Origin of the sequence: Rhodococcus sp. D-46, assembly GCF_011290655.1 — a bacterium.
GTDB lineage: Bacteria > Actinomycetota > Actinomycetes > Mycobacteriales > Mycobacteriaceae > Rhodococcus_F > Rhodococcus_F qingshengii.
In genome coordinates, this window is sequence record NZ_JAANTF010000002.1 from 287,235 (window position 1) to 344,905 (window position 57,671).

At 62.5% G+C, this 57,671-nt stretch carries 53 protein-coding genes (2 of these 53 cut by a window edge); 30 read left to right on the forward strand and 23 right to left on the reverse strand.

Annotated elements, in window-relative coordinates; genetic code table 11:
- From G9U53_RS05990 to G9U53_RS06000, 3 genes are all read left to right on the forward strand, one after another.
- On the forward strand, positions 1-56 hold the final stretch of the coding sequence (locus tag G9U53_RS05990; RefSeq protein WP_165638452.1) for a helix-turn-helix domain-containing protein. 1,528 nt of this gene lie to the left of the window's left edge; only the last 56 of its 1,584 coding nucleotides appear in the window; the start codon falls outside the window, past its left edge; its stop codon occupies positions 54-56.
- 157 nt (positions 57-213) lie between these two features.
- Positions 214-1,329, forward strand: a complete 1,116-nt coding sequence (locus tag G9U53_RS05995) for an agmatine deiminase family protein (protein WP_007730295.1) — start codon at positions 214-216, stop codon at positions 1,327-1,329.
- A 36-nt stretch (positions 1,330-1,365) separates the two neighbouring features.
- Complete coding sequence (locus G9U53_RS06000) at positions 1,366-1,938, forward strand: TetR/AcrR family transcriptional regulator (protein WP_007730294.1); 573 nt, start codon at positions 1,366-1,368, stop codon at positions 1,936-1,938.
- Between the two features lie 3 nt (positions 1,939-1,941).
- On the opposite strand, the gene G9U53_RS06005 is transcribed toward G9U53_RS06000, so the two are convergent.
- A complete protein-coding gene (locus G9U53_RS06005; protein ID WP_058038401.1) occupies positions 1,942-2,598 on the reverse strand; it encodes a TetR/AcrR family transcriptional regulator in 657 nt (218 codons plus the stop codon).
- Between the two features lie 167 nt (positions 2,599-2,765).
- Between G9U53_RS06005 and G9U53_RS06010 the strand changes: the two genes are divergently transcribed.
- Genes G9U53_RS06010 through G9U53_RS06035 form a run of 6 tightly spaced genes read left to right on the forward strand, consistent with a single transcriptional unit; the run spans position 2,766 to position 10,543 of the window.
- Positions 2,766-4,154 (forward strand): NAD(P)-binding domain-containing protein, encoded by a 1,389-nt coding sequence (locus G9U53_RS06010; RefSeq protein WP_007730290.1) that lies wholly within the window; start codon positions 2,766-2,768, stop codon positions 4,152-4,154.
- Positions 4,151-5,305 (forward strand): serine hydrolase domain-containing protein, encoded by a 1,155-nt coding sequence (locus G9U53_RS06015; RefSeq protein WP_165638453.1) that lies wholly within the window; start codon positions 4,151-4,153, stop codon positions 5,303-5,305. The genes G9U53_RS06010 and G9U53_RS06015 overlap by 4 nt, the downstream gene beginning before the upstream one ends.
- Entirely contained in the window at positions 5,302-6,342 is a 1,041-nt protein-coding gene (locus G9U53_RS06020; RefSeq protein ID WP_165638454.1) for an NAD(P)-dependent alcohol dehydrogenase, read from the forward strand. The genes G9U53_RS06015 and G9U53_RS06020 overlap by 4 nt, the downstream gene beginning before the upstream one ends.
- Before the next feature lie 19 nt (positions 6,343-6,361).
- Entirely contained in the window at positions 6,362-8,023 is a 1,662-nt protein-coding gene (locus G9U53_RS06025) for a class I adenylate-forming enzyme family protein (RefSeq protein WP_165638455.1), read from the forward strand.
- On the forward strand, positions 8,020-9,765 hold the full coding sequence (locus tag G9U53_RS06030; RefSeq protein WP_165638456.1) for a hypothetical protein: 1,746 nt from the start codon (positions 8,020-8,022) through the stop codon (positions 9,763-9,765). The genes G9U53_RS06025 and G9U53_RS06030 overlap by 4 nt, the downstream gene beginning before the upstream one ends.
- On the forward strand, positions 9,755-10,543 hold the full coding sequence (locus G9U53_RS06035) for an SDR family NAD(P)-dependent oxidoreductase (RefSeq protein WP_054781717.1): 789 nt from the start codon (positions 9,755-9,757) through the stop codon (positions 10,541-10,543). The genes G9U53_RS06030 and G9U53_RS06035 overlap by 11 nt, the downstream gene beginning before the upstream one ends.
- 1 nt (position 10,544) lies before the next feature.
- Here the strand turns inward: G9U53_RS06035 and G9U53_RS06040 are convergent, their stop codons facing one another.
- From G9U53_RS06040 to G9U53_RS06050, 3 genes are all read right to left on the reverse strand, one after another.
- The gene (locus G9U53_RS06040) at positions 10,545-11,024 is read right to left on the reverse strand and encodes a carboxymuconolactone decarboxylase family protein (protein WP_003943220.1); all 480 of its coding nucleotides are present in this window, start codon (positions 11,022-11,024) and stop codon (positions 10,545-10,547) included.
- Complete coding sequence (locus G9U53_RS06045; protein ID WP_165638457.1) at positions 11,021-12,145, reverse strand: dihydrodipicolinate reductase; 1,125 nt, start codon at positions 12,143-12,145, stop codon at positions 11,021-11,023. The genes G9U53_RS06040 and G9U53_RS06045 overlap by 4 nt, the downstream gene beginning before the upstream one ends.
- 61 nt (positions 12,146-12,206) lie before the next feature.
- Positions 12,207-12,887, reverse strand: a complete 681-nt coding sequence (locus G9U53_RS06050; protein ID WP_003943269.1) for an NUDIX hydrolase — start codon at positions 12,885-12,887, stop codon at positions 12,207-12,209.
- A 78-nt stretch (positions 12,888-12,965) separates the two neighbouring features.
- Between G9U53_RS06050 and G9U53_RS06055 the strand changes: the two genes are divergently transcribed.
- From G9U53_RS06055 to G9U53_RS06080, 6 genes are all read left to right on the forward strand, one after another.
- Complete coding sequence (locus tag G9U53_RS06055; protein ID WP_165638458.1) at positions 12,966-14,903, forward strand: O-acetyl-ADP-ribose deacetylase; 1,938 nt, start codon at positions 12,966-12,968, stop codon at positions 14,901-14,903.
- A gap of 269 nt (positions 14,904-15,172) precedes the next feature.
- The gene (locus G9U53_RS06060) at positions 15,173-16,315 is read left to right on the forward strand and encodes an Ig-like domain-containing protein (RefSeq protein WP_165638459.1); all 1,143 of its coding nucleotides are present in this window, start codon (positions 15,173-15,175) and stop codon (positions 16,313-16,315) included.
- Positions 16,316-16,344: 29 nt separating this feature from the next.
- The gene (locus tag G9U53_RS06065) at positions 16,345-18,090 is read left to right on the forward strand and encodes an Ig-like domain-containing protein (RefSeq protein ID WP_207624044.1); all 1,746 of its coding nucleotides are present in this window, start codon (positions 16,345-16,347) and stop codon (positions 18,088-18,090) included.
- Between the two features lie 104 nt (positions 18,091-18,194).
- Positions 18,195-20,318 carry a phospholipase C, phosphocholine-specific gene (locus tag G9U53_RS06070; RefSeq protein ID WP_165638460.1) on the forward strand — a complete coding sequence of 708 codons (2,124 nt, stop codon included), beginning with the start codon at positions 18,195-18,197 and terminating at the stop codon, positions 20,316-20,318.
- An 80-nt stretch (positions 20,319-20,398) separates the two neighbouring features.
- Positions 20,399-21,868 carry a cellulase family glycosylhydrolase gene (locus G9U53_RS06075; protein ID WP_047272457.1) on the forward strand — a complete coding sequence of 490 codons (1,470 nt, stop codon included), beginning with the start codon at positions 20,399-20,401 and terminating at the stop codon, positions 21,866-21,868.
- 83 nt (positions 21,869-21,951) lie between these two features.
- On the forward strand, positions 21,952-23,013 hold the full coding sequence (locus G9U53_RS06080; protein WP_082661428.1) for an alpha/beta hydrolase: 1,062 nt from the start codon (positions 21,952-21,954) through the stop codon (positions 23,011-23,013).
- A gap of 8 nt (positions 23,014-23,021) precedes the next feature.
- On the opposite strand, the gene G9U53_RS06085 is transcribed toward G9U53_RS06080, so the two are convergent.
- Entirely contained in the window at positions 23,022-23,348 is a 327-nt protein-coding gene (locus G9U53_RS06085) for a helix-turn-helix domain-containing protein (RefSeq protein WP_019745900.1), read from the reverse strand.
- A 56-nt stretch (positions 23,349-23,404) separates the two neighbouring features.
- On the opposite strand from G9U53_RS06085, the gene G9U53_RS06090 reads away from it, so the two are divergent.
- Complete coding sequence (locus G9U53_RS06090) at positions 23,405-24,289, forward strand: NAD(P)H-binding protein (RefSeq protein ID WP_165638461.1); 885 nt, start codon at positions 23,405-23,407, stop codon at positions 24,287-24,289.
- 61 nt (positions 24,290-24,350) lie between these two features.
- On the opposite strand, the gene G9U53_RS33885 is transcribed toward G9U53_RS06090, so the two are convergent.
- Together G9U53_RS33885 and G9U53_RS06095 are read right to left on the reverse strand one after the other, a co-directional pair.
- Positions 24,351-24,479 (reverse strand): hypothetical protein, encoded by a 129-nt coding sequence (locus tag G9U53_RS33885; RefSeq protein ID WP_003943237.1) that lies wholly within the window; start codon positions 24,477-24,479, stop codon positions 24,351-24,353.
- Positions 24,480-24,658: 179 nt separating this feature from the next.
- Positions 24,659-25,231, reverse strand: coding sequence for a TetR/AcrR family transcriptional regulator (locus G9U53_RS06095; protein WP_039973149.1), 573 nt, complete (start codon positions 25,229-25,231; stop codon positions 24,659-24,661).
- Between the two features lie 53 nt (positions 25,232-25,284).
- On the opposite strand from G9U53_RS06095, the gene G9U53_RS06100 reads away from it, so the two are divergent.
- Positions 25,285-25,722: a DUF2867 domain-containing protein gene (locus G9U53_RS06100; protein WP_165638462.1), complete on the forward strand. Its 438-nt coding sequence runs from the start codon at positions 25,285-25,287 to the stop codon at positions 25,720-25,722.
- Here the strand turns inward: G9U53_RS06100 and G9U53_RS06105 are convergent, their stop codons facing one another.
- Genes G9U53_RS06105 through G9U53_RS06115 form a run of 3 tightly spaced genes read right to left on the reverse strand, consistent with a single transcriptional unit; the run spans position 25,723 to position 29,621 of the window.
- Positions 25,723-27,348: a sodium:proton antiporter gene (locus tag G9U53_RS06105; RefSeq protein WP_050654985.1), complete on the reverse strand. Its 1,626-nt coding sequence runs from the start codon at positions 27,346-27,348 to the stop codon at positions 25,723-25,725.
- Between the two features lie 39 nt (positions 27,349-27,387).
- The gene (locus G9U53_RS06110; protein ID WP_003943143.1) at positions 27,388-28,053 is read right to left on the reverse strand and encodes a YoaK family protein; all 666 of its coding nucleotides are present in this window, start codon (positions 28,051-28,053) and stop codon (positions 27,388-27,390) included.
- Positions 28,054-28,067: 14 nt separating this feature from the next.
- Positions 28,068-29,621: an MBL fold metallo-hydrolase gene (locus G9U53_RS06115; RefSeq protein ID WP_165638463.1), complete on the reverse strand. Its 1,554-nt coding sequence runs from the start codon at positions 29,619-29,621 to the stop codon at positions 28,068-28,070.
- Positions 29,622-29,865: 244 nt separating this feature from the next.
- On the opposite strand from G9U53_RS06115, the gene G9U53_RS06120 reads away from it, so the two are divergent.
- The gene (locus G9U53_RS06120; protein ID WP_003942949.1) at positions 29,866-30,843 is read left to right on the forward strand and encodes an ABC transporter substrate-binding protein; all 978 of its coding nucleotides are present in this window, start codon (positions 29,866-29,868) and stop codon (positions 30,841-30,843) included.
- A 33-nt stretch (positions 30,844-30,876) separates the two neighbouring features.
- Here G9U53_RS06120 and G9U53_RS06125 read toward each other — a convergent pair whose 3' ends face one another.
- Together G9U53_RS06125 and G9U53_RS06130 are read right to left on the reverse strand one after the other, a co-directional pair.
- Complete coding sequence (locus tag G9U53_RS06125; protein ID WP_042922885.1) at positions 30,877-31,362, reverse strand: hypothetical protein; 486 nt, start codon at positions 31,360-31,362, stop codon at positions 30,877-30,879.
- Positions 31,363-31,433: 71 nt separating this feature from the next.
- The gene (locus G9U53_RS06130; RefSeq protein WP_165638464.1) at positions 31,434-32,312 is read right to left on the reverse strand and encodes an alpha/beta hydrolase; all 879 of its coding nucleotides are present in this window, start codon (positions 32,310-32,312) and stop codon (positions 31,434-31,436) included.
- 98 nt (positions 32,313-32,410) lie between these two features.
- On the opposite strand from G9U53_RS06130, the gene G9U53_RS06135 reads away from it, so the two are divergent.
- Positions 32,411-34,369, forward strand: coding sequence for a BTAD domain-containing putative transcriptional regulator (locus G9U53_RS06135; protein ID WP_165638465.1), 1,959 nt, complete (start codon positions 32,411-32,413; stop codon positions 34,367-34,369).
- A 4-nt stretch (positions 34,370-34,373) separates the two neighbouring features.
- Here the strand turns inward: G9U53_RS06135 and G9U53_RS06140 are convergent, their stop codons facing one another.
- The 4 genes from G9U53_RS06140 to G9U53_RS06155 all read right to left on the reverse strand — a co-directional run bounded on the left by G9U53_RS06140 (position 34,374) and on the right by G9U53_RS06155 (position 39,076).
- Positions 34,374-35,948: a carboxylesterase/lipase family protein gene (locus G9U53_RS06140; protein ID WP_030536200.1), complete on the reverse strand. Its 1,575-nt coding sequence runs from the start codon at positions 35,946-35,948 to the stop codon at positions 34,374-34,376.
- Positions 35,949-35,973: 25 nt separating this feature from the next.
- Complete coding sequence (locus tag G9U53_RS06145) at positions 35,974-36,651, reverse strand: GAP family protein (protein ID WP_030536201.1); 678 nt, start codon at positions 36,649-36,651, stop codon at positions 35,974-35,976.
- 74 nt (positions 36,652-36,725) lie between these two features.
- A complete protein-coding gene (locus tag G9U53_RS06150; protein WP_058226810.1) occupies positions 36,726-38,420 on the reverse strand; it encodes a hypothetical protein in 1,695 nt (564 codons plus the stop codon).
- The gene (locus tag G9U53_RS06155) at positions 38,417-39,076 is read right to left on the reverse strand and encodes a response regulator (protein WP_058226809.1); all 660 of its coding nucleotides are present in this window, start codon (positions 39,074-39,076) and stop codon (positions 38,417-38,419) included. The genes G9U53_RS06150 and G9U53_RS06155 overlap by 4 nt, the downstream gene beginning before the upstream one ends.
- Positions 39,077-39,249: 173 nt before the next feature.
- On the opposite strand from G9U53_RS06155, the gene G9U53_RS06160 reads away from it, so the two are divergent.
- The 3 genes from G9U53_RS06160 to G9U53_RS06170 all read left to right on the forward strand — a co-directional run bounded on the left by G9U53_RS06160 (position 39,250) and on the right by G9U53_RS06170 (position 45,671).
- Entirely contained in the window at positions 39,250-40,695 is a 1,446-nt protein-coding gene (locus G9U53_RS06160; RefSeq protein ID WP_058226808.1) for an MFS transporter, read from the forward strand.
- 76 nt (positions 40,696-40,771) lie between these two features.
- On the forward strand, positions 40,772-44,161 hold the full coding sequence (locus tag G9U53_RS06165; protein WP_165638466.1) for a BTAD domain-containing putative transcriptional regulator: 3,390 nt from the start codon (positions 40,772-40,774) through the stop codon (positions 44,159-44,161).
- 124 nt (positions 44,162-44,285) lie between these two features.
- Entirely contained in the window at positions 44,286-45,671 is a 1,386-nt protein-coding gene (locus tag G9U53_RS06170; protein WP_058226807.1) for an FAD-binding oxidoreductase, read from the forward strand.
- Here G9U53_RS06170 and G9U53_RS06175 read toward each other — a convergent pair.
- Positions 45,652-46,980 (reverse strand): diacylglycerol kinase family protein, encoded by a 1,329-nt coding sequence (locus G9U53_RS06175; RefSeq protein WP_058226806.1) that lies wholly within the window; start codon positions 46,978-46,980, stop codon positions 45,652-45,654. The two genes, G9U53_RS06170 and G9U53_RS06175, sit on opposite strands and share 20 nt — an antisense overlap.
- 140 nt (positions 46,981-47,120) lie before the next feature.
- Between G9U53_RS06175 and G9U53_RS06180 the strand changes: the two genes are divergently transcribed.
- From G9U53_RS06180 to G9U53_RS06195, 4 genes are read left to right on the forward strand one after another with little or no spacing between them, the layout of a single operon-like run.
- The gene (locus tag G9U53_RS06180) at positions 47,121-47,555 is read left to right on the forward strand and encodes a hypothetical protein (protein WP_030536208.1); all 435 of its coding nucleotides are present in this window, start codon (positions 47,121-47,123) and stop codon (positions 47,553-47,555) included.
- Positions 47,552-47,815, forward strand: coding sequence for a hypothetical protein (locus G9U53_RS06185; protein WP_007730221.1), 264 nt, complete (start codon positions 47,552-47,554; stop codon positions 47,813-47,815). Before G9U53_RS06180 ends, G9U53_RS06185 begins: the two co-directional genes overlap by 4 nt.
- A complete protein-coding gene (locus tag G9U53_RS06190; RefSeq protein ID WP_054826732.1) occupies positions 47,803-48,447 on the forward strand; it encodes a TetR/AcrR family transcriptional regulator in 645 nt (214 codons plus the stop codon). The genes G9U53_RS06185 and G9U53_RS06190 overlap by 13 nt, the downstream gene beginning before the upstream one ends.
- A gap of 10 nt (positions 48,448-48,457) precedes the next feature.
- Positions 48,458-49,093, forward strand: coding sequence for a DUF5701 family protein (locus G9U53_RS06195; RefSeq protein WP_003942937.1), 636 nt, complete (start codon positions 48,458-48,460; stop codon positions 49,091-49,093).
- Here the strand turns inward: G9U53_RS06195 and G9U53_RS06200 are convergent.
- A complete protein-coding gene (locus tag G9U53_RS06200) occupies positions 49,090-50,523 on the reverse strand; it encodes an amidase (RefSeq protein WP_058038418.1) in 1,434 nt (477 codons plus the stop codon). The genes G9U53_RS06195 and G9U53_RS06200 overlap by 4 nt on opposite strands.
- A 68-nt stretch (positions 50,524-50,591) precedes the next feature.
- Between G9U53_RS06200 and G9U53_RS06205 the strand changes: the two genes are divergently transcribed.
- From G9U53_RS06205 to G9U53_RS06215, 3 genes are read left to right on the forward strand one after another with little or no spacing between them, the layout of a single operon-like run.
- A complete protein-coding gene (locus G9U53_RS06205; protein ID WP_231917414.1) occupies positions 50,592-51,224 on the forward strand; it encodes a TetR/AcrR family transcriptional regulator C-terminal domain-containing protein in 633 nt (210 codons plus the stop codon).
- Entirely contained in the window at positions 51,221-52,075 is an 855-nt protein-coding gene (locus G9U53_RS06210) for an alpha/beta hydrolase (protein ID WP_058038420.1), read from the forward strand. Before G9U53_RS06205 ends, G9U53_RS06210 begins: the two co-directional genes overlap by 4 nt.
- A 59-nt stretch (positions 52,076-52,134) precedes the next feature.
- Entirely contained in the window at positions 52,135-53,436 is a 1,302-nt protein-coding gene (locus G9U53_RS06215; protein ID WP_165638467.1) for an HNH endonuclease signature motif containing protein, read from the forward strand.
- 81 nt (positions 53,437-53,517) lie between these two features.
- Here G9U53_RS06215 and G9U53_RS06220 read toward each other — a convergent pair whose 3' ends face one another.
- The 4 genes from G9U53_RS06220 to G9U53_RS06235 all read right to left on the reverse strand — a co-directional run bounded on the left by G9U53_RS06220 (position 53,518) and on the right by G9U53_RS06235 (position 56,856).
- On the reverse strand, positions 53,518-54,216 hold the full coding sequence (locus G9U53_RS06220; protein ID WP_165638468.1) for a type 1 glutamine amidotransferase domain-containing protein: 699 nt from the start codon (positions 54,214-54,216) through the stop codon (positions 53,518-53,520).
- A 139-nt stretch (positions 54,217-54,355) separates the two neighbouring features.
- Complete coding sequence (locus tag G9U53_RS06225) at positions 54,356-55,789, reverse strand: lipase family protein (protein ID WP_207624045.1); 1,434 nt, start codon at positions 55,787-55,789, stop codon at positions 54,356-54,358.
- A gap of 145 nt (positions 55,790-55,934) precedes the next feature.
- A complete protein-coding gene (locus G9U53_RS06230) occupies positions 55,935-56,606 on the reverse strand; it encodes a TetR/AcrR family transcriptional regulator (protein WP_172827073.1) in 672 nt (223 codons plus the stop codon).
- A gap of 79 nt (positions 56,607-56,685) precedes the next feature.
- A complete protein-coding gene (locus G9U53_RS06235) occupies positions 56,686-56,856 on the reverse strand; it encodes a hypothetical protein (RefSeq protein WP_007735738.1) in 171 nt (56 codons plus the stop codon).
- A 154-nt stretch (positions 56,857-57,010) separates the two neighbouring features.
- Here G9U53_RS06235 and G9U53_RS06240 point away from each other — a divergent pair, with 154 nt between their 5' ends.
- Positions 57,011-57,424: a hypothetical protein gene (locus G9U53_RS06240; protein WP_003942828.1), complete on the forward strand. Its 414-nt coding sequence runs from the start codon at positions 57,011-57,013 to the stop codon at positions 57,422-57,424.
- 15 nt (positions 57,425-57,439) lie between these two features.
- Here the strand turns inward: G9U53_RS06240 and G9U53_RS06245 are convergent, their stop codons facing one another.
- Positions 57,440-57,671: the 3' portion of an RNA polymerase sigma factor gene (locus G9U53_RS06245; RefSeq protein WP_165638469.1), read on the reverse strand. The gene runs 1,043 nt beyond the window's last position; the window shows 232 of its 1,275 coding nt (coding positions 1,044-1,275); its start codon lies beyond the right edge, outside the window; the stop codon is at positions 57,440-57,442.

The window sequence follows — 57,671 nt, forward strand, 5'->3', positions numbered from 1 at the left end:
GGGACTACCAGCGCCGTGGATGGCGGGGAACGGTCGAAGGACTCATCGACTCGTGACCTTCCGACGGATGAGTCCTTCGATCCGTCGTGTCGCCCGCCGAAACGGTCTCGAACTGGCACTACTTCCTTGACTAAATTTTCAGTCAAGGTTTACGCTCCATGCAAGCAGGACGCGGACCGGGCGCGCACGCACACAGCACAAGGAGTCACCGAAATGCAAAGACGTCGGTTCATTCAGGCAGGCGCCGCTGCGCTCAGTGGCCTCTTTTTGGCAGGTTGCGGCGATTCCGACTCAGCCTCGCGCGGGAGCGATGGCAGCAACGATCTTCGCGAGTGGGTGATGCCTGAAGAGGGGGATCCGCACAAGCGCACCTGGATGGCGTTCGGTGCCAGCGAAGCGATCTGGGGAGCAGCCCTCCTGCCCGAGGTCCAGCGCAACCTCGCGACGATCGCGCAGACCATCGCGCAGTTCGAGCCCGTCTCGATGCTTGTTCGTTCCGAGCAACTGGACTTGGCTCGCTCCCTCGTCGGCCCATCGGTCGAACTGATCGCCGCGCCTCTCGACGATCTCTGGATGCGCGACACCGGCCCTGTATTCGTGAAAGGCAACGGGACCAAAGCGGGTATCGATTTCAACTTCAACGGCTGGGGCGAGAAGCAGGATTTTGATCAGGACGGCCAGGTCGCAGCCTTCGTTGCCGCCCGTGCGGGAGTCGAATCATTGCCTACCGACCTGATCCTCGAAGGCGGCGGCATCGAGGTCGACGGCGAAGGCACAGCCATCATCACCGAAAGCTGTGTACTCAACAACAACCGCAACCCGGGATGGTCGAAGTCGGACGTCGAGGCCGAACTCGGCCCCCTGCTCGGTCTCGACAAGATCATCTGGCTACCGGGAATCGCCGGCAAGGACATCACGGACGGCCACACGGACTTCTACGCCCGTTTCGCACGCCCAGGTGTCGTGGTCGCAGGCCTCGACACAGACCCGGAGTCGTTCGACCACGACGTGACCGCACGTCACCTCGAGATTCTCCAGAACGCGACCGACGCACAGGGACGGAAGCTGGAAGTGGTGGTCCTCGAGGCGCCGGTCGCGATCAGGCCCGACTTCGAATCGGACGATTTCGCAGCCGGATATATCAACTTCTACGTATGCAATGGGGCGGTCATCGCACCCGAGTTCGGTGACCCCGAGGCCGACCAGGCCGCCAGAAGTGAATTGGAGCGCCTCTTCCCCGACCGCCGTGTCGTGCAGATCAACATCGACGCCATCGCCGCGGGTGGTGGCGGCATTCACTGCACCACCCAGCAGGAACCCGCGGACTAGAAACCTGTCCCGACCACCCTCGTAGAATTCGGACTCGTGTCGAACCGCCAAACGCAAATCTTGGAAGCAGCAGTCCGCGTCATTGCCCAACACGGCGTACGCGGGCTGAGGGTGGAGACGCTCGCTGCCGAGGCCGGAGTGTCGACGGCACTCATCTACTACCACTTCCAGAACCGTGCAGGTGTGCTGCGCCGGGCCCTCGATCACATCAACGATCGCGCCGCGCTGTACACCGAAAGTGCCTTCACGGAGACAGACCCTCGTGCGCAGCTCGAGCAGATGCTCCTGCTGGAGTTTCAGAATGCCCCGAAGATTCGAGAGAACAGCATCGCCTGGGGTGAACTCCGAGCAAGCGCAGTCTTCGCCGACGAACTGCGCGAACCGCTACGCACCACGACGCAAGAGTGGGCAGACGACGTCGAATCTTTGATCCGCCAAGCGCAGGACGCCGGACTCGCTGACCCGAAGGCAAGCCCGGCCGACGCCGCCGAGCGACTCACCGCCCTGGTCGAGGGTTTGAGTGAGCGCTGGCTGAGCGGCTCGATCCCCATCGAACGAGCCAGAGAACTGCTGACCGGCGCGATCAGTGTGGAGATCGATCCGAGCTAGCCTCTACCGCTCGCCGACGCCCTTCGATTCCGGAGACAGAGCCGGGAACCAGATGTCGGTCAGAACTTCGGCGGCCTGAATCCGCGTCACATCGATTGTCCCCTGCACGGCCCAGCGTGTGAAGAATCGCTCCAACTGACTCACGAGCAGTTCGACGCGCAACCGTGCCTCGTCGTGCTGTTCCTCCGGCCAACGGCCCAGGTACTTGGGCATGGCATTCGGTAGTTGGGTCATACCGTCTCGCGCTGTCTCGCGGAACTCCGGTTCGAGTGCCACGGCCTCGTCCCAGGCCGGCAGCAGGCGTTTGTTCTCGTCGAACCAGTCGAAGGCACGCTCCAGCCAAGCCGTGAATTCCACGCGAGAGTTCGTGTCGAGAACCCGATCGAGATCGATGTAGAAAGCGAACGCACTCGCCGCCATCCCGGCCGCGCCGATCGTCTTGAGCATCTCCACCTTGCTGGCGAAATGCACGTAGAACGTGGCTCGACTGCATCCGACGACCGAGGCGATGTCGTCGACCGTGACAGCCGCGTATCCCCGTTCCTCGAACAGAGTGCGTGCGGCGTCCACGAGTTTGGCCCGCGTCGCGCGTTTCTGCTCGTCGCGAAGTGTTCCCCGCCTGTTCTTCGGGCCGTCCGTAGTCGTGCTCACGTCGCCCACCTTGCTCGCATTTCAACCTCCTGGCAAATCACCGACTCGCCGTCACCAAAAAACATTGCGTCATTCATTGACACAACGTCAGCGAATGGCGCACTATGACTCAAGTCACTTCTCGGGCTTCGATTCTTCTTCTCGCACGCCCGAGACAGAACAGAAAGCGATGGCGAATGAGCCCCTCCCCCTTGCCGAGCGTGTGCATCATCGGCGCCGGGCCTACCGGAATCACGACGGCCAAGCGAATGAAGGAATTCGGAATACCCTTCGACTGCTACGAAGCGTCCGACGAGGTCGGCGGAAACTGGTACTACAAGAATCCCAACGGGATGTCGGCCTGCTACCAGAGCCTGCATATCGACACGTCGAAGTGGCGCTTGGCATTCGAGGACTTCCCGGTCTCCGCTGACCTTCCCGACTTCCCGCACCACTCCGAACTCTTCCAGTACTTCAAGGACTACGTCGAGCACTTCGGACTGCGTGAGTCGATCATCTTCAACACCAGTGTTGTTGCAGCAGAACGTGATACAGACGGGCTGTGGACCATCACGCGCTCGGACGGCGAAGTTCGCACCTACGACGTCCTGATGGTCTGCAACGGACATCATTGGGATCCCAACATCCCGGACTACCCAGGTGAGTTCGACGGGGTCCTCATGCACAGCCACAGCTACAACGACCCGTTCGACCCGGTCGACATGCGCGGCAAAAAGGTAGTCGTGGTCGGAATGGGCAACTCCGGCTTGGATATTGCCTCCGAACTGGGCCAGAGATACCTCGCCGACAAGCTCATCGTGTCGGCTCGCCGTGGAGTCTGGGTACTGCCGAAATATCTCGGCGGTGTACCCGGCGACAAACTGATCACCCCGCCCTGGATGCCGCGTGGTCTACGACTGTTCCTGAGTCGTCGATTCCTCGGCAAGAATCTGGGAACGATGGAAGGCTACGGTCTGCCGAAGCCGGACCACCGCCCCTTCGAGGCCCACCCGTCGGCCAGCGGCGAGTTCCTCGGACGCGCCGGGTCAGGCGACATAACCTTCAAGCCTGCCATCACCAAACTCGACGGAAAGCAGGTTCACTTCGCGGACGGCACCGCCGAGGACGTCGACGTGGTCATCTGCGCCACCGGCTACAACATCAGCTTCCCTTTCTTCAGCGATCCGAATCTGCTGCCGGACAAAGACAACCGATTCCCACTGTTCAAACGAATGATGAAGCCCGGCATCGACAACCTCTTCTTCATGGGACTGGCGCAGCCCATGCCGACACTCGTCAACTTCGCCGAGCAGCAGAGCAAGCTCGTCGCGGCCTACCTCACCGGTAAATACCAACTGCCGTCTGCGAACGAGATGCAGGAGATCACCAAGGCCGACGAGGCGTACTTCCTCGCCCCCTATTACAAGTCGCCGCGGCACACCATCCAGCTCGAGTTCGATCCCTACGTCCGCAACATGAACAAGGAAATCGCCAAGGGCACCAAGCGTGCTGCGGCCTCCGGAAACAAGCTACCTGTTGCCGCGCGTGCAGCAGCACACGAACTCGAGAAGGCGGATCGCGCATGAGTCTGGTGAACGGTCACTGCGACAACGAGTTCGACGCCGTCCGAGCGGCTTTCGAGGCTCAACTCGAATCCGGTGAAGAACTCGGCGGCTCCGTTGCCATCACCGTCGACGGAGAATCCGTGGTCGATCTCTGGGGCGGGTACGCCGACGAATCCCGTACCACTCCATGGGGCAGCGACACCATCGTCAACACGTTCTCCATCACCAAGACCATGACGGCCCTGTGTGCGCTCCTGCTGGTCGAACGCGGCCAATTGGACGTGTACCAGAAAGTTGCTCACTACTGGCCCGAATTTGCGGCAAACGGTAAGGAAGACATCGAAGTTCGCCACCTCCTGTCGCATACGTCTGGCGTCTCCGGTTGGGAGCGCCCGATCGAACTGACGGACATCTACGACCTCGAGGCGTCCACCGCTCGCCTCGCTACCCAGAAGCCTTGGTGGACCCCGGGTACGGCGTCGGGCTATCACGCGATCAACTACGGCCATCTCGTCGGTGAGGTCATTCGTCGCATCGACGGGCGAACTCTCGGCAGGTTCTTTGCCGAAGAGCTTTCCGGTCCACTGGGAGCCGACTTCCATATCGGCACGTCCGCAGAGCATTTCGGTCGAATCGCCACCATGGTTCCCCCGCCCGCGTTGGAGTTCGACCTGTCCACGCTCGACCAGGACAGCATCTTCATCAAGACCCTGACCTGCCCACTGCTCAACTACCCCGAGGTCAACACCGCACCCTGGCGGGAAGCCGAGATCGGCGCAGTCAACGGCCACGGCAACGCACGTTCTATCGCTCGGGTCCAATCCCTGATCTCGAACGGTGGTGTGCTCGACGGCCGGAAGCTGCTCTCGCAGAGCACCATCGACCTGATCTTCGAGATCCAAGCCGACGGTATCGATCTCGGGATCATGACACCACTCAAGTTCGGCATCGGCTACGGACTGCCACATCCGGTAACCGCGCCACTGATTCCCGACGGACGCACCTGCTGGTGGGCAGGTATCGGCGGCTCGATGCTGGTCAACGATCTGGACCGACGGATGACCTTCGCCTACGTCATGAACAAGATGGCACCGGGTCTGATCGGATCCGACCGCAGCAACGCGTACCTGAGCGCCGCATACAACTCCGAGGTCAGCGAGGTCAGCTCATGAAGGCAGCCCAGCTCATGGGGCCCGGGCTCCTGGAAATCAACGACGTGCCGGTCCCGGAGATCGGCCCGTCGGAACTACTGATTCGAGTTGGCGCAGCGGGAATCTGCCACTCCGATCTCCATCTCCTGCACTTTCCGTACAAGATGCGCGAAGAACCGCTGACTATCGGCCACGAAATTGCCGGAACGATCGAAGCCGTCGGGAGTGGCGTCGACGGCCGTTCCGTCGGAGAGCGTGGCGTCGTCTACCTCTGTTGGTCATGTGGACAGTGCCGAGAATGCATGAGCGGCAACGAGAATATGTGCCTCGCCGCTGGACGCACCGCGATGCCGCCCTGCCCCGGGCTTGGTCCCGAAGGCGGGATGGCCGAGTACGTCAAGATCCCGGCTCGCTCATTCGTACCCATCGGAGACCTCGACTTCCTGCAGGCCGCACCTCTCGCCGATGCGGCACTGACGAGCTACCACGCCATTCGCGGTGCCCGCGAACATCTCCAGCCCGGTGCCACCGCCGTCGTGATCGGCGTCGGCGGACTCGGTCACGTTGCAGTACAGATACTTCGCGCAATCAGTGCCGTGCGCATCATCGCCGTCGATGTCGGACAGGATCAACTCGATCTCGCCAAACGTTGCGGCGCCGACATCACGCTCGAATCGGGACCGGACACCGCGCAGCACATCCTCGACCTCACATCGGCCAGAGGCGCAGAAGTCATCTTCGACTTCGTCGGCATCGACGCAACTGCACAGATGTCCGTTCAAGCGGTTGCGCCGAACGGCGCGTATCGCATGGTAGGTCTCGGAGGCGGAAACCCCGGAATCACTGCCGAAGCTGCCGGCGGACCAGGCTGGCCGTGGGGCGCATCGATCCGGAAGTCGTACGGCGGCACCAGAAACGACCTCGCCGATTCCATCGCCCTGGCACAGGCCGGTCTGGTAACCGTAGAAGTAGCCCGCTTCGACCTCGCTGATGCCCGCGACGCACTCGACCGTCTCGAACACGGCAAGGTCACCGGACGCGCAGTGCTCGTACCCTAATCTTCGAAAGGCACTTCACGTGACTACTTCCGCTGATACACAAGCATTCATCGCGTCCGTCATGGCCGGGCTGACCGGCCCCGGTGGTCCTTTCGAGATGCAAGTCGAGGATGTACTGGGCAGTTCGATGCCCGTCATGAAGAACCGTGACAAGGCACTCGGCGACGTGCTCGCTGCATCCTTCGACTACGGATCACGCGACTATCTGGTGACCAAGGACCGACGCTTCAGCTACCTCGAGCACGGCGAGGCCGTAGCAGCATTGGCGACGGCGCTCCGCGAGCGGTACGGCGTCCGCAAGGGTGATCGGGTCGGCATACTTGCTGCCAATACGCCGGAATGGGTGATGACCTTCTGGGCGGCTCAGTCCCTCGGTGCCATCGCCGTCGGATTCAACTCGTGGTGGGTGGCCCGCGAGGTGGCGTACGGCATCGATCACACCACCCCCACAGTGGTGATCGCCGACGCCAAACGCGCGCAGATTCTTTCCGAACTGAACACCGATGTTCCCGTACTCACGATGGAAGAAGATCTACCTACCTTGATGGAGAAGTATTCGGGATCGACACTGCCCCGTACTTCCGTCAACGAGGACGATCCGGCCGTCATCCTGTACACGAGCGGAACCAGTGGCCGCCCCAAGGGGGCTGTTCACAGTCACCGAAACGTGTTGGCCGTCATCGACTACCACCGCTACAGCGATCGCCTCGCTGCGGCGTTCACCGGAAAAACCAGCGACGGCCGACCGAGTGACTTGCGGTATCTGCTGACCGCGCCGCTGTTTCACATTGCAAGCCTGCATAACCTGGCGATCCCACGACTCGCGACGGGCGGAGCGGTGGTCATCCATCAGGGCGCCTTCGACGTCGACGAAGTCCTTTCCCTCGTCGAACGCGAGAAGGTCACAAACTGGGCGGTGGTCCCCACCATGGCAACCCGTCTCCTCGAGTACGGCAGTCTCGAGAAGTACGACCTGACCTCACTGAGCGCCTTTGCGCTCGCGTCTGCGCCGTCATCTCCGGCCTTGCAGGACCGACTGCGCGCACGACTGCCTTTTGCGCAGCACACCTTGGTCGACAGCTACGGGCTCACCGAATCCTCCACCGGCATTTCAGTTGCCACACCACCGGAACTTGCCGCGTTCCCCGGAACTCTCGGCCGGCCGATCATCGGGGTGAGCGTGGAGGTGCGCGACCCCTTCGGTGTTGCAGTCCCCGACGGCGAGGAAGGTGAGATCTGCGCGCGCAGCGCCTATGTGATGTTGGGGTACTGGAACGACGAGACCGCGACTGCAGCCGCTATCGGTCCTGATCGATGGCTCCGAACCGGCGACTTCGGAGTATTCGAGGACGGCCGACTCCGCCTGACGGGTCGCCGATCCGACCTGATCCTGCGCGGCGGCGAGAACGTCTACCCTCTCGAAATCGAGCAGACCATCGACGAGCATCCCGCCGTACTCGAATGCGCTGTGATCGGCATTGATTCGGCAGACCTCGGCCAAGAAGTTGCAGCCGTCGTCGTTTTGCGGAGTGAGGGAGCCGCCGGCGAAGAAGAACTACGCGACTACGTCGCCGAACGACTGGCTTACTTCAAGGTGCCGGTGAAGTGGAAACTGAGCACAACTCCTCTGCCCCGCAATGCAACCGGAAAAACGATACGTGCAAAGGTGGTTCTCTCATGACCTACGACGCCGTGATCAACAACGGTCTGTGGTTCGACGGCACCGGGGCCAAACCAGCTGTCCGCAATCTGGGTATCCGCGATGGGTTGGTTACTGCCATCTCCCTCGATCCACTCGACGAAACCAACTGTCCCCGTGTCATCGACGCCAGGCGCAAGTGGGTGATCCCGGGCATCGTGGACATCCACACTCACTACGACGTCGAGATCCTCGAAGGCCCGGCGCTGAGCGAATCTCTCAGACACGGGGTCACGTCGATCTTTGTCGGATCGTGTTCCCTGTCCACCATTCACGCCAGCCCCTCCGACGCGGGTGATCTCTTCGGCAGAGTAGAGGCAATTCCGCGTAAGCACGTCGTCGACGCACTCAACCGTGCCAAGACCTGGAACTCTGCGAGCGAGTATGTTGCTGCACTAGAGGCGCTTCCGCTAGGTCCCAACGTTGCAGCCTTCATCGGACACTCCGATATGCGGGCCGCCGAGATGGGACTGGATCGTGCTACCAGGAAGGATGTCCATCCCACAGACGCCGAACTCGCGTCGATGGAAGCACAGTTGACCGAAGCTCTCGACGCAGGATTCGTCGGGATGTCCAGTCAGCAATTGTTGTTCGACAAACTCGACGGCGAGACCTGCCGCTCACGCACGCTGCCGTCGACGTATGCAACCACGAAAGAACGACGCCGACTCAATGCGATCCTGCGCCGTCGGGAACGGGTATTTCAGGCCGGACCTGACCTCTCCAACCCGATGAGTACCGGAGCGATGGCGTTCTCCAGCGCGGGTATCTGGCGTAAGCGACTCAAGACGAGCATGCTTTCGGCGGCCGACATCAAGTCCAACAAGTTGGCCGTGGTGATACTCGGCCCACTGGCACACTTGGTCAATCGACTCGGCGGCGACCTGCGCTGGCAGCACCTGCCAGTTCCCTTCGAGGTATATGCCGACGGCATCGACCTGGTTGTCTTCGAGGAGTTCGGATCCGGCGCTGCAGCACTGCATCTGACCGACGAGATGGAACGCAACGTCCTCATGCAGAGCGAGGATTACCGTCGACAATTCCGCAAGGACTACGACCAGAAGTTCGGTGTCAAAGTTTGGCATCGCGATTTCTTCGACGCCGAGATCGTGTCCTGCCCCGACGAATCCCTGGTCGGCAAGAGCTTCGGGCAGGTCGGCGTCGAACGTGGCGGCCTCCACCCTGTCGATGCATTCCTGGATCTGGTCCTCGAACACGGCACGAAAGTGCGTTGGCGCACAACCATCTCGAACCACCGGCCGGAGGTTTTGGACAAGTTCGCCCAGGACAATGGCGTCCAACTCGGGTTCTCCGACGCCGGAGCGCATTTGCGCAACATGGCGTTCTACAACTTCGGCTTACGACTACTACGACGTGTCTACGATGCCCAAAAGGTCGGCCGTCCGTTCATGACCGTCGAGGCAGCGGTGCATCGTCTCACCGGTGAACTCGCCGAGTGGTACGACGTCGATGCCGGGCACCTTCGATTAGGTGATCGCGCCGACCTGGTTGTGATCGATCCCGCTCATCTCGACGATTCGCTCGACACTTATGCGGAAAGCCCGGTTGTGGAGTACGACAACCTCTCCCGCATGGTCAATCGCAACGACCAGACCGTCACCGCAGTGTTCGTCGGCGGCGAGTACGTCTTCGGCGACGGAGAAGCAGCACCCGTTCTCGGCAACCGCCGAACCGGAAAGTTCTTGAAAGCAGGTGCCCATTAACACGTCCAGATTTGCCGGGAAAACAGCAGTCGTCACTGGAGCAGCATCAGGTATCGGTGCAGCCATCGCACTAAGGCTTATCGACGAAGGCGCACAGGTAGCTGGAATCGACATCGCTGCAGAGGGTTTGAAAGAGATAGCCTCCCAGCAGGGCGGGGCTTTCCTCGCCGTTCCCACTGACGTCACCAAGGAATCCGATGTTGCCGAGGCCCTTGCCGCGGCGGCGGCGGAATTCGGCGGTATCGATCTGGCTTTCAACGTTGCCGGTGCGTCGAGGGTGGGGCAGATCGTCGACCTCGAGGAGGCCGACTGGGATTTCACGATCGACCTGGTTCAGAAGGGCGTCTTCCTCTGCACCAAACATGAAGCGCGGCATATCCGAGAGCGCGGTCGCGGTGGTGCGATAGTCAACGTGTCCTCATTGAACGCGCACGTGCCGAGCCCCTACGGGAGTGCATACGCGACAGGCAAAGCCGGAGTCGAGATGTTCAGCAAGAATGCCGCGATCGAACTGGCTGCGTCGGGAATCCGGGTCAACGCAGTTCTGCCCGGCCTGGTCGACACGCCACTGGTCGCGCCGGTCATGAACTACGAACCCGCCCGCGACATGTTTCTCAGCCGAATCCCCATGTCCCGAGCGGCAACTCCCGACGAGATCGCGGGCCCCTGCCTCTATCTCGCCAGTGACGACGCCTCGTACATCACCGGAACCAGTCTGGTCGTCGACGGCGGCTGGGAGGTCTCGAACTACCCGGATCTGACGACGCTGGGCAACTAGTTCAGTTGCCGGGCAACACACATTGAGTATCGAGGCCGAGGACGTGGTTGAGCCGGCCGAAGGCCAACCACGATCCGAGGCACATGCTCAACTCGACGATTTCTCGCTGGGAGTAGTGAGCGGTCATACGTTCCCAGAACTCGTCGTCGAGCCCGTGGTGGTCGAGGGCGTATCTCTCGGCGTATTCGGCAGCGAGGCGCGTCCTGTCGTCGAAGGCATCGGTGGTGCGCCAGTCGGTGACAGACTGATCGAACGTCGACTCCACAGTCTCGCCGTCACGCTCGGTGCGCCAGTCCTGACAGAAGATGCACCCGTTGATCTGAGCGATCCGAAGCCTGGCCGCCTCGAACTCGCGGAGTCCGAGAGTGCCGTCCGTGTAGACCTTTTGGGAGAACCCGGCGGCCGCGGGTCCGATGCCGGGGACCATCTCTCCCCACACGTAGCCGATCGGATTCTTGCCTTCGGGTATGTCGATATTCATGTGAGTACCTCCGAGTTTCGGGCACCGAGCTTGCCGACGCCGGGTGTGAGCGGAACGTCCAGCGCGTCGTAAAGACCGGGTTCAGCCTGACGTAGCCAGGGAATTGCGTTGACGAGACGTCCTACGGCCGTGGCATTTCCACCGGCCGCGCGGTTTCCACCTTCATCGGTGGCTTCGACGTTGATCTCGATTCGTGGTCGTCCTTCGACGATCACCTTGTGCGCGCCGTCGCCGCCGTCGGGCGGGAGCGGCCAGTCGCGGGCACAGGACGGATGAATACGCGTGACGTGTTCGATCACGATCAGGGGTTCCCCGCCGACGATTCCCTGAACCTCGAATCGCAGTGCGCCTTGGGTGCCGACCGCGAACTCCCCCATATGTTCGGTCGACACGGTTTCCTCGAGCGGGCGGCGCAGCAAGGTCTCGCGGATCTCGTCGAGTTCCACCCCGAGTGCCCGCGCGATGAGCCGAATCTGCCCGCCCCAGACCATGGTGGGTACGGTCGGCGCGACCATGGGAGGTTCGTAGTCCATCGGCTGACCCATCCCGATCAGGTAGCGGACAGAATCCGGCTGTTCGTAGGTCGTGTAGTCGAAGATTTCCTGACACCGGATCTGGTCGATTGTCCCCGCGAGCCCGCTGACGAGAATCGGCAGGATGTCGTTGCCCCAGCCTGGGTCGATACCGGAGACGAACAGAGCCCCGCCGCCCGCCTTGGCAGCAGCTTCGACGGGATCACGGAGTTCGGGAGGCGCAGATTTCGGGTCGTACAGCGCATATACGGACGGCGTGACCACCACAGCTCCGGCGGCCAGTGCCCGCGTGATGTCGGCAACCGCGTCGTCGGGCCGAATGTCGCCGGACGCCGCGTAGACCACCGCGCCGGGAGACGCTGCGAGCACGACATCGGCGTCGTCGGTAGCCGCGACGCCCAGGTGCACTCCCAGATCGGCGAGGTCACCGGCGTCTCGCCCGACCTTCTCGGGGTTCGCAACGATGACGCCGACAAGTTCGAGGGCCGGATTGGCTGTCACAGCGCGAATCGATGCACGCCCGACGTTGCCGGTACCCCACACGACAGTCGGAATCTTGGACTCGGCTTCATTCGAAACTGCACCCATCAATCGGACATTACCCAGCTCAGCGCGTCAGGTCAGCAGAACTGCAAGAATTCGTTTCACTTCATCCGGTCAAAAATGCCATTGCCTGTGCAGTCAGTGCGCCGTCACCCCGCCTCCGGTACGTCTCGGCGGGTCGGCCGTTACCTGGTCTGCTCATCTCGCCGGTACTTTCGAGCGCGTCGAACACCTGCCGGCGGAAGCTGTCCTTCTGGAACGGACGATCGAAGATCACCTCGTAGAGTCCCCGAAGTTCGGCGACGGTGAACGTCCCGCCCGACAATCCGTCCGGATCCACGTACGACGCATACCTCGTGCGTAGGTCCGTGACCGCGAGTCGCACCATGTCGGCGTGATCGAATGCTAGTCCGCTCACTGCCTCGTCGTCGTACACATCGACGAGAAGCGCCGAATCGGGCAGTGCCGATTCCGGTAGGCAAGCCGTGTGTGCGACCGACAAAACCCATCCACGGTCGTCGCGGTCCGGTCGGTCGAAGATCGCCAACTGGTGGAAGCTCGTCTGGGCCAACTCTGCCTTGACCGACAGGGCACGATCGGCTGCGGCCGTGAGCAATTCGCGTTCGTGCAGAAATGTTCCCGGTAGCGCCAGCGCACCGAGACGGTGCCGAACCACCAGAACTTTCAGAGATCCACCGCTGTACGTCAGCACCGCGACGTCCACTGCCACAGACGGACGCGGATAGTCCGTCAATCCCTTGCCGCTCGTGTCTGTCCATTTATTCACCCTTGCATGTTATCTCAAACATGATCTATGGTTAGCGCAAAGTTGATCAAACGATCATCGCGAACCGAAGAGGTGGCTATGAAACTCACCGCACAGCAGTCCGATCGAGCGGCCGGCGTTCTGCTCGGCACCGCAGCAGGAGACGCACTCGGCGCCGGCTACGAATTCACCTACCCGAAGGCCGAGGTCACGATCGACATGATCGGTGGCGGCCCGTTCGACTGGGCGCCGGGAGAGTGGACCGACGACACCTCGATGGCAGTTGCGATCGCCGAGGTGGCCGCTACCGGAATCGACATCGGAAGCGCTGACGGTCTCGATGCCATTGCAGCACAGTTCATCCGGTGGTACGACTCGAAGCCCGCGGACATCGGCAACCAGACGCGAGCAGTGTTGTCCGTCCGCTCAGAAAGCGCAGCGGCGATGGCGGATCGTGCGCGGGCGATCAGCGGCCGCAAAGCCGGCAACGGCTCGCTCATGCGGACTGCTCCCGTCGCCCTCTCCTACTTGGACGATGCAGAAGGTGCCAGGTCGGCAGCGCACCGGATCAGTTCACTCACGCACGACGACCCGCGTGCCGGACAGGCGTGCGAGTTGTGGACCCATGCCATCCGCCATGCCGTTGTCGCCGGCAACTTCGACGGTGTTCGCGGCTTCCTCTCCGTTGCCGATCAGGACGTCGCCGAATACTGGGGCCCGCTGCTCGATCAGGCCGAAACCGGGAACCCGCAGGACTTCTCCAAGAACGGTTGGGTGGTGCATGCACTTCAGACTGCTTGGTGGGCAATCACTTCCACGGACAATGGCGATGCACGCCACCTCCAGTACGCATTGGAAGCAGCAGTAAGAGCCGGCGGGGACTCCGACACGACGGCGGCCATCGCGGGTGGCCTCCTCGGCGCCCGCTGGGGAGCGTCGGCGGTTCCCGCCCGTTGGCGCCGAATCATGCATGGCTGGCCGGGATACCGTTCCTCCGATCTGATTCGCCTGGCAATAAAGACCGCTCGCGGCGGTACCGACGACAAGAACGGATGGCCGTCGACGGCAGAACTCGACTACTCGAGGTTTCGCGGAACCCACCACCTGACGACGCACCCGCACGACGACGGCGTCATGCTCGGCGGCGTCGATGCGGTGTCCACTGCAGACTACGACGCCGTGGTCAGCCTGTGCCGCATGGGAACACGACAGGTCGCTCCTGATCACGTCGAGTTCTGGTTGGTCGACGACGGTCACGATTCCAACGCCAACCTCGAGTTCGTTCTCGACGACGCAGCGCGCACCGTCCAGGCGTTGCGGGCCGAGGGAAAGCGCGTACTCCTCCATTGCGTTCAGGCGCACAGTCGCACGCCGTCGGTTGCAGCGCGATACTCGATGTTGATCGGACGTGACCCCTACGACGTACGCTCGGCTATGCCGTGGGCTCGCCCGAAGCGTGAACTCTGGAACACGGCAGTCGGAAACGCGTCCGTCGGACACACAGCCGTCGGATACACAGGAGGATCCATGCCCGCTATTACAGTCGTCGAAGGTGACATCACGACGCTGACCGTCGACGCCATCGTCAATGCGGCCAACTCCAGGCTCCTCGGCGGCGGCGGTGTCGACGGCGCGATCCACCGTGCCGGGGGACCGGAGATCCTGAAGGCTTGCGAGGTATTGCGCAACACCAGCCTTCCCGACGGCCTGCCGGTGGGTGCGGCCGTAGCCACCACCGCCGGAAAGCTGCACGCCAAGGCCGTGATTCACACCGTCGGCCCGAGGTATTCGCGCTCCGAGGACCGTTCCGGTCTGCTTCGGTCGGCGTACACCCGCAGCCTCGCCGTGGCCGACTCGATCGGCGCCCGTACCGTCGCCTTTCCGTTGATCTCAGCAGGGGTCTACGGCTGGCCGAAGGAAGATGCCGTCCGACAGGCCGTTTCAGCGATTCGCGCGGCGAAGACCGAGGTCGAGACGGTCACACTGGTCGCATTCAACAAGGAGACGGCAGACCTGATGCGCCGCGCGATCGCCTGACCGTTTACCGGGCCCACTTCACGCCACGTTAAAGCACTGCAGAGCGGTCGGAGAAGTGGAGAAATTTCACCGGTTGGACGTTTGTCCAACAATTTGTCCGAATCGCATATTCTGCGGCTCGCTCTGTGTTCTACTCCTCTCCAGGGTTTGAGCTGGTGGTGAGCAAACGACGAGACGTATTCGATTCTCTGTCAGCTCGAGGCCGGTTCCCAGACCCGGCTTCAAGCCGAGAGCTCGATCTTGTCGAGCGCTACTCAAGGAGAATGTGAATGGTGTCGACGTTGATGCGCCGAGGAGTGGGGGTGGCCGCGTCGTTGACCGGATGCGTTGCCCTCGTGATCGGCGGAGCCGGAGTCTCGTCCGCCGCTGATGTGGACCTTCCGTTCACGGCATCGTGCCACGGGTGGCAGTTCCCCGGACCGATCACGCACAACGAGACGCGTGATTCCGGCGTCACGATCAGTGCGCCGGCCGTGGTCCCGCCGAACTCCACCTTCACATACCGCCTCGCGCCCAAGCCGATGACGGTCCCCAAGGACGGTTACGACCTCAGGTCCGTCGTGAACTGGACGCGTCTCAAGTTCGATTTCGACATCCCTGCAGGCACCTCCTACGTGGGGGCGCAGATCGTGGCCGGCACCAGCTCGAATCTGGGTGGGGTCGCCCCGACGATCACGCGGGTGAACGATGCCGGTTCACCCGATCCGAATGGGGCGCATCTTCGTATCTCCGGCAACAACATCACGGCGGGCAACGGACCCAACACCGACGACAACGGCGGCGGCGGAATCGAGGTCGGTGGAGGAAAGACGTTCCAGCTCCCGGCAGTCGACGTCACCGTCACGTCAGGGGCTGTGGGAACCCAGATCAAGCCCATGCTCCGCGTGTCCGACACCAACTCCGGTTCCTACGACAGTGCCGCCAACTACCTGACCTTCCTGCAACAGGAAACCCTGCTCGGCGGCGTCAAATACTGGCTGACCACCAATTGCTCACCACGCGAGAATCGTTCGGCCGGATTGAACGCCGGCGGCCGGCCGCTCGCCGTGATCAATGTCGACTCCAGCCTCGCTCAGACACAGACGCGAATCGACGCACCCGGTAAAGCTGTCGTCGGTGACTCCGTGGAGTTGACGGCAACGGTCACTCCGTGGCCGTCGGGAGGAACAGTGCAGTTCCGCGACGGAGGGGTTGACCTCGGCGCTCCGGTGGCCGTCGTCAACGGCGTCGCGAAGGCCAACCGCACGATGACAACAGCGGGCGACCACAACATCACGGCGTACTACACGGGATCGGCCGGTTTCATGGAGTCGATGTCGGGCGCCGTGACGATCAACGTCGTCGAACCGTCCGAGCCCGAGCCTGGCACCGGTAGCCTCGGCAGCCTTGGTACCCCCGGATTCGGGTCGTGAAAACTGTGAACAGAAACCAGGATTCGACGATGAACTCGAAACTCCTACGCGGCTCTGCGATTGCAACCGTCTCGGTACTGGCCGGCGGCTTGTTCTCCATCGTCGGCGGCGGGATCGCCTCTGCTGCCCCCGAGACCAAGAGCGTGGCCTTCACAACTGCATGCCATGTGCGCGAGATGGACGGTGTGGCAAGCCCGATCACGTTCAACGAGACACTCGGCTCGGGAGTCACCATCACCGCGCCGACCACCGCGGCACCAGGTGAGACCGTCACCTACCGCGTGCAGCCGAACGAGATGAAGACAAACAGCGGCGGCCATGCCAGCCGTGGAGTCGTGCATTGGGCCCGGATCAAGTACGACTTCGACATCCCGTCCGGCGTCGAATTCGTGAGTTCCCAGCTTGTGGCGGACAGTGCGTACGGCCTCGGATCCGACAGTGCCACTCCGACAGTCACACGGATCGACGACGGCGGTAATCCATCGGCATCCGGTACGCACCTGCGTATCTCCGGATCGAATCGAACCACCGGAAACGGTCCGTCCTCCGCAGTTCGATCGAGTGACGGCATCATCGTCGGTGCCAACACCAAGTTCCGACTCCCCGCAGTCGACGTCACGGTCAAAGCCGGTGCGGCCGGTACCGAGATCAAGCCTTCGCTGAGGGTTTCCGATCCCGGTTCCGCCAACTACGACGACGACCGAAATGCGCTCACATTCGTCCAGCGCGAAAAGGATGTCTTCACAGTCAACTACTGGGAGCGCTACAACTGCTCCCCGCGGGACAACAGGAACTCCGGCCTCAACGCCGGTGGGCAGGCCCTGACCACCATCTACGTCAGCCAACCGACAACCACCACAATCCAGATGCCCGGCTCGATCCAAGCCAGCACACCGACCGAGCTTGTCGCAAAGGTGGATCCGGCTCCGGTCAACGGAAACGTGCAGTTCAGGGTGGACGGCGCCGACGTCGGTACACCGGTCACTCCGGGCGCCGACGGCACTGCCCGGCTACCGCATACCTTCTTCACCGCCGGAACCGCGCGGGTCTCCGCAACGTTCCAGGGAGTCAACGGATTCCAGAGTTCCAACTCGACCGAGGCAATGGTCACGGTGACTGCCGCACCTGTCGTCAAGCAGACCGACACTGCCGTGAACGTTCCTACCGATGCGAAGACGGGCATATCGGTGTCGCTGAGGGCGCAGGTCACGCCGACACCCGCCGGTGGCACTCTCCAGTTCAAGGACGGCGCTGCAGATATCGGCGCTCCGATCCCGGTGGGCGCTGACGGCAAAGCCACTCTGGAACATGCCTTCACCTCGGCTGGATCTCATGCCGTCTCGGCCTACTACTCCGGCGCAACAGGATTCATGCCGTCGATGGCATCCGCTCAAACGGTCACCGTGTCTGATCCCGCACCGTCCGATGTCACCACCTCGACCTCACTGGCAGCTCCCGCGACGACCAAGCAGAATGTCGCGGCAGAACTGTCCGCGACGGTCACCCCCAACCCCGGCGGGGGCTCGGTTCAGTTCTACGACGGCGACCAACCCATCGGACAGCCCGTTGTCGTCGGAGTCGATGGAGTGGCGCGACTGACGCACACTTTCGCATCGACGGGCGATCATCGGATCAAGGCGTCATACGCCGGGCGAAGTGGATTCACACAGTCCGCGTCGGACGAATCCGTCGTCAAGGTTTCTGCTGCGCCTGACGACGGCGGGAACGGCGGTTCGGGCAGCCTCGGTTCACTGGGCGGTCTCTTCGGTTCCTGATCGAATTCTTCTCGACACTGTTGCCGCTGCACCGATTCGGAGCAGCGGCAGCAGCATGTCGCGGCCGTGGTCATAGAACTCATTGATTTATCGATGGAGCACAAGTGTCCAGGAATTCTCTTTCTCGACGGTCGTTTCTCGCCGCCGGGGTCGGTGCAACTGCAGTCGCCGCTACTTCCCTTCTGCCGCCGTCGCTTCAACGTGTACTGGCGACACCCGCAAACTCCGGCGGGCTCGATTCGATCGAGCATGTAGTCCTCGTCATGCAGGAGAACCGATCTTTCGACCACTACTACGGCGCGCTGAGGGGTGTTCGCGGCTTCGGTGATCCGAATGCGTTGCGTCTACGCAGCGGCAACAGCGTCTTCGAACAACCCGGTCCTACCGGTCCTGTGCTCCCCTTCCCCATCCGCGATTCCGCTGCGGCACAACGCATGGACACCCAGAACGTGACCGGACTCGACCACAGCTGGGCGGGCGGACATGCCGCACTCGCCGACGGCTGGCACGACGGTTGGATCGCGGCAAAAACCAGTACGACAATGGCGTACTACGACCGGCAAGACATCCCGTTCCATTACGAACTGGCGGACGCGTTCACGATCTGCGACGCCTACCACTGCTCCGTACCGACATCGACGAGCCCCAACCGGAACTATTGGGTCTCTGGATACACCGGATACGAGCCACTTTCGCCTAATCCGACCGAGTCGGTCTTGCCTTCGGATCCGCCCGGCCCCGAGGGAAGAGCTGTAACCAATGCAGCCTATAACCCCTGGCACGCCGGCTACGGATGGACGACGGTTCCCGAGCGGTTGCAGTCCGCCGGCATTTCCTGGAAGACCTACCAGGAGTGGGACAACTTCGGAGACAACAACCTCGAATACTTCACTGCCTTCAAGAAAGTGGCGGCAGGACTGCTTGGTCGGCCAAGCCTGCTCCCCTACGAACTGCAGACCTTGGCCGGGTTCTATCTCGCCCTGCCGTCGATGCCGGCGCCGGTCCAGGACGCAGCGGTACTGGCCCTCGAGAATGCTGCAGACCAACTGTCGCCTGCTGATCGCCAACTCTACGATCGCGCACTGTACCGATCCCGGCCCGGCACACTGGCCGCCGAGTTCAGGAAAGACGTCGAGTCCGGTCGACTGCCGCAAGTCAGCTATCTCGTTCCGTCCGAGGTGGATTCGGAGCACCCATCGGGTTCGTCACCGGCAGCGAGCGCAACACTGCTCTATCAAGTACTCGACGCCATCGCGTCCGATCCGGATCTGTGGGCGAAGACGGCCGTGATCGTCAACTTCGACGAGAACGACGGGTACTTCGACCATGTACCGCCACCTCGACCGCCGTGCTCGGTCGAAGCCGAATGGGTCGGTAATCAGCCGCTCGGTCTCGGCCCGCGGGTGCCTATGACGATCATCTCGCCGTGGACTGTTGGCGGTTTCGTTTGTTCACAAGTGTTCGACCACACGTCCGTCACGCAGTTCCTGGAGACGCGGTTCGGAATCACGCAACCGGAAATCGACCCGTGGCGACGCACGGTGAGTGGCGACCTGACGTCGGCGTTCGACTTCGCCAACCCGCGTAGTCGACCGACTTTGGCGCGCCCGCAACCCACTCCGCCGCTGGAACCGCGGTGGACACCGACCCCGCCCACCGAACAGAGAATGCCTCTGCAGGAAAGCGGCACTCGACCAGCACGGGCACTTCCCTATCAACCCGACGCCTACACGACGGTGAACCCGGAAACCGGCTCGTTGGCGGTCCATCTGGTCAATACCGGCGCCGCATCAACGCACCTGGCCATGTACCCGTACGCAGGTGAGTTCGACGAGCCACGGCATTACGACGTCGTCGGCGAGGTCGACGACACCGTTGCGCTCAGGGATCGCGTCTACAGCCTGACCCTGTTGGGTCCCAACGGTTTCAGGCGCGAGTTCAGCGGAGCTACAGACAGTGCGGCAGCTTCGCTCGACGTCTCGACAACTGTCGACGCAGGGACGCGCACGCTTGTACTGACGGCGACCAATTCCGGAAGTCGTGCACTGACGGTCAATGTGGACGGAAACCGACGCAAACTCGCTGCCGGTGCACACTCTCAGTGGACGGTGCGTTCGGTGGACGGCTGGTATCAGGCCGCCGTGACGGTCGACGAAGATCCTGAATTCAAGCGCGTGCTCGTCGGACACATCGAAAACGGGCGGACCAGTGTAAGCCAACCGACGTGAATCGACACCGAGCGTTCAAGCCCAGGGCCGAATCCCCATTCGGACAAGTCAATCCATCCACACACCCAGAAGGAGTTTCCGTGCGTCGTATCCCGCTCTCAGCACTGATAGTCGCGGGCTCACTGATACTGGGCGGCGGAATTGCCGCGGCTCAGGGCAGCCTGCCCACGTCGGGGAGCGCCGATGGCACGTCGGTGCCACCGTCGTACCTGACCGACGACGCCGGGCGCTCCTTGATCCTGCGAGGGTTCAACACGGCGTCGAGCGCAAAAAGCGCACCCGACGGCATGCCGAAGTTCACCGAAGCCGATCTCGATCGCGAACATGCCGACATGGGAACAAATTTCGTGCGTTTCCTGATCTCCTGGCGTTCGGTGGAGCCAGAGCCGGGACAGTACGACCAGAAATATCTGGACCGCGTCGAGGACCGGGTCAGCTGGTACGCCGAACGCGGGTACAAGGTCATGCTCGACATGCATCAGGACGTCTACTCCGGCGCGATCACACCAGAGGGCAACAGCGGCAACGGCGCCGGCAACATCGGCAACGGCGCGCCGGCCTGGGCGACCTACATGGACGGCCTTCCGGTCACCCCTCAAGACCGCTGGGAGCTGTACTACGTCCAACCCGGTGTGATGCGTGCATTCGACAACTTCTGGAACACCACCGGCCAACATCCCGAACTGGTCGAGCACTACGCGAACGCCTGGCAGGCGGTGGCCGAACGTTTTGCAGGCAATGACACCGTCGTGGCATACGACCTGATGAACGAGCCGTGGGGCGGTTCCCTCCAAGGCCCCGCCTTCGAAGGTGGGCCCCTCGCTGCCTTGTATCAGCGAACCACCAACGCCATCAGGGAAGTTGATCAGGACAGCTGGGTGTGTGTGGCCCCGCAGGCCGTCGGCGTCAACCAAGGTGTCCCCAGCGGGCTCACGAAGATCAACGACCCACGAGCCGGCGAACAGCGAATCGCCTACTGCCCACACCTGTACCCGCTGCCCCTCGACCTCGGTGACGGATACTCCGGCCTCTCACGCACACTCACCGACGCGACCATCGACACCTGGCGCGACAGCGTCGAACACATCGCAGGCAACGTACTCGGCGGCGTTCCGATCATTCTCGGCGAATTCGGGCTCGACACAACACTGCCCGGCGCAACCGACTACATCGACCGCGTCTACACGACCGCCCGAGAACTCGGCGCGGGTGTCTCCTACTGGTCCAGTGATCCAGGTCCTTGGGGCCCGTACCTGCCGGACGGATCGCAGACACTCCTCGTCGACACCCTGAACAAGCCGTATCCGCGAGCCGTCGCGGGCACACCCACCGAATGGTCCTCGACCGTTGACCGCCTTCAGCTGACGTTCACCCCGAACCCCGCGGTAACGGCACCGACCGAGATCTACCTACCCGAAAGCGGCTTTCCCGGCGGCGTCGACGTCGCGGGCGCCGACATCGTGAACTGGAACCCCCAAAGCCGTCTTCTCACAGTGGAAACCGCGGACGACGCGGGCCCCGTCACAGTCACGGTGACGCCGGCAAGCTGATCGCGGGCGTCGAGATTCCTGGATATTTGTCCAGTTCTTTCGTAACGTACAAGCGACGGGTGATCAGCCGACGGAAGGCGAGTATGTCCACGGAGAAGATGTCTGTCCAAGATCGTGTTGCGCGGGTGCTGCTCGATGTCGTCGGCGCCTTACCGACCGGCGCGCAGCGCATTCTCGGTGGCAAGCCGAAGGAGATCGACGGGCAGACTCTGCACCCCGAGATCCAGCTTGCGCTGAGATTGCTCTCAGCGGTCGAAGGTACGAGCTTCGAGCATCTTCCGGTCGAAGAGGGACGGGCTCAGATCGACGCCGAATCGCGACTGTTCGGCGGTACGCCCATCGACATCGAGACGGTACGTGACCTCGAGATCCCGGCCGGGGATCACGCGATTCCGGCTCGGCTGTATCGCCCGGCCGGAGTCTCAACGCCCGCTCCACTTTTGGTGTACTTCCACGGCGGCGGGTTCGTCCTCGGCAGCCTCGAGAGCGGCGACAGTGTGTGCCGCTTCCTGGCCCGCCACGGCGAGGTCAGTGTGTTGTCGGTGGACTACCGGTTAGCACCGGAGTTCCCGTTCCCCGCCGGGGTCGATGACGCCGTCGCCGCATTCCGGTACTGCGTCGAGCATGCCACAGAGCTGGGTGCAGATCCGAAATCCATTGCGGTAGGCGGAGACAGCGCGGGTGGGAACTTGGCTGCCGTCGTCGCGCAGTCCACGACCGAAGACGACGTCAAACCAGTATTCCAACTGCTCTTCTTCCCCTGGGTGGACCTTTCGTCGAAGCGCCCTTCGCACAAGATGTTCGGCACCGACTTCTTTCTCACCGACGCCCAACTCGACTGGTATGCAGCCCATTACCTGTCGGGCGGCGCTTCGGCTCTCGACCCGCGAGTCTCACCGTTGCTCACTCCGGACCTGGCCGGCCTACCGCCCGCGTACGTTGCCGTCGCCGGTTTCGACCCACTACGCGACGAGGGTGAGGAATACGCGAACCGGCTGCGAGAGGCCGGAGTCCCGGTTGCACTCAGGCGTCACAGTGGATTGATCCATGCCTTCGTCAACACCACCGGTGTCGGCCATACCGGTCAAGATGCGATGTTCGAGGCCTGCGGCGCTCTGCGGGTTGGACTTTCGGGCCCGCACTGAGGGCAGGGTCACGAAACGGGGAGTGCCAGATCCGCCCACTCGACCATCGCTTCGAGCACGGAGCGCAGTTCCATCCCCGTCGCGGTGAGTTCGTACTCCACTCGCGGCGGCACCTCGGCGTAGGCAGTCCGGGTCACCAGATCGAACTCCTCGAATCGCTTGAGTCTGGCGGAAAGTGTCCTGGGACTGATGCCGGGCAATGCGCGTCGTAGTTCCGTGAAGCGCATCGGGCCGTGCGTGAGCTCACGAACGATCAGCGTTGCCCACGGTCCGTCCAGAACCAGCAGAAAGCGCGCGACGCCGCACTCCGGAAGCACGTGACCTGATTCACTCATCGATTCCCCATTAGTTCACTTGAAGTAACTGGTTCCCAATCTGAACTATAGGCGTCATGACTTACACAGTGCATGGCGCCACCGGCGCACAGGGTTCTCCCGTTCTCGCGGGATTGGTCGCGGCTCTCGCCGGATCGACAGGTGCCGAAGTCCGAGCAATCACCCGCAACCCCGATCAGACGTTCGAGGGTGCGAACACCGTCGTCGCGGACAATGCGTCAGTCGACTCTCTCGCCGACGCTTATCGCGGGGTAGACGGGGTGTTCTTCCACCTGCCACTCGCCGGTGACACCGAGACGCTAGCTGGTTACGCCCACAACGTTCTGGCAGCAGCAAGAGTGACACGTCCTTCGCGGTTCGTGATCTCTACCAGCGGCACGGTGACCCGCGACGCTACTTCGCCGCTTGCCGGTCCCAACACACCCGTTCTCTCCGAGCTCGTCGACGGACTCCGCGCCGAAGGTATCGCGGTGACCGTCCTGACCCCGCGTTTGTTCCTCGAGAATCTTCTTCTGCCCACCGTGCTGTCGGGGGTGAAAGACGAAGGGGTCCTGCGTTACCCACTGCGTGCCGATCTCGCGGTCGCATGGAGTTCACATCTCGACGTCGCTGATGCAGCCGTTGCGGCCCTGACTCTCGACGTAGCACCGGACGCGGTCGACATCGGACAGATTCCGGCGATCACCGGCATCGAACTCGCCGAGGCATTCGCCGAACACTTCTCGCGCGCGGTAACTTTCGAAGCCGTGACGCCCGATGCCTTCGGTGCGTCGATTGCGCCGATCATCGGAGGGGGCGCAGCAGCCGGGGTTTCCCAGCTCTACACGGGACTCGAATCTGCCGACAGCGTCGCGTTCGACTCCGCGACGGGTTCTGCCGTTGCCTTGGGCATCGTCGCCCGCAGCACCCGGGCCTGGCTGGTAGATCTCGGAGTGAACTGACCGGAGCAACGCGATCGGCCGGCTCCGCGACGTATCGCGTGGAGCCGGCCGATTTCCGGGGTTACCGGTGCGTGCGGGTCTTCAACTGGCGGTTCAGCTGCCGACTCCCGAAGTCCAGACCGGCACCGTCACTGGTGGCCAGCACGGTGAGTCCAGCGGCGACCAGCAACGAAATAAGCACAACGCTCATGGTGAGTCACCTTTCTTCCTGTCGTGAAACGGTTTTGCGCCTCCGGGAAATGTCGACATATCCGGCACCCCACTTCAGCTGACCTCAAAGTATCTGTAACTATGGGTTACGCGCAATGTGTGGTCCCTCACCTGAAAGCGCAGGGTGATGCGCAGATCACGCTGCGTTCGACGGCGGACTTACCTGGCCAGAACCATGTTCACGAACTCGTCGGCGAGCGCCTGAGCGTCCGCACCGCTGCCAGGAACCACATCGGGCGCACTGTGTACCAATTGCATCTGCCCCAGGTACATCGAATAGGCAAGTACGCCACGATGTTCCGCTTTCTGCCTGTCCATCCCCAGATCGACCAACAACGTCACGATGTAGGTAACTCGACGCTCGGTGACACGTCGAACCGCCGCCGAAACCAAAGGATGGCCGATCCCGGCAAGCAGTTCCAACTCCGCACGGCGACCGGCCAATCCGGTCGTGACCGAATCCACCAGACGACGCAACCTCACCTCCGCCGGTTCACCAGAGGACTCGACGGAGGAGATCAGTCTCTCGGTTGCCAAAACTTCCCACCGGCCGAGCGCAGCTTGCAGCAATTCGTCGCGGTTGGCGAAGTGCCAATAAAAGGAACCCTTGGTCGATCCGAGCGTGCGCGCCACCTTTTCCACTGCAACTGCATCAGGCCCATGGCTTGTCAGAGCCTGGAAAGCTGCATCGATCCACTGGTCGCGAGAGAGTCGGGCGCGGGCATTCGGCACCTCCGTACGGTACCGTATGGGTAAGTTCCATACGGCACCGTACGGAGGACGAAATGACACTCGCTTTCAAGGCAATGCCTGCACCGGACTGGGCAGAAGCCACCACGATCACCATCCCGGCTGTTCCGACCCATACATCCGAGGAGTGGGCGCAGGCAGTCTTCGACGTCAGGAATGTCCCCGCACCCGTCCTCGCGATGTTCTGGCTCAGGGAGCGGATAGTCGGACTGCTCGGCATCGCCAAGGGACGCCTCGACACCTTTGCCGTCGACAAGATCGCCGACGGCGAGGCCCTCATCGAAGCGGACGAGAAACACCTACGATTCGTCGCCTCGGTTCAGGCCGACAACGACGCCGGCCTCCTGCACGTCGTCACCGCCGTGGAGCTGAAGAACCGCGCGGGTCGAATCTACTTCGCCCCCGTTCAGGTACTGCACGGCGTGATCACGCGGGCAATGATGACGTCTGCTCGAAAGCGCCTGTGCACGTGATCAACCGTCCGGGCCGCCCCTGAGTTCGAGACTGATCTGATCGGCATCCAGCGCGGCAAGTGCCGATCCGAGCATCCGTGCGTCGAACACGCCATCGTCACGTGCGTCGAGCAGTGCCTGACGCTGCGCTTCGATCACGTCGAGGCGGATCCTCTTCTTCGACCGACCCTCTGGCGGAACGACACTCGCAGCAGCATCTTCGAGGAGGTCGAGCAACCTGCGATGCTCGTCTAGTTCGGATTCGGTGAGGTCCTGCGCTGCCGGACCGGTCGCCACTACGACGCGCTTCAACGTTCCTCCCTGAAGGATCAACGAGCCTGCTGCCACCAGGAACGCAACCAAGATCAGGAGCGATCGACTCGGGGTGTCTTCCGGCAGAGTCTGCGCTGCAGCCAGAGTGACCGCCCCGCGCATGCCGGCCCAGATGACGATCGTGCCTTCACGCCATCCCAACGGCGCAGCAAGGTAGTAGTCGATATCGGCAACCGTCCGCCGAACCCGAACCTTGAACCTTTCCATCTGATTCGCCGAAGGTGCCCGGCGCCTGCTGCGTCGTTCGTCTGGCGGGTAATCCTCGGGATTGTCGAGGCGATTCGCGATGTCGGAGAGTCTGGGTTTCATGCGTTCACGAAAATTCGCCCGCGCTTGGAGCGCTCGCAGGAGCGGGGCCACGTACAGAGCCCGCACCAAGATCGTGAGGAACAGTGCACCCGCCGCCACGAAGACCGCCGTGGATATGCCCTCGTGGTCGACCCGGACATCGTCGACTATCGACGAGAGTTCGAGGCCCATCACCAGGAAGATCGCACCTTCGAGGACCAATTCGACTGTGCGCCAGTTCTGGGAGTCGGACAACCGATGACGCGGTGACAGCTTCCGAGGAGCGTCGTAGCCGGTGACGAGCCCGGCCACGACGGCAGCAACCAACCCTGACGCACCCAACTCTTCGGCGGGGATCGCCGCCAGAAACGGCACCGTGAACGAGATGACCGTGTTGACCGTCGAATCGGTGACACGGGCGCGAACCATCAGGTTGACCTTGCCGACGACAACTCCGATGACCGCGGCCACGACGACGGCAAAAGCGAACTTGCCCAACACACTCCACAGCGACACCGATGCGGCGGCCCCGGCGATGGCAGTACGCAACAGAACCAGAGCGGTGGCGTCGTTGAGCAGGCTTTCGCCTTCGAGGATCGACACCACCCGCGGCGAGACCGGGAGTTTCTTGACGATGGACGTCGCGACGGCATCCGTCGGGCTCACGATCGCACCGAGTGCAATGCCCCACCAGATACCGAGTCCTGGTATCACCCAGGAGAAGAACACACCGAGAACAAGCGCACTCACGACCACGAGCAGAACGGAAAGCCCACCGATGGCACCGAACTCACGCCGAAACTCCATCGACGGCATCGAGACCGAGGCGGAGTACAGCAGTGGCGGAAGCACGCCTGCCAGAATCCATTCCGGGTCGATGTCCACTGCTGGGACAAATGGTAAGAGGCTGACAACGATCCCGGCCATCACCAGAATCAACGGTGCTGCGACTCCGATCCGCGCTCCGAGCGTCGAGGCCGCGACGATTCCGAGCAGTCCGAGCACCACGATGATCAGAGCATCCACTGCTTCCCCCTGTACCCCCGGATTTGTGTCTGGCTCTTTCTACACCTTTGCCGGAGACGGGGGCGAGACCTGCCAGGCAACGGCGATCAGAACAACCGTGAACGCCGATGCGGGCCACAGAGCGTGAAGACCGATCCACCGATGAACGAGCGCACCGACCACCGCGCCCGCGATCAACCCCGCGCACATCCCGAAGTGCTGCAGCCACGCCCACTTCGGGCCACCCAGAAAGGCTCCGGTCAGACGCTGGCCCATCTTGACCAGCGCACCGGTCATGTACGTGACACCGATCGTCACCTCGCCGTCGCGCTGGAACACCGAGTTGACGGCTCCCATCGCCAAGGCCATCGCCGAGATCGCGCCGGGGGTGACGTCGAGGCTGCTCATCACCGAACCGATGGACAGCAGCCCGGCTACAACCGCGAGCACCGTGACCTTGCGAGCCCGGACCGAATAGCGCTCCGTGAAGTGGGTGACGACGGTTCCCAGCGCGATTCCCAGGAGGAAGAGCACGATGATTCCGCCGGCAACTCTCGCGGTCGACCACACCCCGTCGGCAAATGCGACGCTCGCCTGCGTCATGTTGCCGCTCATGAACGAAACGAAAGGCCCACCGAGCGTGATGAATCCGAGCGCGTCGACGTAACCGGCCAACCCGGCGAGCGCTGTCGCCAGGCCGATCAGCGACCTGCTGTATCCCGTCACCCGACGAGCTCGGTTCAGCTCAGCTTGCTGGTGCGCAGCTCGTGGCCCTTGGACGTCTTGCAGCGGCCGGTCTCGAGATCCCACTGCCAGCCGTGCAGATCGCAGGTGAGGTTGGTGCCGTCGACAACACCGAACTTCGACAGGTCAGCCTTGAGGTGGGGGCAACGACGCTGAATCTCGTACCCGCCCAACTCGATAGACGCGCTGTCGTCGTGGGCCTCGGCGAACCAGCCGTCGGCGTACGCGATGCGCTCGTCGGTGAGGCACTTGAAGAACGTGTAGAGGAATTCGTTGTACCCACCGATGCGCCACGCCGTGAAGCGTGTCGACAGGAAGATGGTGTTGACCCAGTCGGGCTCGTCGTCGCGCAGAACGGTGCGAACCAGTTCGGGAGCGATGCGGAAGCCGTAGCGGTACTTACCTTCTCCGTCGATGGGCTCACGAACGATCCGCTTCGGGAAGTCGAGGACGACCGTCTCCTCTCCCATCACGAGTCCGACGGGGTAGCCGATTCCGTCGCAGATCAGATCGGACTGAGCCATGATCGGCTCGAACTTGGCCTTGAGACCGTCGAGCAGCGGCTCGCCTTCGGCCGGAGCCCACGTGGCCTTCTGCGCGGCGATGACCGGTGCCATCTTCTGCGCCATCTTCTCGATGTACTCGGCCTTGTTGGAGAAGATCTTGTCGACGTCTGCGTCCGGGATGGGATGCGTCAGCGCGACCTTCTCGCTTCCGCGAAGTTCGACGGCCGAGCCGGGGATCATCAGCAGACCACGATCGTTGCCGTTGATGCGCATCTGCTCGAGGAACGTGATCTGGTCGGGGAAGATGTTTCCCTCGTCGCCGTGATCGTCGTTGAGGTAACGCAGGTCGTCGTCGAGGAAAACCGGCGGGCCGGCCGACGGGACAACCCAGGCAGCGTCGACCTGGGAGATGTAGTTGCGGCAGCGGTCCATGCCGCGCTGACGCTTCTGCTTGCCGAAGTTGCGCTTGGTGCCCTTCGGGATGTCGTAGACCATCGGGTACCAGATCGCGCCCGAGTACTGCAGCAGATGGATGTCGACCTTCCCGAAGGCGTCGGTCAGCGGGTCCAGGTCGACGGGCCTGGCGTCGTTCATGTTGAAACAGGTGGTTTCCCCGTCCGAGACGACGAGGCCCGAGTCACCGATCGGACCGTCCGCGGGAGCGCGCAGAGCGATGATCATGATGTCGAGATCGCCCTTGGGACCGCTGACGGTGTGCTTGACGGAGTCTTCCGTCTCGAAGAACTTGTGGAAGCCGAGCTTCTCGAGTTCACGCTTGAGGTCCGGCACCGGGTAATCGGGGAGCAGGACTGTGGCGTCCTTGTTGACGTGCTCGATCAGATTCTTCGGATCGAAGTGGTCCTTGTGCAGGTGCGAGACGTAGAGGTAGTCGCAGTTGCCCAGCGCGTCCCAGTCCAACTCTGTGTTGTCGGGGAACGGCACCCAGGACGCAAAATACGTCGGGGTCACCCATGGATCACACAGGATGGATCCGGCCTCGGTCTGGATGTGAAATCCTGCGTGGCCGACGCTGGTGATCTGCATTGCAACCTCCGAAATCGTACTGCTGGTCAACTCAGCATAGTCGGCGCGATCAGGGCCAAATCGCGATCGAGGAGGCGGCCGGTTGTGACGTCATGCACGTCAGAGGTCGAAAGTGGGTTGTGAATCAGACCTGCCGGTGACGCGGACAACACTCTCTGTGCTGGCGTGTTCGCCGTATTTCTTGGCGTTCGCGGGAGCTGTTTCAGCATTCCCGAAGACAGCCCCTAAGGCTAACCTAACAAGCATGACTCGACTCCTTTCTCCCTCCACGACCGATCGCGACTACTGGGCGATCGTGGACAACCTGACGCGACGCGGTTTCTTCGGCGTCGGCGCGGGCGTCGCTGCGGCCGCGTTTCTCGCCGCGTGCGGCAGCACGGAAAGTTCGACGCCCGAGAACGCGGAGACCTTCGAGTTCACGCGCGGCGACGAGAAGCTGATCATTCCGACGGACCCACAGAACGTCGTTGCCCTCGATCCGCGGGACGGCCTCGAATTGTCGATCCTCGCCGGATACCCGGTGACCGCCTACCCGACCGGCGCAGCCGAACACCTGCGCCGTGAGGTCCCGGATGCCACGGGTGTCGAGATCTTCGCCGAAGGTGCTTCCGATCCCAACTTCGAATACATCTCGACTCTCGGCGCCGACCTTCTCGTCCTCAGCGCCGGCTGGTGGGACACCGGGTCGTACGGCAACGACCGGATGCAGCAGATCGCACCGGTCCTGCCCGTCGGCAAGGACTTCACCCCGGAGTGGCGGAAGGTCATGTCGGACTTCCTCACCGGCATCGGGCGCAGCGATCGCGCCGAAGAAGTACTCGCCGAGTACGACGCCCATGTAGCTCAGGTCCGCCCGACCGTCGAACCGCTGATGGCCGGCAAGAAGGTTGCCTTCGTCGCCGCCGCGGAGGATCAGATCGCGTGGTTCCAGAACGATTTCCGCACCGCCGTCGCCGAGGACCTGGGATTCGAGGTGCTCCGTGAAGGCCCCGACCTTCGCGTGATGCTCGGATCGGAGCAGTTCAACCGTCTCGAAGAAGCCGACGTCATCTTCGCCTTGGATCGCAGCGCCTCCGGCAGCGTGTACACCTCGCCGACGTGGCAGCGTCTGCCCGCCGCGCAGGCTGGTCGAGTGATTCCCTTCGACTACTACAAGGCCGCGGGATACGCCTTGACCGCCAAGGTTCTCGTCGACGACTTGGCGGCCGGGGTCAAGCGGTAGAACCCGACCTTCGTCGACCCGACGGGGCCCCGATCATTCGGCACCGGCGGCTCGTCCTGTCACGCGGTCCCGAAACTCGCGGAACGCTTGGAAACCACCGGTGAGCGCCCGCGCCAGTTCCTCGGCGCTGTCGACCCAGACGACGTCCTCCAACTCGGAAACGTCGTCGGGCTCGTGATTGCGCTGGGGAACGAGAAACGTCGGGTCACCCTGAGGGTTGACGATCAGGAACCCAGCCGCCGCGCAGAGGTCGTAGACGAACGCGCACTCGGCAGGCGACAGCGTCGCGTGGAAGATTCCACCACTGAGTGGATCGCTCTGCTCGAGCGAGTCGAGATGAAGGTCGGAGAAGGCCCCGTCGATCGTCAATGCCCTGTCGTCACGGTCGACGATCTCGCCTCCGTACGGGCTCTCGACCACGCGCAGCCCGTGCTGATCGAGGAAAGCGGCGACCGCCGCCCGATCAACATCGAGTTGCACGTCCTTCGTCACCCGCATGAAGTGCAGCGAGAAACCCATCGATCCCCCTCGTCCATTCGCGACGCACGTGATGCGCTCGCCAGTACCTCGACAGCCGAGAAGCGTCAAAACTACCTCTCGAGTAGGGTCCGGATCGCCTCGACCACTTCGGCAGGCGCCTCTTCTGCCATGAAGTGACCTGCGGACAGCGTGCGGTGCTCGAGATCGGGCGCCCATGCTTTCCACAGGGCCTCGGCGTCGTAGCCGAGCATCGCGCCCCAGTCCTGCTGAATGACCGTGACGGGCATGTGCAGTTGGTTGCCCGCCTCCCGATCGGACTGATCGTGTTCGATGTCGATGCCTGCCGACGCCCGGTAATCGGCAACGATCGACGGCACCGCCTCCCGTGAGGCGCGCAGGTATTCCGCCCGCACGTCTACCGGAATCGCTTCGCGGTTCTGCGTCCACACGTCGAGAAAATACTCGAAGAACGCGTCGGCGCTGGCGCTGATCATCTGCTCGGGAAGACCAGGTGGCTGAGCCATGAGATAGAGATGGAACGCCACAGCAGCATTCGATCCATGCAGGATGTCCCACATATCCAGGGTGGGGAGCACGTCCAGCGAGCCGAGTTGCGTGATCACATCCGGATGATCCAGCCCCGCTCTGACGGCAACCAGTGCGCCACGATCGTGGCCGACGAGGGCGAACTTCTCGTGTCCCAATTTCCTCGCCACCTCGACGATGTCGGCAGCCATTGTTCGTTTGGAGTAGGTGTCCGGGTTTTCCTCGACCGGTTTGTCGCTGGCTCCGTATCCGCGGAGATCCGGGCAGATGACGGTGTGATCCGACGCCAAGGCAGTGGCTACGTGACGCCACATGAGGTGAGTCTGAGGGAAGCCGTGCAGAAGGACGAGTGGTGTTCCGCTTCCGCCGACCGCGACGTTGAGCCGCACTCCGTCTGCTGTGGAAATCTGCTGGTAGTCGAAGCCTGGAATGGTGATAGTCATCGGTCGCTCTCGTTAGTCGGGGTGATGGCAGGTCGGGGTGATGGCAATCAGCTTCGCCGCAGTCGATGAGCATTCGATGAGCGCGATAGCGTGGGGAAATGCGAGACCACACATTTGAAGCCCCGGCTTTCGGAGTGCTCGGACCCGTGGTCGCGTGGAACGAGTCTTCACACCAGATCGATCTGAAGGGTCCACGACACCGAGCGGTCCTCGCTCGTCTCGTCGTCGCCCGCGGACGTGTTGTTCCCGTGGACGTGATTGTCGACGACCTCTGGGTCGATCCTCCGTCCGGCGCTACCAGCGCAATACGTACGTTCGTTTCCGCTTTGAGGCGTGCGCTCGAACCGGATCGCGCGCCGCGAAAGAAGCCGAAAGTCATTGTCACCGAAGGGCCCGGTTACGCCTTTCATGCAGCACCCGACGCGGTCGACGCTTGGGAATTCGAAAGTCTGGTGCGAGAAGCCGCAGATTCGACGCCGGCGCAATCACTCGAACTGCTCCGAACCGCGCTGCAACTGTGGAGAGGGCCGGCCTACGCGGAGTTCGCCGACGAGCCTTGGGCCCGAACGGAGCGATCGCGCTTGGAGGAACTGCGTCTGACTGCCGTCGAACGCTTGGCATCCGCGCAGCTCGATCTCGGGCGAGCTGCCGAAGCGATTCCCGATCTGGATGCCCACGTGACGGAACACCCTTGGCGCGAGGAGGGTTGGCGACTACTCGCTCTGGCGCTGTACCGGTCCGATCGTCAAGGCGATGCTCTGGCAGTCCTACGTCGCGCACGGAAGTTACTCGCCGAAGAGTTGGGCATCGACCCTGGTCCACGACTGAACGACCTCGAGTCCGACATTCTCCGCCGGGAAACCCGCCTGGATCCTGTAGGGGCAGAACAGATCTTCAGTCAGGTTTCGGCAGCGTACGACCGGACCGTAGCGGCAGGATCGAAATCGAGATTGGAGTCAACCGTCGGCCTCCTCCGAAGTTTGGCAGTTGCGGGCGGAAGCGGACTCGAGACTGCCCGAAACCAACGACTGACAATCATCGGCGCCGCTGAACAATTGGACGACGTCGAACTCACCGCGCGGATCATCGGCAATTACGACGTGCCCGGGATCTGGACGCGATCCGACGATCCTCGGCAGGCTACGCAGATCGTCGAGGCCGCTCAGCGCACTCTCGATCGACTTCCGGCCGGCAACGAACCCGCTCGGGCGAGACTGTTGGCGACAATCGCACTCGAATCGCGCGGACTGCCCGGTCATCACGGTCTCGAATGTGCCCGTGCCGCAGTACAGATCGGTCGCGCTCTCGACGATCCAGGGCTCCTGGCCTTCGCTCTGAACGGATTGTTCATGCAGACGTTCTGGACTAACGGTCTGGCCTCCGAGCGCGACGACATCGGCCGTGAACTGGTCGACCTCGCCATTCGACACGGCCTGGCTACCTTCGAGATCCTCGGCCATCTGATCCGCATGCAAGCCCTCAGCGCCCTTGGGCAATTCGATGCAGCCGAGCTACATTCCGAGACGGTTGATCGATTGGCCGGACGTCACGAACGCCCGTTGGCAGCGGTGTTCACCACCTGGTTTCGCGCTATGCGTACTGCCGCTGCCGGCGCGGCGGCCGCGCACTGCGAGAAGCTGTACGAAGCTGCGGCGGTCAATCTTTCCGATGCCGGCATGCCGGGTCTCGCGGACGGCATACTCCCTCTCGCAATTCTCGCCCTCCGCGTATGGTGGGGACTGCCGGCGATTTTCGACCCGACCACGCAGTGGGGCCCGTACGAACCCTGGGCCCGGCCACACCTGCTCATCGCACAGGGGCAGACGAACGAAGCAGCGAAGGCCGTCGAGGCATTGCCGGACCCGCCCGAAGACCTACTCTCCGAGGCACTGTGGTGCTTGACTGCCGCAGCGGCGACTGCAGTCGGCGACCGTCGAGTCAAGGAGCGTGCGCGAGCGGCGCTCCTACCTGCCGCCGCCGAAATAGCCGGCGCCGGAAGCGGAATGCTCACCGTGGGACCCGTCTCGCACTACCTGGCCGAATTGGAGCAGGGCTGAACCGTCAGGTGAATGCAATCACCGTCTCACCCCACGCCTCCCGGATCTCGCGGTCGAGATCAGCGACGACGGCATCGCGTTTGTCGATCAACAGTGTCGAGCGTGTGTCGGTGTCGTAAGTGGGCCACCCCGGGTCCGCACCCAGTTCGCGATCGTCCCCGGCGTCGTAATCGCCTGCAGCTCTGGCAAAGTCCAACCACCTCGCCTGCATGCGCTCAGAGACATGACGCGCCGCGCTCAAGCCACCCAACTTGTAGGTAATGTCTCGTGCCCCGTGGTTGATGTTGCCGAAGACGTAGGCAAGTTCGGTGCCGTGGGTCGCACCGATCTTCAGCGCCTTGAGCATCGGCGGCGCGTAGTCGAAGCGATACAACCACGTCGGCGCAACCTTGCTGTGCGCCTCGGCGATCCACAACGTAGGCAGCCGGAATCCGAAATCACGGGTCAAACCGAGACCGGCGCCCAGCTTGGACAGTCCCGAATACGCGCCTTCGATTTGAGAATGATCCGGTAGCTCGAGTCCTGGATGCTCGTCGGCGATCTCCGCGAACATCGACGTGATCACGACGGGATCGATCGGCATCAACGGCGACTTCATCATCCGGAAGAGCGAAGATTCGTCCTTGTTGGTTCCGATGATCAGCGGAATCGGGTGTGCATTGCCGTGACGGAACGCGCGCACCGGGTAGTCAGGGAGCAGATCACCGTCGACGATCGGCGCGAACGCCAAAGTGCCAGGCGTCTCCTGGGGGACGCGAGCAAACAGTTCGTCTGACGGCCCGATCAAGTCTTCGGCAGACGTGGACCGCAACAGACCCAGATCGCTTCCGCCGCTGAAGATCTCGAGAAACAGCTTCGCGACGATCTCACCACGTTCACTACCGTACACCGAAGTGGCGGGCGAACTTTCGGCAATAGCGCGATGAAACAGGCCGCGAGCGGACGGGACGGTCATCAGCGTCGTCACCGCGCCGCCACCTGCCGACTCGCCGAACAACGTCACTTTGTCGGGATCGCCACCGAAAGCCGCGATGTTGCCTTGAACCCATTGCAGCGCTGCAATCATGTCGCGGAGAGCGACATTGGGCTCGAAGGTATGTTCACTCGAATTGAAGGACGAGAAATCGACGAAGCCGAACACACCGATGCGGTAGTTGATCGAGACGACGACAACGTCGCCGTTCTCAGCCAATGTGGTTGCGTCGAAAAGTGGTTGGCTGGACGCTCCGCGGAAATACGCTCCGCCGTGAATCCAGACCATCACCGGTTTACCCGGCGCATCAGAACCGACGGGGCCCGGTGCCCACACGTTGAGGAACAGGCAGTCTTCGTCCATCGGAACGTTCTCACCGAGCGGGATCATCGCGAGTCGACTTTGCGGCTCACACGGCCCGAATTCTGTTGCGTCCTGGACCTCGGTCCATGGCTTCGGCGGAACCGGCGCGCGAAATCGCAGCGGACCGACCGGAGGTGCCGCGTAACGAATCCCCTTCCAACTCGACACCGAGCCTTCCGTCGATCCTCGAACCGGCCCGTACGTTGTCTCGACTACCGGCGCTTCGCTGGGTGTGATCGTCATTCGATTTCTCCTCGAAAACAAGTTGCTACTTCGACAGGGCTTCGACAACGTGCGAGAGTTCCAATGCTGCCAGCATCAGGAACAAAACGGTCATGATTGCTGCATTGTGGCGGATCAGAGTGCTTTTGGTGGCGCTCAGTGCATCGGTCACCTTCGCCGAGGGCACGGCAGCCAATGCTGACAGCACGATCAAAGCGATGGACGCCGCTACCGCGAACAGAACGGAGTACGCGACCACTGATACCCAGCCGAGGTGCCCGCCACCGATGATCGAACCTGCCTTGAGTTCGAGCGGCAGGTTCTTCGCGTTGGGTACGGTCAACAACAGTCCCAGAACCGCAGCTTTGGCCGGTTGCATCGAGTCGATCTGTGCCAGCCACGACGGCATCGCCGGCTCGGCATCGTCTTTCGGACGGCCACGCCAACTCGAGTACGCGAGCGCCAGAAAACCGACAGTGAACACGACGGCGAACACCGTCTGGACGGTATGCGCGCTGCCGCTGGACTTCGATTCCACTTCGGTGGTCGAGAGTGCCGTCGCTGCTGTGATCGCTGTCGCGGCCAGCACGATGCTCGCGGTGTACGCGAATGCATTTGCCTTCGCCCGAGTGGACAGCAGGATCGCGATGATCGCAACCAGAGGAATCGGGCTGATGACGACGCCGGTGGCGAGTGGGATGAGCTGCGCAGTAATCGATTCCATTTCTGCGACCGTACAAGCGGCCAATCCGGCCATTGGCGAAACGTTCGGCCTCCACGACATCGCCACTCACGGTGTCACAGAAGCACGGCTGTGAGGACCACCCGGTCTTCCTCTTCGACAAGTTCGAGGGACGTTACCGTACCGGCGAGCGATTCAAGCCCGATCCCTGAGTCCCGTGCCACCGGCATCCGACCCGGCGAACTGATCCGCACTACTACCGCCCGAGCATCGGCGAGTGTCACCTCGAGGAAGACGGGCCCTCCTGCACCGTGTTTCACGGCGTTGGTCAGTCCCTCCGACAGGATCTCCACCACGCTGTCGAGCCGAGCGGAGCCGGAACCGATCACCGCCCAGACTTCGTCGTCGACGTGACTGACGACCGGAATTGCGTAGCGCCACACCGTGACAAGATCATCGATACGCTTTCGGGCATCGGAGTCAGCCGGCTGATCGGATGACGCAGACAGGTCGCTTTCCAAGCCGTCGAGAATGTGGGCAATGGTTGCCGCAACATCGACCGGGCGACCGGCAACGGCGCCCGAAGACCATGCGGCCGCTACGAGTTCGCCCTGCACCGACGAGTGCAACAACCTGGCCAGTCCACGTCGGGTGTGCATGAGCTCGGCATGGATACGAGCTGCATCGAGCGCTTGCCGGCTCAGGGCACTGCGGAGTTGACGCTCCTCGTCCTGACGCTGCGTATCCGCAGCCCTGATCAGGCAGACGGACAGCGCAACCAACGGGTAGACGGCCATCGACGAGAGATAGAAAGTCGGGGTACGGCCGAACACCGTCAGGAGCAGCCACGTCGCGGTACTGCTGATCAGCGCACTCGAGCAGTACACCGCAGAAAGAGTCGCGATCCGTCTCAGAGGGCCGTCTCCGCTGCTGACAACTCGGCGAGCGCACGCATTGCCACCGACGAAGAGCCAGAAACCGACGCCGAGCTGGACCGCCGTGAACGTCACGCCGTAAGTCGTGAGCAGGTAGACGGTCACCAGTGCCGTGTACGCGAACACTGGTACGTACAGTGGCGCCGGTTCAACGCTGCGTACGACGCCGATCAGTCGATCTCTCGCCGTCAGCCGCACAGTCGGCGTCGGTGATTCGATCGGGGGAATCTCCCGGAACAGTCGATGACTCATCGGGCGAACCACGTCGTCGGAGATTCGCTTCAAGAGAGCTGCTCCTCGCACTCCCTCGAGTTCCGTTTCAGCAACCGCGTGCATGACCGTCTCGATACTGCGCTCGAGCTCTCGCCGACACTGCGCACGGGTTTGGCCGAGGCGGAATCGATCCCGGGTCTGTTGGAGTTGGACGGCGGCCCCGGCAACCTTCAAACTCCGTTGCAGCGCGAGGCGGTCGCGGAGAGCGCTTACCAGTACGGCGGTCAACGACAAGAAGACAACGCTGCACACGACGTTGAGTGCCACCCGGACGAGCATCGGTCTGGGGTCGACGGGGAGTTCGAGCGAGCGGGTGATCGCGTCGAGGACGAACGGGCGGATCGCGCCGATCACTGCGAACAGGGCCAGGGCTGCGAGCTGCGATCGGTGTGCTGCAAGAACAGCCCTCGCCATCAGCAGCATCAGCCCGACGACGCAGTGGGTCGCGAAGGCGCCGACTGCCATCACGCCTACTTCGCGCACCCCGGTACACAGGTAGTAGTTGGCCATCACGGTCACCGCGAACGGCAGCGTCAGAATCCAGGACCACTTGGTGACGATGTTCCGATCACCGAGTCGAAGCCACCACTCGCGCGGGTTCACACCGAGTCGGTCACTTCGGGCACACCGAAATGGCGGATGAAGATACTCGCAGCAAGCACTCGCGGATTGGTGGACGAATCGTGCGTCAATCCCAGGCTCTCGAGAGTGCGCGCGATGAGCTTCTCCACACCTCGGATCGAGGACCCACGATGCGCTGCGATTGCGCTGTTCGACCACCCGAGCGAGATGTAACGCAGAAGATCGAGCTGTGATCTGGTGAGGCTCGACAAGGCGGAGTCCGGATCACTCCCGAGCGCCGGTGGCTCGGTTTCCGTCAACGCGGCCTCCACTACGCCGATCAACTGATCCGCCGACTGGACAGCCGCCTTGTCCACGAACAGCGATTTCGGCGGCACACCCGCAGAACCTGGCGCTGTCGATGCGTTGGGGTAGTTCGTCAGGAACACGATCGCGCAATGCGGAGCCTTCACGGTGACGATGTTCGCGAGATCGACGCCGTTCGGCCGCACGCCAAGGTCGATGTCCGTGACCAAGAGGTCAGGATCGAATCCGTCGAACTCCGTGAGCGCTTCGACCGCCGATCCGGCCGTACGGACCACGAACCCGGCGTGTGTGAGCGTGTCACCGACGAGCGCACGCATCAGTGGTTGGTCTTCCACCACCAACACCCGTCGCACCCACTGGCTGGTCTCCATGACCAGAGATTAACCGTTGGGAGAGTGCGTATTCGACCGAGCAGGTGGTGACGGATTCCGAGTAACACGGCAGTTATCAACCATGCGGGTTCCAAGCATTTCGCCCGATATGTCCCAAGCGTCGGAGCGCAGGGTGTTCCGAGTACACACCCCTTCGACCATCAGGACGGGCCATGACCGCACCGATCACCCCGAAGAACACCGCAGTACGACGAGCCACTTTGCTGGCAGTATGCGTGAGCACCGCAATGCTCATGCTCGACATCGCCGTCGTCAACACCGCCCTGCCGTCGATCGCATCCGATCTCGATACCGGAGTCAGCGCCCTGCAATGGGTGATCGACGCGTACACGCTGGCATTGGCGACGGTGGTTCTCAGCGCCGGATCGTGGGCAGACCGACGGGGTCGACGCCATGTTTTCGTCATCGGCATTCTGTGGTTCACCACGGCATCTCTGTTCTGCGCTCTGGCGCCGAACATCTGGGTGCTCGACCTCGCGCGGGCCGCTCAGGGTATCGGCGGTGCCGTACTCTTCGCCTGCTCACTTGCCTTGCTGGCGGACGTGTTCGAGAAGGGTCCCCAGCGCGCGACTGCTCTGGCTGCATACGGCGCCACGATCGGGGGCGCGTTTGCCGTCGGCCCACTGGTGGGCGGGTTGCTCACCGAGTTGTTGGATTGGCGCGCAATCTTTTTGATCAACGTTCCGATCGGGTTGATCACACTGGCGATGACGGTGCGGTGGGTTCCCGAGTCACGCGATCCTCGACCTCGCGGCGCGGACGTGCCCGGGCAGATTCTGGTGTCCACCGGCCTGGCAGCTCTGGTGTTCGGTTTGTTACGCGGTAACGAGGATGGGTGGTTCGAGCCGCAGCCGATGATCGCCGCGGTGATCGCCGCGGCCGCCATGATCGGTTTCTCCCTGCACGAGCTTCGTACCACCGAGCCCATGCTGCCCCCGCATCTGCTCGCCAATCGGGCCTTCGCCGGAGCGCAGATCGCAGCGTTCTCGATCTCCGCCTCCCTGTTCGCGGTGTTCGTCTACACGACCATCTACCTGCAGAACGTGCTGCATCTGTCTCCCGTGGACGCCGGCCTGGTGTATCTACCGGCGACGATAGCGATGTTCGTCGTCGCGGGAACCACCGCGAAATTGGACGGGCGCATCCCCGTCTCGGTCTCGTTGACGTGCTCGCTTCTACTCGTCTCGGTGGGGCTGGTCATGATGACCGTCGTCGACGTGACCAGTTCGCCGTACGCGATACTTCCCGGATTTGTTGTCGCGTGCGTGGGGGCCGGGGTGTTCAACCCCGTCATGAGTGGGTTGGTTCTGGGCGAAAGCACTTCGAACCATTCCGGATTGGCCGCAGGGATCAACGACGCGTTCCGGCAGACCGGCATCGCAGTCGGGGTTGCCGTGCTCGGCGCCTTCCTTCCGGCGCAGTCGATGCTGCCCGGCGGACCACCGGACGACTTTGTCGGTGGACTTCGGTTGGCACTGTTTGTCGCAGCCTTCATCGCAGCTCTCGGTGCGTTGGTCTGTGCGGCGACGCTGCGCACTACCAGCGTCAACCAGACTCTCTCCGAGGAATCCGAGCAGATGTTGACGAGAACTAGTTGACCGTTTTGTCCTGCATGTATGAATTTCGCTCCTTAGAATCGAACCGTCCTGCGTCCGCAGGTACGAGGGGAAACGGATGATCTATCGACTGCTCGGGCCGTTGGAGGTCGCACGGGGTCCGGCGACGAGCGACGTGATCGATCTGGGCCCTCGAAAACAACGAACGGTCCTTGCCGTTCTACTGCTCAACCGTGGTCGCGTCGTCTCCACCGACCGGCTGATCGATGCTCTCTGGCACGACGACGCACCGGCGAGTGCGATGGCAAGCATCCAGGCGTATATCTCCAACCTGCGCCGAGCGCTACGCGTCGAAACCGGTACGGCGTCACCGATAGTGCGTCAATCGCCTGGCTATGTCCTCGAGGTCGCTCCGGCAGACGTCGATCTGTCGGTGTTTCTCGACGACGCCGAAACGGCGCGACAACACGCTGAGAACGAACGGTGGCAGGAGGCTTTGACGACCGCTGACCGTGCCCTCGCCTCGGTCCGGGGGCAGCTTCTGGACGACCTGAACGACGCGCACTGGGTGGAGGTGGAAGCCGCAGCCTTCGAGGAAGTGCGGACCGAGTGCCGGGAGACCCGGATAACGGCGCTTCTGGCTCTCGGGCGCCTGGCACCCGCGCTGGTCGAAGCTGCTCAACTCTGTAGCGAGTACCCGTTCCGCGACCGGACCTGCTGGCTGCGAATGGTTGCCCTGCATCGGGCGGGCAGGTCACCGGAAGCCTTGGAACAGTTTCGATTACACGCGTCTCGGCTCGACGCCGAGCTGGGACTGGAGCCCGGCGGGGAGCTGACAGCATTGCAAGGCGCGATCCTGCGCCACGAACCCGGCCTGGCCGCCTGGCCGCGCACTCCGGGATGGACGGGGGCCGAACAAGTGTCGGTCCCGGCTTCTCCCCCAGCCGTAGCAGCGATGCCCGAGACGGATTCCTCACGCTTGTTCGTCGGGCGCGACGCTCAGACGATTGTCGCCGACAAGATGCTCGACGACGTTCGCCGTGGCTCACCTCGCTGGTTGATCTTGACCGGCCCCGCCGGCATCGGCAAGACACGATTCGCCGAGGAGTGTTCGTCGAGAACAACGTCCATTCGAGGAGCCACCGTCTGGGCACGTTGCCCGGAGGACGACGGAACGCCGCCGTGGTGGCCGATCCGCCGACTGGTTCGGGAACTCGGAGCCGACGCCGATTTCGTACTGACGCCGCCGACGGACATCGATCCGGACGAAGCGAGATTTGCCGTCTACGAACGGGTTCGCACCACCATCGAAGCTGCGGCGAAAGATGCACTGTTGACCGTCGTCATCGACGACATTCAATGGGCCGATCCCACGTCCCTTCGTTGCCTGACCTACCTGGTCGGCGCAATGACCAGTGCCAGAGTCTGGTTCGTGTCGACGCTCCGAGACTCGGAAGTCGGGTCGGCAGTGCGCAAGTTCGAAGAAGCCGTACTCCACGGCGAAGGAAACCGAACCATGATTGTGCCGGCGCTCGCGCAGGGCGAGGTTGCAACACTCGCAAGGTGCGTCTCCGGGGACACGCTCGACGACGCGGAGGCGCGAACCCTGGCGGAACGAACCGGCGGCAACCCGCTGTTCGTCTCGGAGTACGCCAGGCTTCCCCGGAACGAGCGACTGGGCGACGGCATCCCCGTCGCCGTTCGATCTGTCCTCGGTCGACGGCTTGCCGCAGTGGAACCGGCAGTGTTGCACGCTCTTCGGGTTGCCGCAGTTATCAGCGACGCCATCGAGGTGTACACACTGGCCGCAGCCACCCGTCTCGATGTCGACACTCTCGCCGACCATCTCGACGCGGCTGCTGATGAACGAATCATCGTCGCGGACTCGGCAAACGGCGGTTACGTCTTTGCTCACGGCCTTCTCCGAGACGAAGTCCTCGAAGCGATACCCACGCTTCGTCGCCAGCGGATACATGCCCGAGTTGCCGAAGTGCTCGAAAATTCCTCCGATCCGGACCGGCTGAGCCGCCGCGCGCAACATCTGATGTCGGCACTTCCCCTGGTCGATCCACTCGTCGTTCTGGAGGCATGCACGGCTGCAGCTCAGGATGCGACCGATCGGTGGAGTTCGGAGACCGCGGCCGAGTGGTGGGAGGCAGCTGTCCGCGCGTTCGACTTACTTCCCGTGTCCCAGCAATCCGCTGACGATCGGGACGACCTGCTGGTGGCCAGAGTCGAGGCCCTCGCCCGCGCAGGTCGAGGGCAGACAGTTCTCGACGTCGTCAATGCCGGTCTCCTCGAGGCTGTTCGGGAGGGGCGAACCTCCGCCGTCGGACGACTGGCAGGCGCATTACTTCGGGCCGCCGGTGCGTGGCCGTGGGTTTCCTACGGTACCGATCCGGGACCACTGCTCGAACGGCTCGCGGCGGTCGAGCCCTTGGTCGAGAACGACAGGTCAGCTCACGCACGGGTTCTTGCTGCGCTGGCGGTGGGAAGTTGCTACCACCCCGAAGCCGAGATCCCGAATCGATGGAGCGCCCGTGCTCTCGACATCGCCCGCGAACTCGACGATCCGGATGTGATCGCGGACGCGCTGCTCGGACGGATTCTGCTTTTCTCCGGAGTCGCGGTGCACAGCGCGGAGTCCATGCGCCTACTGCGCGAGCTTTTCGAACTGCCGCACCAACAATCGCGTGTCGACAGCGTCGTCGCACACGCCGTCGCGAGCATGACGGAGATGAATCTGGCCAATGTCGATGCCGCCGTCAAACACGTCAGGCAGGGGATCATCGGCTGCGAGCTACTGAGACTCCCGGTGGTTCGGGTCCAATTACGCTGGATGGAAGCAACTCTCGCCGAATGGTACGGAGACTTCGCGCAAGCCCGCCGGCAGTACGAGACGGCCAGGCAGATCCATCTGCAAACGGAGTTGTACACGGCTGGCAGCGCAGATCTGGCGTTCAACACTCTGGAATGGGAGCGAGGTGCGTTGGCAGAATCTGATCCCGGTGTCGTGGAACCTGATTCGTGGACCATCGCCATCGACGCCGCCCGAGGCGAGCGCGACGCCACTTCCGAAGGCATCAAGAAGTGGCTGATCAATCGCGGGCCACAGACGTGGACGACATTGGGACACCAGACACTACTTGCACGCGTCGTGGCAGATCTGGAACTGGTCGAATACGCCGACACGTTCATCGACCTACTCTCGCCACACACCGGCTGCATCGCAACGGTGGGCCATGTCGGTGAACTGGGCTCGGTCGCCGAAGCCTCCGCGCGTCTGCACGCGCTTCTCGGTCACGTCGAGCAGGCATCGACTCTCCTGGATCAGGCCGAGAAGATCGCAACTGGCTCCGGCGGAGCACCAACACTGCTGCGCTGTCGACTGCTTCGGGCGCAGCTCCGAGAGCCGTCCGCCGAACGTGAACGGGAGCTGACGGAAGTGGCGGCCGAATCGGAGACACTCGGCATGCGGGGCGTAGCTGAACGAGCGCGATCGACATGACCCTGAACTGCGAGAATGCGCTTGGATAAAACTTGGATCCGCTCGGGATACATACGTCAAGAACCACCCAAGCCTGTTCGGACATCCTTCCCTTGACCGAAAGACGGATGAGGAAAGGAAGACCATGAACCTTCAAACCCCCACGCTCGACGCCGCGGTCGAATCACTGCGCGCAGAGGTGACCGGCTCCGTTTCCCTGCCTGGCGAAACGGGATACGAGTTGGCGATTCCGTGGAATGCAGCGGTTCCCGTCGCGCCTGGCGCTGTGGTGGCAGTCGAGAGCGCGCAAGACATTGTCGCAACGGTGCGATTCGCGGCGAAGTTGGGTCTGCGCGTCGGTGTTCAGCGCACCGGCCACGGCGCGGTCCCTCTCGGCAGTGACGTTCTCCTCGTCCACACCGGCAGGCTCACGGAGTGCGTCGTCGACCCCGAAAACCGCACTGCCCGAATCGGCGCGGGCTTGATCTGGCAGGACGTCATCGACGCTGCCGCACCCCACGGCTTGGCGCCACTGGCAGGTTCTTCACCCACGGTCGGAGTCGCCGGCTTCCTCACCGGCGCCGGCATCGGCCCGATGGTGCGCACGTACGGGCTCTCGTCGGATCACGTTCGTTCGTTCGACATCGTCACCGGCAGCGGCGAACTCATTCATGTCACCCCCGACGAACATGCCGAATTGTTCTGGGGACTGCGCGGCGGCAAGGCCACACTGGGCATTGTCACAGCCATCGAGATCGACCTACTACCGGTCACCCACTTCTACGGCGGTGCAATCTATTTCGACGGCGCAGATGCAAGCGCGGTCGCGCACGCCTGGCTGGACTGGTGCGCCGACCTGCCTGAGCACAGCTCGACCTCTCTTGCCTTTCTGCAACTTCCACCCCTTCCACAGGTTCCGCCACCGCTGGCCGGCAGGCTCACCGTCGCGGTCAGATTCGCAAGTCTTGCCGAGGAATCCGATGCCAAGTCACTGATCGACCGAATCCGTTCAATCGCAACGCCCTTGATCGACACAGTCGGTGTGCTGCCTTATGCCGCCCTCGGGGCAGTGCACGCCGATCCCGTCGACCCGATGCCGACGCACGAATCCACGGCATTGACCAACGAGCTGTCACACGAGGCCGTCGACGCATTGCTGGCCGCTGCCGGCCCCGGATCCGGTTCACCCCAAACCGTCGTCGAATTACGTCTCCTCGGGGGCGCCCTCGCACGGGAACCTGAGCACCGCAGCGCCTTCTGCCATCGTGACGCTGCCTTCTCGCTGTTCACCGTCGGAGTTCTTGCCCCACCGATGGTCGACGCGGTAGTCCCGCACGCCGAGACTCTCGGACGAACGATGGCGCCATGGACGAACGGGCATGCACTGCCCAACTTCGCGCCGAGCGTCGACCCGGAGAAGATCGCCCGCACCTACGACGAGGACACCGCTCACTGGCTGAGCGCTTTGGCGGACACGCATGATCCGCAGGGAGTCCTGGCCGTCGGTCAGGTCATGCGCCGGATCTCCTGAACTTCGCCAACTCTCGCAACCGGACCAGATCCCAGGCGTGCCGGGGGCGACGGATACCCGGTCGATCTCGGGGGACTCTGACCCTCAGCGCCTGCGGACTGACCGTGCACCTGACCGGAGTTGGCATCACCAGCGCCTCGCCGTCGACGCCGACCGGAATCTCGTCGGTGTCGGCGTCGACGATCACCTCGAATCCGGTGCCCTGAGCCAGACCGTGTTGATGCGCCCGATGGAGCAACCCGATGGCCTGACGTGCACTGCTGACGGAGATCGCGACGATTCCGAGAGTGCCCCGGTCCAATCGCGGCCGATGACCGAGCCCCGCCAGGTCGTTCATCTCGTACGGGCCGTTGCTGACCAGCACAGCCTGTGGACCCACCGCGGACACGCTCGGGGAGCGCGCGGTCAGCACCGCTCCGGTACGTCCGGCGAGGAGATCCGGGAGCATCTGCAAGAAGGTGCTGGTCTTGGCGTCGCGGTACTCTGGACTCTGGACTACCTCGGCGTACGCCCCGAACGATGCGTTGTTGACGAAAGTTCGACCGCCGACATTTCCCAGGTCCACCGTGACCTCGACGCCATCGACGAGCGCGTCGAGGCACCGTGACGGATCCTCGAGATCGAGCCCCAGATCCGCGGCGAAGTGGTTGCGCGTTCCCGCGCTGACGACGAGGAAGGGCAGGTCGTGTTCCGCCGCGACAGCAGCAACCAGCGCCTGCGTTCCGTCGCCACCGGCAACACCGAGTAGGTCGGCGCCGTCCGCGACCGCCTGCCTGGCCAAGGCCGTCACGTCGATCTTCTCGGGCCCCTCGAGCAGTGCGACCGTGGCCCCCCGTTCCTCGGCCTTGCGTTTCAAGTCGAACTTCTCGACCTTGCCACCACCGGAGTTCGGGTTCATCACGAAGAACGGCTTGACGGGCGGCGGTGCCGGTCGCTCGACAACCGGCAATTCCTTCTCCTCCCCCGCCAAGGCGGTGCGAGCGCAGATACCGGCTACGACGAACAACCCGATCGCGAGCAGCACCACCCACAGGAGTCGTTCTCGGACCAGGAAGGTGAGCACCACGATCGGCGTCAGAACCGCCACGGCCAACGAGAGCCAGCGGAGGAATCCGCGGGTCGTCAGAAACCAGTACACGGCCACGACGCACACGACCACCCCACCGATCCCCAGGATCAGCATGGTCAAGGTTTTCAGTCCGGCGAAGATCAGGAGCACCGCGACTGCAAGAACCAGGGCCGCAAAGGCTGCGCGCGCCAACCAACTCTGTTTCGACGAGGGCCGATCCGTGTGGGCAGAGGTCGTCATCGAGCCACCTCCCCGCGATTGTCATTTCGGCCGGTACTTCGACGCTATCCCTTCGAAGCAGGCCAGTCACCTACCGGCAAGAATCTCGCGATCGCGCACTGCTACTTTATGACGACACCTCGTCATAAAAAGGAGTAGCCGTGACAACACCGACGTCCGAAGCGTGGGAATCCGCCGAAGGAACCCTGACCGGCATTCGGAAAGCCGGACTCCACGGACTACGTTGGACGGCCTGGTTGGCCGGCGCGACAGGTCTCGCACAATTGGTGTCGATCGGGCTGAACTTCACCGACACTGTCAGCGGAATCGTTCCGGCCACGTACCCGCCTGTAGATGTGGCGTGCAGCGTCGTCGCGCTCGTTCTTCTGGTCAGCCTGCTTGTCGGCCGCCCCAACGGTCCCGCGATGTTGTCGAGTCTCGCCCTCCTTATGGCCATGCTGATGGCGCCCACCCTTCACAAACATGCACCCGCGTCGCTCTGGCTGGCGGCGGCACACGCCGTCTCGGTCGTCGCCGTCATCACGCTGTCCGTGATGACTTCGCGGTTCTCCAGTGCCGAGTTGGATCGGTCGTGACACCGGATTCACCCCTCTCGCTTGCAGCTGAGGAATGGATCACTGATCTCACTACCGCGGAGATGGAGCGATTGCGCAAACGCACGACGCTCACACTCGCCGAAGAACAAGAGGTCTGCCGATCCGTACGCTCGATCGCGCAGCAGATGATGCTCGCACCCGTCTCGATGTGGCAAGGTGATCCGCGCCTTGTTGCGGACCTGTTCGACCTCCCCGTGACCGTGAATCAGACCCAGGAGGATCGACCATGCCGAAGTTGACCGGTGGCGCGACAACCGCAGAGCACAAAATCGCCACCCGAGAAGCCATGTTGGACGCATTCATTCGCGAACTTCACGAGCAGGGCTGGCAAAACGTGAAGCTGCAGACCGTGGCCCAGGCGGCCGGCGTCTCGCGGACAGCGGTGTACAACTACTTCCCCGACAAATCCGCGTTACTGCTCGCCTGGTCCACCCGCGAGATGGACAGGTTCCTACTCCTGGCCGAGCGTGAGCTCGCGGACCGCGAGAATCCTGTGGACCGACTCGAAATCCTCGTCAAACTGACACTCGTCGAGTTCTCACTGCAACGATTCACAGGAATCGCGTTGGTCGAATTGTTGTCAGCGCAGGATCGCGAAATTTTCCTCGAACATATTGTCCCGCTGTCGGTTCTGGTCGAACAGCTCGTCCAGGAAGGTGTCGACGCCGGTGTCTTTGTCGATTCCGATGCTGCCGCATCCGCGCAACTCATCCTCGCCTGCGTGGAAAGCCGACGCCCGATGCTCATGGCCGGCGACCGAGTGGACGCCGTCGTAGCGACCACCGTCCCGTTCATCATGCGCGCGTTGGGCGTTGCGTGGCCGACTTCCCTCGCGGCCGAACCCTCCGATCGCTCTGCTCACGATCGGTAGGATCGCAGATATGCATTTCGACCTCCCGCCCATCGATCAGCAGGCCGAGCGATTGATCGAACTCGGTGTTCACGAGATGGCCGGACTTTCTGCCGGCGATGTCAGGGAGGCCGCAACCGGGCACGGTGATGTCGGACTACTCACCGTGCACGAAAAACTGGCTCCGGCTTCAGTTCTGACTCCGCTGCTCGAGCTCGAGAACAAGCGCGGATTCATAGTTGTCGACATGGCGGACGTCGATTTGTTCGCCCCCACCGAGCAGGCAACGCTGCCCGAAAGCTCATTACATCTGCTCAGTGGAGTCGACCGCGGGGATCACCTGGCCAACTGGAGCCCGGACGAAGCATTGCCCGCAATCGTCGACGCAGACCGTACGCCGCTGACGCTTACCGAAGGCATCCACTGGCTGTTGCAGCGCCCCGACATTCTCGAACGCGGAAAGTGTTTCATGACCATCGGCTCCCGACTGCGCAAACCTGACGGATCCTTCGACACCAGAACTCCCGCCGTGTGGATCAGCAACGGAACCGGTCGCGACGGCAAAGACAACCGCAACGCCCCGAAAGTCGGGTGGTGCTGGTGGGGTAACCGCCACACGTGGTTGGGGTTCGCATCGGCGAGCGACCGGGTACCGCTCCCGAACTAGAGCACGGTTGCGCGGTCGAATCGGTACCGATCCTTCCACGGCATCTCGGCCTCGAGCATTGCAGCGGCAGAGAGTAATTCCGCGTCGCAACCCCATTTCGCCGAGATCATCACGCCGAGTGGAACGCCGTCTTCCGTCCAACCGAGTGGCAGACTGATCGACGGGAAACCGGTTGCATTGGCGACGACGGTGTTTCCTGTGAAAGCGACCATGTCGATCAGTTCGGTCGCGGGGTCTTCGTCGTTGCGCAACTCCCCGATCGCAAGCGGCGGCTTCGTCACAGTCGGAGTGACGACAAGGTCGGCGTCGGCGTAGTCGAGACTCCATCGCCGCGCCCAGGCCTGAACAATACCGATTGCCGCGGCCAGCTCACCCGAAGACACCTGGTTTGCTTGAACTCGCAAGTGCTGCACTATCGGACGCAGAAGGTGTTCGTACTCCTCCGGGATCGGCTTGGTTCCCGCCAAAGACGAGAACATCTTGACGAAAGCATCGATGAAAATGTCATCGCGAGCCTGCGGTCGCTCGAACACGTTGTGGCCCAGACCCTCCAGCACAGACCCAACCTTCGATACAGCAGCCGAGAGCTGCGCATCCACGGCTCCGCCGGAGACCGATCCGTGAGCAAGAGCGACGGTCAAGGGGCGAGCCCGAACTCCCCCGGCCTGTACGACGAACTCTTCGAACGACTTCGGCCGAGGCGGGTGGATAGTTCCGGCGCCGGGTCGCGTCGCCAGAACGTCCAGCAGCGCAGCGGTATCGCGAACTGTCCGGGCGATCGGCCCCTTGCTCGCAAATCCGAAGTTGTCATGCCCCGCCACGCCCATCGTGATCAAACCGCGGCTCGGCTTGAGGCCGACGACTCCGCACGTACTTGCCGGCGAACGCAACGAACCGGCGGTGTCACTTCCCTGTGCAAACGGCACCAGACCAGCGCCGACGGCGGCAGCAGCGCCGCCACTGCTGCCGGCGGCACTCCGCGTGCGATCGAACGGACTGCGAGCAGGCGGAGCGACTTCCGGCTCGGTGTAACAGGCTGCCCCGAACTCGGGCACCGTCGTCTTCCCGATGTCGATCAACCCACCTTCTCGGATCGCCTCGACGATCTCGTCGTCAGCGTCCGGCACGAAGTCGCGAAAGAGCGCCGATCCGAAGGTCGTGCGAATGCCGCGCGTTGCGTCGAGGTCTTTGATTGCCGTCGGAACGCCGAACAGACGCGGAAGGGGCCCGGCGTCCCGCTCGTCCAACCTGCGCTGCGCTTGTTCGGCGAGGGCGACTGCGTGCTCCCCGGCGATCGTCGTGAAGGCGCCGACGTCATCGGAAGTGGTCGCACGGTCGACGAAGTACCTGGTGACTTCGGGAATCGAGACCTGTTTGGCGGCGATAACACCGGCAAGTTCGACGGCGGACAGTTGATGGAGATCGGTCATCGGGCAGCGCTCCTTGGAGGTCGATGGACACTTGTAATTTCGATACGCGTATCGCTATTGTTGTCAGCATGGTATCCGAATCCACCAGCTCTGCAAGGGCTGGTCGACCAAAAGCATTGAGTCACAGACAGATTCTTGATGCCGCGGCAGAGATCGCCGATACGGACGGCCTGGATGCGGTGTCATTTCGAGTGCTCGCCGAACGACTCGGCATATCGCCGATGTCCGTCCACCGCACAACCGGCGGCATCGACGCCTTGAGGCGAGATCTGATCTCGACTCTCGTAGGCGAAGCCGTCTCGTCGATCGACTGGCCGACCGACTGGCGCGGGGTTGCCCGCACGTTCGCCTACGGCCTCCACGATCTCCTGATGCGCCATCCCCTGGTCCTGGAAGCCCATCGGCAGGCATCACTGGAAGCACCCGGGGCCGACGATACCGCCCACCGAGTCGTGAGCGCCCTTTCCTTGGCCGGCCTCGAGGACGAGCAGGCCACGTACGCATACGGCGCGCTGCATGATTTCGTCACCGGACACGTCGCAATTCAATTGGGACGCGGCGCTTTCGACAGCGCACCTGCCGATCGACGCGAGGCATCGGTGTTCGCACTTCATCACGATCCCACCCGAAGGTTCGAGTTCGGAGTCGCCCTCATCCTGGACGGTGTGGCGTCGATCGCGCAGCAAGGAACCACATCATGACGAGCAGCGTGACCACAACCGAAATTCGCGACGCGTCGGGGCGTCGTATCGCATTCTGCGAGTACGGCGATCCGACTGGCCACCCGGTAGTCGTGGCCCACGGATCACCTGGCAGCCGATACGAAGGGCTCTCACTCCACAACGCGTCTTCGACGGCAGGCATGCGGCTGATAGTCCCCGATCGACCCGGCTTCGGACGCACGGATCCGTACACGGACAAGGGATTTCATTCCTGGGACGACGACTACGTCACCCTGGTCGATCACCTAGAGTTGGACTCGGCCACACTGATGGGTTTCTCCGGAGGCGGCGGTTACGCGCTCGCAGTCGCTGCAGCCGTTCCCGAACGAGTCTCGAAACTGGTGCTGGCGTGCGCCATGATCCCCGGGGCACCGCGAGATACTTTGCGACGCAGAATAAAACTGGTATCTGCGTTGTACTTTGCCGCCACCTGGGCTCCCCGTGTGGCCGGCGCAATGCTCGCAGGAACCGGAGTGTTCTCCAAGCTACGCAGCGACTCAGTCTCGATCTGGCCGGCCGCCGATCAGGCCGTCATGACCGACGAGGTACATCGCCCCGCTCTCCAGTTGGATTCATCCGAAGGGATCGCACAGGGTGGATCCGCAGGGGTTGTCGACTTGGCTCGGTATCGCCACGAGGTGCCTGGACTCTTCCAATCGATCTCGGTACCAACGGTTTTCCTACACGGAACCGACGACGGAAACGTACCCATCGAAGTAGCCCGCTGGGCACACTCGTTGATTCCCGACTCTCGCTTCGAAGAGATCAACGGAGGCGGCCATCTGTTCGTCGTCGCCGACCCCACTCCACTCCTTCGCGCCCTCGCCTAATTCCCTCTTGACTCGAACGCGTGTTCGAGTATCCTTTGGGGAGGGGATCGGGGGATTCAATGAGTGTCTTGTTGTCGGACGTGGTTTCGGGTTCTGCGGTGGGGTTACGCGGACGGTTGTGGCAGTTGTCTGCTGCAGAGTTGCGCGCTGCTGCGGTGTCGGCGAGTGCGGAGATTCTGCGCCTCGAGGCGGTTCGTGTGGCGGTGGTGGACGAGTTGTCGTTGCGCCCGGATGATCAGGTGATTGCCAGCCGCGGTGTCGGTTCGTGGTTGGCGGCTAACACGATGCTGCAGGTTCGGGACGGGAAGAAGATCGCCGCGTTAGGTGCGGCTTTGCGGCCGTTTCCGGCGGTGGCGGCTCGGTTCGATGGCGGGGATTGCTCGTTCGATCATGCCGTGTTGATCGTGGCGTTCTGCGAGTCACCACCGAAGGGCATGCCAGACGACGCGCTCCCTCGCTGTATCGATTTGTTGTTGGCGGCTGCGTCGGGTGTGGAAGCGACGACGACGAAAGTGCGGAACGTGATCGCGACCTTGGAGCGAGTGTTCGAATCCGATGAGATCCCGCCCGCCGAGGATGTCGATCTCAATGAGTTGCGGATCGCCTCGACCTTGAACGGTCGAGTGGTGGTGCGTGGGGATTTCGACGCCCTCACCGGTGAAATGCTGCTGTCGGCGTTGTCGAATCTGACGATGCCCACCCCGGCACCGGACGGGACTCCCGATGCTCGGTCGACGGCGAAACGGACCGCGGACGGGTTCACCGAACTGATCCGGCGTTATCTCGATTGCGCCAAGACCGGTACCGATGGTGGTCAGCGTCCGCATGTGAACGTGCACATCAACGCCCGTGATTTGGCTGAGCATCGGGACTGCGCCGCCACACCAACTGATGGTGGTGGAGTGGCTGTGTCTGATCTTGATGTCGGGCACATGCCCTGGCTCGGACCGCTGTCGGTGTCGCAGACCAGGCTTCTCGGGTGTGATTGTTTCCTCTCCACCGTTCTGCTCGACGATCACGGCGCGCCGCTCGATGCGAAACCAGGGAAGAGGTTGGTCACCGCCGAACAACGGACTGCGTTGATTGCCCGAGACAGAGGCTGTGCGTTCCCGGGTTGCACATGTGTACCGGCGTGGACCGATGCGCACCATATCCGGCACTGGGCCAACGGCGGCCCGACGGTGATGAACAACCTGGTCCTGCTGTGCCGTTCGCACCACCGGTTGATGCACCGGAAATCAGGGTTCGTCGGGAAGTGGGCGATTCGGATCGGTGTCGACAACAAACCGTGGTTCATCCCGCCACCCTCGATCGACCCCGGACAGCAACCCAGGCCGGCGAACACCACCTTCAAAACCTGAGAGGTCAAACCTCTTTGGCGACAACAGAACACGGACCAGCGCCGCATCGAGGAGACCTCGATGCGGCGCCAAAAAACATGCTCAGCCCAAGTCGGCGACAATCCGCTCGGCGAGAGGCCGTGACGACGCCGGATTCTGACCGGTGTAGAGCTTGCGGTCCACCACGACATAAGGCGACCACGGCTCAGCCTTCGAGAATTTGCCGCCCAATTCGCGTAGGCGAGTTTCGAGCAGCCACGGAGCCTTGTCCGCCAGACCAGCCTGCGTCTCCTCTTCGTTGGTGAACGCGGTCAGCTGATAGCCGTCGAACAGCCAGCTTCCATCGGGTCTCTGGGCCGGCAGGAGTGCCGCCGGCGCGTGACAGACTGCCGAGACCACCTTGTCCGCGTCCAAGAAGTTCACGAGAAGCTCACCGAAGGATGCCGACACCGCAAGATCCTCCATCGGTCCGTGTCCACCCGGTACGAAGACCAAGTCGTAATCGGCAGCATCGGCGTTCTCCAGAATCTCCGGCGAATCGAGCACCGGCTGCAGATCGGCGATGTACTTGCGCATACGGTCGGCGCCTTCTTGCCCACCGTTCACCTCGGGCGCCAGGCTTCCCTCGTCCACAACGGGAGCTTTACCGCCAGGCGTCGCGATCACGATGTCGTAGCCGGCGTCGACGAAAACGCGATGCGCCTCGACCAGTTCTTCCGCCCAGTACCCGGTCGGGTGGGGTGTTCCGTCCTTCAGCGTCCAGTGATCTGCAGAAGTGACCGCAAACAACAGCTTTGTCATCGCGCAACCTTTCGTCGGTAACAGGAACCCATTGGTGACAAGACACCATCTTCAAGGCCCGATCAATGAAATAACGTCCAGTCAGTGCAACACGCTGCCCTTGTGAGAATTCCTCACCACCGCAGAATCACGTCACCCGTCAGGTCCCGATCGGTTTGCCGAACAGGCCTGCGACGAGTTCACCGACCGCATCCACCCAGACTGGCCAGGTCCTCTGATCAAGCGCCATGGATCCAGCGTCGAAGGTGCTGCATCCCTGCTCAGCAGGCACACCAGCGAACCGATCACGAAGCCACAGTAGAGCACTCGGCAAAGCGACGACTTCCATGCTGACATGCTCACTGAAGTGGTCTCTGGTGTAAACGACACTCGCAGAAGGATCTTGGCAATAGGTATCGACAAGTTTGTTCACCGGGCCAACAGGCACCAACCAGTCGGGATTCGACTGATAGATGTACATCGGCACGTCAGGAACAGACTTACCCATGGCAGCTCGGGAGAGCGCAGCTCTCACCGTGGGGTGTTGGACCGGATCTCCCGGGACATCGAGGAAGCCCTTGATGTTGAGGAAGGGCACTGCAGCCGACGTCCAGAGCATGCACAGGTTGTCCTTGGCAGCGAAAAGCGCTCGGCCGGCAGGGTTTATGTGCTGATCGATGAAACCTGCAAGTTCAGGATCTTCTCGGCTCACTCCGATTACACCGGCAGCGACGATCCCGGCCCCGAGAGCGTTGTTGGCATTGTCGAGCAAAGCGCCGAGATCCGCGGCAACACCACCTTCGGCGACTCCGACGATATTCAGTTCCGGCGCGTACGCCTGCCGTATTTCAGCTGCGTGACCGGTAGGAATCGATCCACCCGAGTAGCCGAGCAGCCCTACGCGAGTTGACCGCCCTTGCAGCTCCATGGGTTCGAAGTTTTCAGCAGCACGAATACCGTCGAGCGTGATCCGGGCCGCGACGGGGCCGGAGGCGAAGGAAGAATTGGGTCCCTGATGATCGGGCACCGACAATGCCCAACCCTGCGCCAGTGCCGCCTGCACTTCGAGGAATTGAGCCCCACCGGTCGCAGCGCCCGTCACCAGCCACGGCAACGCGCCTTGCTGCATGACATACGAAGGTGCGCAGTAGTTTCCGAGTGAATCCTCTGCCATCTGAAAGGACAGCAGCGGGCGCGGGCCCCCATCGCGAGTGTCGCCACGCGGCTTGATCACTGTGGTGACAGCAGGAATTGCCTCGCCCGCAGCATTATTGGATCGATACGAGATCTGCCACGCATCCACGTTGGTCGGAATCAGGTTGAGAGTACCGAGATTCACCGCACGAGCGGCGATGATCTCACCCGGTTGCTTGGATTCGACGACCTCGACAGGCGGTTCATAGAAGGCCTGGTCCAGTTCAGGCAAAGGCGGTGCAACCGCAGGCGGCAGGGCAGGCTGGACCTGAATTTGGGCGGGAACACCTTCGTCCGGTGCCGCTGAGGCAGGTGCCGAAAGTCCGATCTGCCCGATTACTGCAATCACGGCAATTGCGAGGCCCCCGCGTTGTCGGTCAGTTGTCCAGCGTCGTCCCATACCAATTCCTCCCCGGAAAAGCACAGATTGCCTTGTGTTGCCGCAGTTCTCATCACGAGCACACAAGTTAGATGCGAGTGTCTAACACATTGAGGACGAGAGTAGAGCGTTGTGGGCCGGATTACAATCCCCTGGTGTTCGTGACCTATTCGTCGGCGTGAAGGGGCGCGTCGTCGATCAACGCATTCAAGAGCACCGTCATCAGATCGACCAGTACCGACACGGGAGGACGAGGCTCCGCAGTGCTCCACTGGTGCACCAGCGCGGTAAGCGCGCCGATGAAGGCGGTGGACGCCCACCGGTAACCACCCGGCGGTTCGTAATCTTCGCCCACGATCCCTTTGATGATCGACTCGAAAAATGTTGCCCAGACCGAACGTTGGTCCACACGATGCTTTTCCACCCGGGGACTGACACCTACGACGTCGATGAAGGCAACGTGTGCGCGTCGTGGGTCACTTCCGACCGACTCGACGAAGGCGGCCATGGCCGTCGCTGCCTTGTCACGGAGATTGACCGAAGGCTCTGCATCGAGTGCGTCGACCATTGCAATTCTGGCGTCGAGTTGGATCTGGTCGTACAGCGCGAGGAGTAGATCCTCGCGACTACCGAACTCGTCGTAGAACTGCCTTCTGGCCAGACTCGCGGACGCGCAGATATCCGCCACCGAACTTCCGGCATACCCCTGGTCTGCAAACACGCTGAGAGCAGCATTCAAAAAGAGGGAACGGCGTTCGGCCTTGCGAGCCGCGACCGACCTTCCGCCGTAATTTCTGTCCGTTTCAGCGATTGCCACGTCTGCCAGAGTATGCGGCATCGCGCCGCACACAAAACGCATCTGACCTGCTGCGAAGTTCCTTCACCACCACTACCGGCGCATCGGCACTGCAGCACGATCAGGCCAATACGAAGGCCACGGCAAAAAGTGTCCAGGCGGCAGCGAGAACCGTTGACGCCGCAGTAACTGCCCCGGTCACGGCAGGTCGAGTGCTGCGGTTGCGCGCGGCGATGATCCCGACCGTCATCAAAGTCAATGCCACCAGGAACGACAAAACCACGATTTTCACCAGCAACCCCTTCGACGACGGTCAACAGAACCGGAGACTATTTAGATAGTACACAAATAAATCGTGCATTAATTAAACTCAAAGTCTGTCAGGGGATTCTTGACAGAATTCAACAGCGCCTGTCAGGCTAGTCCTGACGAAAGGAGAACTTTTCATGGAAGACCTGATCGAACGCGCCCTGACTGCGAAGATCGAGACCGCCGCGATCACCACGGTCAACGCCGCGATCACCGAGGCCGGCACTCAGGCAGACAAGATTGTCGGAACAGATCCTTTACCTGGTAGCCCTGAGTGGGAGGCAGAACAGGACACCGACATCCCGGCGCAGCGTCAGATGGCGTGGCAGTTGGCCTGTTTCCGGATTCAGCTCGCCGCGGGTATCGATTCGACGGCAAGCGTCATGAGCCTGCGTAGATTCGGCGCAACATGGTCAACCATCGGCCGCGCAGCGGGAATGACCCGTCAGTCCGCGCATGAACGGTGGGGTCGACGTGTATCGGACATGCTCGATCCCTACGGAGTCGGGATGCCGCCCATGGTGCCGAATGATGATCCGACTCAGCCCTGACTAACAATCGCGTGACTACCGATCCGGCAGCAGCGCATCGGCTTTCGCGACCAGCACAGCGCGCTCACGCTCGTTCCCGGCCAGCCGAGCCGCTTCGAGGAGTTCGGTTCTAGCCTCCTCGGATCGGCCGAGCTGACTGAGCAACTCCCCCCGAACGCTGGGAAGCAGGTGGTAGTCGGCCAGTTCACCTGAAGCGACAAGCTTGTCGACGAATTCGAGCGCAGGGCCAGGACCGTATGCCATGGAT

Bases quoted from the DNA above. Each gene is read 5' to 3' on its own strand.
- G9U53_RS06175 (WP_058226806.1), bottom strand. From the start codon at position 46,980: ATGACGACCTCTGCCCACACGGATCGGCCCTCGTCGAAACAGAGTTGG.
- G9U53_RS05995 (WP_007730295.1), top strand. From the start codon at position 214: ATGCAAAGACGTCGGTTCATTCAGGCAGGCGCCGCTGCGCTCAGTGGC.
- G9U53_RS06165 (WP_165638466.1), top strand. From the start codon at position 40,772: ATGATCTATCGACTGCTCGGGCCGTTGGAGGTCGCACGGGGTCCGGCG.
- G9U53_RS06100 (WP_165638462.1), top strand. From the start codon at position 25,285: ATGACACTCGCTTTCAAGGCAATGCCTGCACCGGACTGGGCAGAAGCC.
- G9U53_RS06190 (WP_054826732.1), top strand. From the start codon at position 47,803: ATGCCGAAGTTGACCGGTGGCGCGACAACCGCAGAGCACAAAATCGCC.
- G9U53_RS06085 (WP_019745900.1), bottom strand. From the start codon at position 23,348: ATGAGTGAATCAGGTCACGTGCTTCCGGAGTGCGGCGTCGCGCGCTTT.
- G9U53_RS06195 (WP_003942937.1), top strand. From the start codon at position 48,458: ATGCATTTCGACCTCCCGCCCATCGATCAGCAGGCCGAGCGATTGATC.
- G9U53_RS06205 (WP_231917414.1), top strand. From the start codon at position 50,592: ATGGTATCCGAATCCACCAGCTCTGCAAGGGCTGGTCGACCAAAAGCA.
- G9U53_RS06145 (WP_030536201.1), bottom strand. From the start codon at position 36,651: ATGGAATCGATTACTGCGCAGCTCATCCCACTCGCCACCGGCGTCGTC.
- G9U53_RS06115 (WP_165638463.1), bottom strand. From the start codon at position 29,621: ATGCAGATCACCAGCGTCGGCCACGCAGGATTTCACATCCAGACCGAG.
- G9U53_RS06170 (WP_058226807.1), top strand. From the start codon at position 44,286: ATGAACCTTCAAACCCCCACGCTCGACGCCGCGGTCGAATCACTGCGC.
- G9U53_RS06140 (WP_030536200.1), bottom strand. From the start codon at position 35,948: ATGACGATCACACCCAGCGAAGCGCCGGTAGTCGAGACAACGTACGGG.
- G9U53_RS06015 (WP_165638453.1), top strand. From the start codon at position 4,151: ATGAGTCTGGTGAACGGTCACTGCGACAACGAGTTCGACGCCGTCCGA.
- G9U53_RS06125 (WP_042922885.1), bottom strand. From the start codon at position 31,362: ATGGGTTTCTCGCTGCACTTCATGCGGGTGACGAAGGACGTGCAACTC.
- G9U53_RS06080 (WP_082661428.1), top strand. From the start codon at position 21,952: ATGTCCACGGAGAAGATGTCTGTCCAAGATCGTGTTGCGCGGGTGCTG.
- G9U53_RS06230 (WP_172827073.1), bottom strand. From the start codon at position 56,606: ATGCCGCATACTCTGGCAGACGTGGCAATCGCTGAAACGGACAGAAAT.
- G9U53_RS06135 (WP_165638465.1), top strand. From the start codon at position 32,411: ATGCGAGACCACACATTTGAAGCCCCGGCTTTCGGAGTGCTCGGACCC.
- G9U53_RS06155 (WP_058226809.1), bottom strand. From the start codon at position 39,076: ATGGAGACCAGCCAGTGGGTGCGACGGGTGTTGGTGGTGGAAGACCAA.
- G9U53_RS06045 (WP_165638457.1), bottom strand. From the start codon at position 12,145: ATGGGTGCAGTTTCGAATGAAGCCGAGTCCAAGATTCCGACTGTCGTG.
- G9U53_RS06225 (WP_207624045.1), bottom strand. From the start codon at position 55,789: ATGGGACGACGCTGGACAACTGACCGACAACGCGGGGGCCTCGCAATT.
- G9U53_RS06010 (WP_007730290.1), top strand. From the start codon at position 2,766: ATGAGCCCCTCCCCCTTGCCGAGCGTGTGCATCATCGGCGCCGGGCCT.
- G9U53_RS06200 (WP_058038418.1), bottom strand. From the start codon at position 50,523: ATGACCGATCTCCATCAACTGTCCGCCGTCGAACTTGCCGGTGTTATC.
- G9U53_RS06160 (WP_058226808.1), top strand. From the start codon at position 39,250: ATGACCGCACCGATCACCCCGAAGAACACCGCAGTACGACGAGCCACT.
- G9U53_RS06030 (WP_165638456.1), top strand. From the start codon at position 8,020: ATGACCTACGACGCCGTGATCAACAACGGTCTGTGGTTCGACGGCACC.
- G9U53_RS06130 (WP_165638464.1), bottom strand. From the start codon at position 32,312: ATGACTATCACCATTCCAGGCTTCGACTACCAGCAGATTTCCACAGCA.
- G9U53_RS06220 (WP_165638468.1), bottom strand. From the start codon at position 54,216: ATGACAAAGCTGTTGTTTGCGGTCACTTCTGCAGATCACTGGACGCTG.
- G9U53_RS06120 (WP_003942949.1), top strand. From the start codon at position 29,866: ATGACTCGACTCCTTTCTCCCTCCACGACCGATCGCGACTACTGGGCG.
- G9U53_RS06090 (WP_165638461.1), top strand. From the start codon at position 23,405: ATGACTTACACAGTGCATGGCGCCACCGGCGCACAGGGTTCTCCCGTT.
- G9U53_RS33885 (WP_003943237.1), bottom strand. From the start codon at position 24,479: ATGAGCGTTGTGCTTATTTCGTTGCTGGTCGCCGCTGGACTCACCGTG.
- G9U53_RS06060 (WP_165638459.1), top strand. From the start codon at position 15,173: ATGGTGTCGACGTTGATGCGCCGAGGAGTGGGGGTGGCCGCGTCGTTG.
- G9U53_RS06065 (WP_207624044.1), top strand. From the start codon at position 16,345: ATGAACTCGAAACTCCTACGCGGCTCTGCGATTGCAACCGTCTCGGTA.
- G9U53_RS06055 (WP_165638458.1), top strand. From the start codon at position 12,966: ATGAAACTCACCGCACAGCAGTCCGATCGAGCGGCCGGCGTTCTGCTC.
- G9U53_RS06240 (WP_003942828.1), top strand. From the start codon at position 57,011: ATGGAAGACCTGATCGAACGCGCCCTGACTGCGAAGATCGAGACCGCC.
- G9U53_RS06210 (WP_058038420.1), top strand. From the start codon at position 51,221: ATGACGAGCAGCGTGACCACAACCGAAATTCGCGACGCGTCGGGGCGT.
- G9U53_RS06020 (WP_165638454.1), top strand. From the start codon at position 5,302: ATGAAGGCAGCCCAGCTCATGGGGCCCGGGCTCCTGGAAATCAACGAC.
- G9U53_RS06040 (WP_003943220.1), bottom strand. From the start codon at position 11,024: ATGAATATCGACATACCCGAAGGCAAGAATCCGATCGGCTACGTGTGG.
- G9U53_RS06215 (WP_165638467.1), top strand. From the start codon at position 52,135: ATGAGTGTCTTGTTGTCGGACGTGGTTTCGGGTTCTGCGGTGGGGTTA.